Raw genomic sequence first — 57,671 nt, forward strand, 5'->3', positions numbered from 1 at the left:
CAAGTTGCGCGGTGCTCAAGCTTCTGAAGTCGCGAACATTCCACGCGCCGTCTCGTTTCCGAGCTTGGTAACGCCTTGGTCCCATCCATATCAGATATTGAAGTCTGTGCAGTCTATAACCGCCCCGCTGCGGCTGGAGGTAAACCGTCGGATTAAGGAACTGTCGCGCAAGGAATATCGCACCGCCAAAGAGAACAAAGAGCTCGAAAGGCTGCAATTTATCCAAGACGATATGTTTATCTACCGAACCAATGACGGCATTACGTCGATTAAATACGTCACTCGCGAGGGTTCCAGGTTCCAGAATTTGCCGAGCATTCTCTCTAGGTACGGCATTAAAGGCGGAATAAGAGCTTTACGCGACGTCGGGCTTCAGTTCGGTTTCAAGGCGTCTGGGCACAACCTTCTAGTTCTTCATATGCTTGCTCGCCATTCGTCCAGAGCCACCGCTGCAGCGTACGCTCACCGTCAGGAGTTTTTAAGAAAGAGCGAGGAACTGTTCGTCAAGATTTTTGATGCTTCGATCGCCCTCGTAAGAGCCGCGAAATACTCACTTGCCAACTTGAAGAAGGTGCTCAGGGATTCTGGACTTGAAGACTGGCAGATCGAGAATGTTCTCGACCCGACAAATCAAAGCCGATACGGGAACCGGTGCGCCAGTCCTAGATCTGCGCCTCCGCAGTACAGCGGCGGAACCCCACCGGGCGATTTATGCCGGAAACAAGATTGTATCGACGGTTGCCCTCTTGCACGTTTTTTGCCCGATGCACTTCCATTTCTAGTTAGGCGATGGGACGAGCTAAGGACCAACCTTTCAAGTGTCGGCCTTGCCGCTCAGTTCGAGAACATCCTTTCGCAACGGCTCCGGAACATCGAACGCATACTCGCTCGATATCCAGCGGCAGCCGTGACGAAGGAGAAGCGCCTGCTGGCGCATCAGTCACAGGCTAGCCGATGAATATCGCTGTACTGGAGGACTACCTTGGTGACGACGACATCGATGCAAGTTTGTGGTTTGTTTTCGCACGGGCGCTCGATGACGGCCGCCCACCCTACTCCAAAGCCAAGAAGGTATCGCCGCTTTCCGTTTACGGCGATCTAGTTTGGCATTTTCCCAAATCCTGGTATCCGCCAGGAGCGCACTACAAGAGCAAATTGAATTTCTTGGGAAGAGCCTGGCTCACCAACGGCTCAAAGCGACGCCTAAGCCCAGGATCTCTGCTGTTTCAACAGCTTCAGGAGATCACGTTTGCCCTCACTCATCTAATCCATATCTTTTCAGACGCGCGGACGACCACCTCCCTGTCCAACACATTTATGCTCTTGCGCAAGCTGGCAATCGCTGCGGAGGAGGCTGGGTGCACGAGTCTCTCGCAAGTCACTCCCCACAACATCCAGACAATCATCGGTCTCGCGTCGCGTAGCAGTTCACAAATAGACCAGCTCTGTTTGTGGCTCGATAACCTTGTAGAGTTAACACGCCGAGGTTACCTCACTGACGGCGTTAAAGATTACGACTTTGATGTAGAGGTTGGGATCCGAAACGCGGATACATCGCTCCCGAAAGGCAAGCAGCCCCTTACCGACGAGCAACGCCAGGAACTGCTGACAAAAGTCCTCTTGATTATTGACAATCGTGGCTCTTTCATTGCGTGGACGAAAGAATGCTTATTGACAGGACGCTCGAGTGACGCAGTCGAGTGGTTGCAAAGGATATTTCCAGAAACCGCAAAGAAGAACTTTCGATACCCGGATATTTTGTTCCAACTATATCAAGCAGCCACAGGGGCACTGATAGGAGACGCCATAGGGTGCCGCCCCAGTGAACTGCTGTCCATAGAAAGCGGTTTTGTTCTTCAGCACCAGAGCGATGCCTTCGTATCCCTAAATCATTTCACCCTAGACTCGGTAACGACAAAGGGCCTTCGGAATATTGGGGGAAACGAAAAACGCCTTCGTGTTTCGGAACTGGTCTATCAGGCCGGTTGCGGATTGCAAGAACTGCATTCGTTGCTGGGACAGCGGACTGAGAGGCTCTTCTCAGGTAGGGGCGAAGATCTGGAATACAGTACAAACAGGTGGAATGGAATCCTGAAACGCTTCTGTGAAATAACAGGTCTTCCATTTCGAATCACGCAATACACCGGTCGCAAAACCCTTATCGCCAACGTTGTCAGGACAGTGACCAATGGTCTAGCTGCAGCCCAGGCAGTTATGGACCACGTCGACCGGGGAACGACGGCTGGCTATGGTCTTTCAAATCCTTTCGTCCGTGAGGAAATCTATGCAGAGTGTCTCGAGGGCTTCCGGAACGGGACACGAACGCTGCTGGAGACTACGATCGCGGCAGGTGGTCGAGGTCTAGGGGGAAACGCAGGGCGCCGCTTGGAAGAACGCGTTGCAGCCTTAGCTGAGGATACCGGCGTGGTCGTTCCGAAAACGATTGACATCTTCGTTGAAGAACTCATTCGCCAACAGACCATACCAATCCCGGTGGCCCCTGGAATACTCTGCATGAAGCAAGGCACGGTGCGCGGGAAGTGCGGAGACATCATCCCACACGCAGGCCTATGCACCGCCGAGTGCACTTGGCAAGTCCAGGAGATGTATCGGCGCGAGCTTTTGTTGTGGGAAATCGAGATGGCACGCTCTGGGGGGCTCGCCTCGTCGTCAGGGCTTCAGAAGACATATTGGTTGCACCAAATGGAGGATCAACTGCACGCGTGGCCAGATCTACGACACGAGTTTGAACAACTGCTTTCCGACGTTCCAACCTTGAAGGGAATGCTATGACGTCGCAAAAGGATAGCCCGCCGCGCAAGCGGGCGGCGGTAGATGGACTCAAAGTTGCCGCATACTCGCGGACACACGAGGCAATCGGAAAAATCCAAGCCGGAATGGCCCTCGTTGAAAAAGAGCTTCAAGACGGGTCCCTCTACGCCCGACTTGAGCAGAACGACAAAATAGAGCTGGAGCAAGGGGATTTCATGAGACTTTGTGGACTCGGGTGGAATTTCCTGAATGGTGAAAAACACCGTAGGACGACGAAACCGAAGGTCATTTCGTTTCTTACCGACGTGAACCAGAGGCTTCTTCAGCACCTCGCCGAACGACCAGACCTAGATCTTGGCCACACCCCCTCCTTGGCGTTCATCCAGTTACAAGCGCGCTACGACCGCCTAAGGCAAGAACGCGATGATTTGCAAGACTATCTCAGTCGAGTGCTGACCCACGGTCACAAGTGGCAACTCGATCTTCGTCAGGCGCTTCGCGTTATTAGAGAGCTACGAGGCTCACAGGAATTGACTGTTGTTCCTCTTCACCGGCGACAGCCCATTGAAACTCGGTAAAAAATACACTATCTCAATCCTGCCTTCTCAAGGAGGCTACGGTGCTAAACCTTTTGTGCAATAGACATACAGGACGGGGCTTCGATGCCCCCGCCTCCACCAAATCACCTGATGATCGTTTCATCGGCAAATGGGGGCGACATGGGATCGACTGGTGTTGAAAGACAAAAGCTGTGCTCGGCATGATACCACCGTTATCGGGTCAAAAAGTGTAGTTGCAAACGACAACAACGCTAAGGGTTATGCTCTCGCTGCCTAATGGCGGTGCGGGAAATCCGACCTAAGTCCTTATTGTTAGCACTTTAAGGCGGGGTCCGGAGGTACCTGGCAACAGAAACCTCCACCTTTCCCAGATTGCAGTTAGTTGAAATGCATGTCGCTTTAAAGTATTGTTTCTGTAATGCTTTTACCGTCGACTAACCGGTAACATGTCCTTATAAAGTTCGGTACCCGGCGCCTCCACCACAAGCTGGCATGATCAGGCCGGTTTATGATGGGGGCGAAATAGGATCGACAAGGGTGTAAAGATCGAACTTTTGCTCGGCATGATACCGCCGTTATCGGGTCACAAGTGTAGTTGCAAACGACAACAACGCTAAGGAATACGCTCTCGCTGCCTAATGGCGGTGCGGGAATTCCGCTCTAAGTCCTTACGGTTAGCCCCGTAAGGCGGGGTCCGAAGGCACCTGGCAACAGAAGCCTTCACCTTCCCCCTTCACTGGAATACAATCAGGACTGACTCGACGGAACGGGACTTCCGCCCGCGGGAACGGCATGGCATAACGCGTCTTACTAAAAGACGTTAACAGGGAAAGACAGGACCGCATGGCTCAGGATCATATCCGTTACGATATTCTGGCACAGGATGCGCTCAGAGGCGTCATTCGAAAGGTTCTCTCCGAAGTCGCGGCCACCGGCCGTCTGCCCGGCGATCATCATTTCTTCATCACCTTCCTGACCAATGCGCCGGGTGTGCGGATCTCCCAGCACCTCAAGGCCAAGTACAACGAGCAGATGACCATCGTCGTTCAGCACCAGTTCTGGGACCTGAAGGTGACGGATACCCAGTTCGAGATCGGCCTCTCCTTCTCTGATACGCCCGAACGCCTGGTCATCCCCTTCAATGCCATCCGCGGTTTCTATGACCCGTCGGTGAATTTCGAACTGGAATTCGAGGTGCCGCTGACGGAAGAAGAGGAAGCCTCCGCCGAAATCACCGCCATTCCGGTCGATGCCGCCGCCAAGCCTTCCGAGCCCGCCAAGGAAAACGGCGAGGAAAAGAAGGAAGGCTCCGTCGTTTCGCTCGATTCGTTCCGCAAGAAGCAGTAGCGCAGACCCGAGGGCGAAAGCCTTCAAGGCGAGAGGAAATGTGCCATGGGTGACGTCGTCAATCTCAGGCAGTTCCGCAAGAGCAAGGCCCGTTCCGAGAAGGAACGGCAGGCCGAACAGAATCGCCTGAGCCACGGCCGCAGCAAGGTCGAGAAGAACCTCACCGATGCGCTGAACGAGAAGGCTGAGCGTGTCCTTGATCAGGGCAAGCTCGACAAGTCCCATAACGACACAGATTAGGTGGACATTAAGATCTTGTTATCTGTGCCTATTTGGGTCGCTTGACGTCCACCGTTGCGCCAAATTTATAGAGGCCCTTGGTCATGATGATCATGGAGCCCCTTTTGATTCACAAGCATTCTGCGACACTTCACGGGCATCGAACGAGCTTCTCTCTCGAAGATGAGTTCTGGTCCGAACTGAAGACGATCGCCAAGGCACGGGGCATGAGCCTCGCCGGCCTGATCACCGAAATCGATGATGAACGCGGGGGGCTTGGCAATCTCTCGTCGTCCCTGCGTCTCTATGTTCTTCGCTACCTGAAGAACACGCTCGCGACCGAGAACGAACAGCACGCCAATCCGCAGGCGGCGCTGCCGGCGGCCTGAAGCGCGTCGGAGGCTTCAAAACAGCCTCCCACGCGCAATTTCCCAGCCTATCGCATGCCTGCCGAAAGCGCCCCCTCCATCAGGATCGGGCAATCGACAGGACAGCCATATCAGGTGTGATACCGGAGCCCTCGGCGCCGTCGCCTGCGCCATCCCACCATTCGCCACAAACGCCTATTGGCCAACGCCCGGCAGGCTTTGTCCGCCGAAGGACGGAGCCGGTTGGGCTCCGGGTGTCAAGTTCTCATCGGTCGGCGGCACGGATAGCTGCGGGCCGTCGCTCTGGCGTTGCCGCTGTTGTTCTGCAGCCTTGGCGGCTTCTGCCGCAGCCTGCTTCTGCTGCTCTTCCGTGGCGGCCTGTCTTGCCTTTTCCGCTGCCCGCTCGGACGCATTGAAATTATAAAGCGCCACCTCGCGGCGCAGCCTCTGCTTTTCCAGCACGCTCGACTGCAGCATCTCCACCCGGCGACGCTCCTGTTCATAGGCGCGCATCGACAGGAAATTGGAGAGCGCGGAAACGTCGAGGCGCTCCTTCGGCGCCGAATAATCGCCGGAATAGTTGAGACGGATCGTCGGATCGCCGCCGGCAATCGCCTCGTCCTTGGCGTCATAGGTGGCCGCGATCGAGGCATCCATCCCGCCATCGGCGAGATCGGCATGCCCCTCACCCGTCAGCACGAGGCCACGAGCGGGAACCTTCACCTCCTGCGCCCTGATATCGCCGCCGGTGATAGTCACCGGAATGCTGACCTGTCCCAGATCGAGACTGCCACGATGGACGATATCGGCAACACGCGCGGCAACCTTGCCCTCGTTCACCTCGCCCTTGGCGGCATCGGTGGATGCCATCACCTGCGACAGGAGATCGGGATTAATCCCGTCCACCGAAAGGCTCGCCAACCGGATCGTGCCCGAACCGCTCAGCGCCGCAAGCAGGTCCCGCATATTGGCGCCGCTCGCCTCCGCCGACGCACCGAGGCTCACCCTGCCGCTCGCCACGGGCTTGCCGCCACGCTGCCAGGCGATAGAGCCAAGATCGGCATTGTCCACCTTGAGCTTGGTCTGCAGGATGCCCGTATGGTTGGCGTTGGAGATCAGCATCTTTCCGCCGATCTTGCCGCCATGCCAGTCGCCGCTCATCTCATCGAGCGAAATTCCGCCCTGCTGGTGAGCGAGTTTCGTTTGGAAATTGGCAATCGTCCCCATTTCATCGGCATGAAATGCATGTGCCTTCAGGTCGAGGGCCAGCTGCGCATCGCCGAACATCGGCAGCGAGAATGCATCGGCTGACGGTTTTCCTGTAGCCGCATCGGTCAGCGGTCCGAACACGGCCTCACCCAGCCAGCCGAGATCGACCGTGTCGACATCGAGCCCGCCGGCGGCCTTGAGATTGGCAGCCGTCCGGTCGATCGACAGCCTGCCCGTGAAATTGTTGCCGTCTGCCTGACCGTGCAGCGCCGAAATGTTGATCGCCTTGTCATTGATGGCGAGATCGGACTGGATATCGACCGGCAAGCCGCCGCCGAACTGCGGAATGCTGATGCCGGTGAGCAGCAGATAGGGTTCGATATCCTGGCTCTTCAATTCCACATGCCCGCGCCCGGCGGCGAAATCTGAGGCATCCAGCGATATGTCACCGCCTGCCGCAAGCGTGGTCCGCGCAGTGGCGAAGGCGAGCTTCGTTTTCGCTGCCCCTTCGGCAGGCTTGTTGACATCGAGCGACAGCGTGCCCGCCCCGTCTGCGCCGAACGGCAATATGTCGATACCGGCCTGGCCGAGCAGCACTTCCGAATGCGGATTGGCAAGCGAAGCGGCAAGCGTCATCGCGTTCCCGCCGGTCAGGTCGAAGAGCGTCGGAAGATCGACGGAAGCGTTGACGCTGCTGCCGTTGACGGTGCCGGTCACCTTGGCCGCCAGCCCACCGCCCCCCTGCCCGACCGTCAGGTCAGCCGAGAGATCCGCCTTGGAATAATATCCGGCATTTGCAGCCAGCCGGTCGAGAACCGGATGTTCCGGCAATTGCTGTTTCAGCATCGCCATGAACGCCGTTGGATCGGCCGACTGGAAATGCACCTTGGCCGTGCCCTTATAGTCGAGCAGAGATCCCTCGACCTGCCCCACCGCCGAGACCTTGGCACCGGCAATGTCACCCGCCGAAAGATGGCCGAGCGACAGAACACCGCCGGCCATTGTGAAGGCCGTATCGACATTCTCCGCGGTCACCCCGAAGGCGGTGAATTTCTGCGCCTTGAGCTTGGCCTCGAGCCTGTGGTCCAGCACGCTGCGGCCCGCATCCTCGCCGGTCACCAGCGAGCCGAGCGCACGCATCGCATCGAGATCAATCTCGTCGCCGGACAGATCGAGTGAAAGGCTCTGCGGCTGGCCGGCCTGGGAATGCCGTTCGATATCGCCCTTCAGCGTTGCCGGGCCGATCGAGAGTTCGAGATCGGCGAAACGCTGGCGTTCCGTCGTCAGATCCACATCGGCGGAAAAGCCGGCCGTGCGAAGCTGCCGGATCGCCGGATCCACATGTCCGGACAACCAGTCGGCAAGTCCGGACGGCTGCGTCGAGGCAAACAGCATATTGCCCTTGAAGGACGGCTTGCCCTCCAGAACCAGCGCCCCGCTTGCTTCCATTTTCGTCCGGCCGGGGAAGGTCGCCACGGCCTTGTCCACCGTCCAGCCGGCACCGGCCGGCCTGACATCGAGCTGGATGTCGCGAATGGTCGTGTCGTTCCAGATGACCGCAGGAAGCTTGAGGCTGGCATGACCGGGAACCTGCGGGATCGGGATCGAGGCCGCCATCTCGACGAAGGCATGCAGCCGTCTCTGGGCGGAACTTGCCGCATCGCGGCTGGTCTTGCCGCGCTCTCCCTGCTGCTGGCCGATATGGTTGGCGTCGATCTGCTGCCCCTCGGCCGTCAGCAGGAATTCCGGCTTCACGCCCGTATCGAGCGTCGCCTCTCCCGTCACCACATAGGGATCGTTGAGCGCACCCGCTTCCAGACGGTAGTCGGAAACGCGGATACGGTCATTGGTGAGCTCGAACGTGCCCTTTACGCGCGGGGCCGGAGGCGGCGCGTTGACCGGCTCGGTATCGTCCTCTTCCTGCAGCACATTGGCGGTAAAATTGCCGCCATAGGTCGGCACGTTGTCTGCAAGCGCCAGGTCGCCATCGAGATTGACTTCCAGCGGCGCTGCATCCGGCCAGACCCTCAGCCGCAGCGGCAGCTTTTTCTCCTCGACATTGGCAGCACCGGTCACGAGGCTGAAATGCGCCTCCTCGCCGTCGAGCGTGGCATTGCCTTCGCCGCGCCACGGCCCGGCAAGCGACTGAGCCGACATTTCAGCCGTCAGCCCGGTCAGGCTGCGCGATCGCCCCGACTGCTCGTCGACAAGATCGACGGAAGCATTGGTGACATGCACGTCCTCGATGACGACGACCCGCGTTGGAATGGCGGGTTTGCTGCCACGCATCCAGTCGAGCGTACCGTCCTTCAGGATATGCACCCTGACCTTCGGATCGTCGATGCGCATATCGAAGATCCGCGCCTCGCCGGAGAGAAACGGCGCAAGCTCCATGTCCATGGAGAAGCTGGCAATCTGCGCCAGCGGCTTGCCTTCCGCATCGGGGCCGATGCGCACGTCATGCAGCGTGATCGACGGGAATGGCAGGATACGGGCATCGACCTTGCCATGCACCGACACTTTCTTGCCGAGCATGCGGCTCGCCTGCTCTTCGAATTCCACCCGAAAACTCGACCAGTCGAGAAAGAACGGCGCAAGCAGCGCGGCGAAAAGCACCACGACGATCACGCCGCCGATTGCCAGCATCACCCGTCCGATCACCGTTCCCGTTCTCCTTTTCTCTCAACAGACTAGACGATCATCCGTGTCGTTCAAGTCACGGCTGCGCCATCCGGAAGATCTTGCCTGGGTTGAATATATTGTCGGGATCGAGCCCCTTCTTGACCGAGCGCATCACGTCGACGGCGCCACCCAGTTCCTCGTCGAGATAGGACATCTTGCCCTGGCCGACCCCATGCTCGCCGGTGCAGGTGCCATCCATGGCGAGTGCCCTGCGGCTGAGGCGCGCCGTAAAGGCCTCGACAGTGGCGACCGATTCCGGGCTCTTGTCGTCGAACAGCACGAGAACATGGAAATTTCCATCCCCGGCATGACCGACGATCGGCGCAAGAAGGCCGCATTCCTGAATGTCGGCCTGGGTCTCGGCCACGCATTCGGCAAGCCGCGAGATCGGCACGCAGACATCGGTCGAGAGACCGTTGAGCGAAGGATCGAGCGCCCGCCCAGCCCAATAGGCATTGTGCCGGGCGTTCCACAGCTTGGTGCGTTCTTCCGCATTGGCGGTCCACTGGAATTCGTCGCCGCCGCATTCCGCGGCAATCTCGGCGAACTGCTCGGACTGGATACGCACCGTATCCTCCGTCCCGTGGAATTCGAGAAACAGCGTCGGCTTTTCCGGATAGGACAGGTTGGAATAGGCGTTGCAGGCGCGGATCTGCACGTCGTCGAGAAGCTCGATACGCGCTACCGGAATCCCCATCTGGATCGTCATGATGACAGCATTGCAGGCCGCCTCGACGCTCGGGAAGGCGCAGACGCCGCCGCCGATCTTTTCCGGAATGCCCTGCAGCCTCAGCGTCACCGAGGTGATCACACCGAGCGTGCCTTCGGCCCCGACGAAAAGCCGTGTCAGGTCATAACCGGCGGAGGATTTCTTCGCCCGCCGTGCGGTGCGGATCTCTTCGCCATCGGCGGTCACCACGGTCAGCGCCAGCACGTTGTCCTTCATCGTGCCATACCGGACGGCATTGGTGCCCGAAGCGCGGGTCGAAGCCATGCCGCCGATCGTTGCATTGGCGCCCGGATCGATCGGAAAGAACAGGCCGGTGTCGCGCAGTTCGCGGTTCAGTTCCTCGCGGGTAATCCCCGGCTCGACGGTCACGTCGAGATCCTCAGGGCTGATGCGCAGCACCTTGTTCATCCGCGAGAAATCGACGGAAATTCCGCCCGACGGAGCGTTGACCTGTCCCTCGAGCGACGATCCGACCCCGAAGGGAATGATTGGCACGCGATGGTCCGCGCAGGCCCTGACGACGGCCTTCACCTCGTCGTTGGTCTCGACGAAAACAACGCCATCGGGCAATTGCGCAGGCAGGTAGGTCGTCGTGTGAGCATGTTGTTCACGAAACGACTGGCCGGTCTGGAAGCGCTCCCCGAATGCCTGCTTCAAAATACCGAGGACGGCGGCGATGCCCTCCTCGTTGCGAAGGCCTGCCTTCACGTCCCGAATTGCCATCTCGATAGTCTCCTGCATGCTGAGCAGGAAACTGGTTATGGGACAAGGACTTGTTTGTCCAGTGACAACAGCCCTCCAGCGGTTCGCTCGGCCCCTGCGGGCAGCCGCCACCGCGACCGTTCAAAAACGCGAGAGCATCTTGATCGCTTTACCGCCTGCGTTACCAATGGCGCAAGGATTTAAGCATTGAAGGAGCCGGACATGGCAACGATCGGAATTATTGGCGCGGGTGCCATGGGCAGCGGGATCGGCGGATTACTCGCGAGCAACGGTGCGACGGTCCTGACCGACCTCGAACATCGCTCCCCCGCGACGGTGAGTCGGGCGGAAGCTGCAGGCATGACCGCTGCGACACTCGCCCAATTGCTCGATGCCGAGATCGTCCTGTCCATCGTGCCGCCGGCGGAAGCCGTGGCCGTGGCCCGGCGCTTTGCCGACGAGGCACGGCGGCAGGATCGCTCTGCGGTCTATGTCGACTGCAACGCCATCTCGCCCGCAACCATGAAAGAGGTCGCCGAGACGTTCATCGGCACGAAGGTCGAGGTGCTGGATGGCTGCGTGATCGGTCTGCCACCGAGCGGAGGCAAGCCCCCCAAACTTTATGTCAGTTCCGACGCCGACAATCGCACGTCAACGCTTGGTCAGCACGGACTGCCGGTCCGCACGGTTTCCGGCGGCATCGGCGCCGCCTCGGCCCTGAAGATGTGCTATGCGGGCATCAACAAGGGCCTGACGGGCCTTGGCACGGCCATGATGCTCGCCGCCATCCGCAGTGGCGCCGACGAGAGCTTGAAGTCGGAACTGGCCGAGAGCGCGCCGGCTGTCGACAAGAAGCTGACAGGCAGCATTCCTGACATGTATCCCAAGGCCTATCGCTGGGTTGCCGAAATGGAGGAGATCGCCGATTTCCTCGGTGACAAGGATCCCGCCTCGCTGATTTTTCGCGGCATGGCCGGGCTATTCCAGCAAATGGCCGATGATCGTCAGAATGGCGGCGAACTCGCAGCCGAACTCAACCGCCTGCTCGCCTGAGCATACCCCCTCGGTCCTCACGAAGATGGAGCCGGTACGGCACATGCCGCCCCCGGCACCCTTATTCCGCCGCCATCAGCGGCGGATGCCCGCGGTCGTTGGCACGACCCTTCTTGGCATTTTCCAGTTCGTGATGCAGCCGCGCTTCCTCATGCGCCTGAGGCTTGGCGAAGCGGGCAAGCAGGAGATAGGCGACCGGCGTGATATAGAGCGTCACCAATGTCGCAAAGCCGAGCCCGCCGACGATCACCCATCCGAGCGCGATGCGCGCTTCCGCCCCGGCCCCCTTGGCAAGAACCAGCGGCACCCCGCCAATAACGGTGGCGATCATCGTCATCATCACCGGCCGCAGGCGCAGAGAGCAGGCCCGCTCGATCGCTTCGCGGCAATTGGCGCCTTCGTTGCGCAGGTGATTGGCGAATTCGACGATCAGGATACCGTTCTTCGCCATCACCCCGACAAGCAGCACAAGCCCGATCTGGCTGTAGACGTTGAGGCTCGACCCGGTGAGAACCAGCGCGAAGGCGGCACAGGCGAGCCCCAGCGGCACAGTCGACATGATGATGACCGACGACAGCACGCTTTCGAACTGCGCGGCGAGCACGAGAAAGATGATGGCGATGGCAAAGCCGAAGGTCAGCGCCATGCCGCTCGAATTTTCCTTCAGCGTCGCCGCTTCCGCCAGAGGAATGAGGCGCGATCCCGGCGGCAATAGCGGCTGCGCCAGCGCCGTGGCGGTCTCGACCGCCTGCCCGAGCGACACGCCCTCCTTGAGCCCGGCGGAAAACGACACGGCAGCCAGCCGCTGCTCGCGGTTCAGCCGCGGTGCGACGGCCTTCTCCTCCAGCGTGGCGACCGTCGCAAGCGGCACCATCCGGCCATCCTTGGCCTTGAGGAAGATGTTTTCGAGATCCGTCGGATCGTCGATCGGCCGTGTCGTGGAGGTAAGCTTGACCGGTGTCGCCTCGCCATCGACGAACACGTCCACCACGGAACGCCCTTCCAGCAGGGACTGGAGCGACGTGCCGAGATTGGTGATGTCGATGCCGAGATCGGACGCTTTCTCGCGGTCGACCGACACGAAGATCTGCGCCTGGCTCGGCTCGTTATTGAGCCGCGGCGTGTCGAACAGGCCGCTCAGCCGCAACTGGTCGACGAGCTTGAGCGCGGCATCGGTCAGCTGCTCGTGGTTGGTGCCGACCAGCGCCATCTGCAGCCCGTTGCCGGCACCGCGGATGCGCAGACTGTTCTGCTGCTGGGCAAAGGCTCGCAGCGCCGGCACGGTGGCGGTGGCGGCATTGATGTCCTTGACGATCTCCGCCTGGCTCCGGTCGCGCTCCGACCATGGCGCAAGCGTCAGCACAATGAAACCGTTATTGGTGGCGCCCCCCTGCCCCGAGATCGAATAGATATTGCGGATCTCGCCGGCATCGACCAGCGGCTTCAGCTTCTCTTCGATCTGCTGCAGCTTGTCGCGCATATATTGCAGGCTGATCCCCTCCGGCGCCGTGGCACGCAGGAACACCATGGCGCGATCTTCCGTCGGCGTCAGCTCGCTCTTCACCGTCTTGAACGCCATGAACCCGGCGGCGCCGAAAACGAGCGCCACCACGACGACGATGAACGGCGCCCCGAGACATGCATGCAGCGTCACCCGGTAAAATCGGGCAAACAGGGTGCCGAAACGCCCGAGCAGACCATCCTGCCTTTCGCGGATCGGCTTCGTCAGCATGCGCGATGCGAGCATCGGGCAAAGCGTCAGCGCGGTGATCGACGAAAGCGCCACGGCAAAGGCCAGCACGAAGCCGAATTCGCGGAACAGCCCGCCCATCTGGCCGGGCAGGAAGGAGAGCGGAATGAAGACAGCGGCAAGCGTCGCCGTCGTCGCCAGCACGGCGAAAAACACTTCCTGCGTCCCAAGCACGGCCGCAGCCCGTGGCCCCATGCCCTCGGCCCGTCGCCGGACGATGTTTTCCAACACGACGATCGCGTCATCCACCACCAGACCTGTTGCCAGCACGATGGCAAGCAGCGTCAGGATGTTGATCGAGAAGCCGACGAGATAGATCGCCACCAGCGTGCCGATCAGCGCCACCGGCATGGTGAGCGCCGGGATCAGCGTCGCCTTCCAGTCGCGCAGGAAGAGGAAGATGACGATGACGACGATGGTACCCGACAGTGCCAGCGCGATTTCCACCTCATGCAGGGCGCCTTCGATGAACACCGCATCGTCGCTGGTAATGGCGATCCTGGTGCCCTCCGGCAGGCCCTTCTGCAACTCTGCGACGGCCGCCCGAACCCCTTCCGAAATGCTGAGCGTGTTCGATTGCGCCTGCCGCAGCACGCCGAGCCCGACGCCCTGCACGCCATTGGATCGAAGCGCCGTCGTGCCGTCGTCCGGCCCGAGCATGACGGTCGCGACATCACGCAGCCGCACATTGTCGCCGAGCATCACATTCTCGAAGTCTTCCGGCTTGGTCAGGCTCGCGGTCGCGCGCACGACGATATCCTGCGTCGACGATTCCAGCGAGCCGGCGGGAACGTCCATCGCCGCCGTATCGAGCGCGGTGGCAAGATCGGCAATCGTCAGGCCACGACTTGCGAGCGCCACCTGGTTGACGTCGACGCGGAACACCTTTTCCTGGTCGCCATAGAGTTCCACATCCGCCACGCCGTCGACCGCCGCAAGCCGGTCAGAAACCTCGTTGTCGACGAGCAGCGTCAGGTCCTCCATCGACAGGGTCGAGGAGGTGACGGCAAGCCGCATGATCGGCTGGCTGTCGGAATCGGCCTTGATGATGCGTGGTTCGTCGACATCCTCCGGCAACTGGTTCGTCACGCGGCCGAGCGCATCGCGCACATCGTTGGCGGCGACGGCAAGATCGGCGGTATCGTTGAATTCCAGCGTCACCCGGCTCTGGCCGAATTGCGATTCCGACGAGATCGCCTTCAGCCCGCTGACGCGCGCGACAGCCCCCTCGATGACATCGGTCACCTCCTGGTCCATCGTCTGGGCCGACGCACCGTCATAGGTGGTGCGGATCGTGATCACCGGCTGGTCGACATCCGGCAGTTCTCGCACCTCGACGCCGACAAGTGCGGCAAGACCGGCCACGACCAGCAAGGTATTGAGAACGGCGGCAAGAACCGGCCGACGCACGAAAAGCGCCGTGAACCCCTGCTTGCCCGAGCCGGAAGACGCTTGTTCCGGGGCCGCATGCTCCAGATTGTGACCGGACTGATCGGCGCTCATCGGCTGGCAACCTCCGGCGGCTTCTCGCCGGCAATCCTGACGGTGCCGTTCTCACGCACCCGCTGCAGGCCCTCGGTGGCAACGACGTCGCCCTCCTTCAGCTCTGCGGCAACGAGGATAGCATCCGGATTGCGCTGGATGATCTGCACCCGCGCCTTGACCGACCTGTGATCGACGATACGCCAGACGAAAGAGCCCTGGGCATCCCATTGCACGGCAAGCGGATCGACGGCCGGATAGGTTTCACCGGGAAAGCGCATCGTCACGCCGAACGACATGCCGGCGCGCAACTCGTCTTCACCATTGGGAATTTTCGCCCGGATGCGGATCGTGCGGCTGGCCGGATCGACGCGGTTGTCGACGGCATAGACGGACCCGGCAAAGGTACGGCCGGGACGCGACACCGAGACCGCCTCGACCGGCATCTCCGTCTTGACCTGCACGGCAAAACGCTCCGGCGCCCAGAAATCCACCAGCAGTTCGGAACGGTTGTCGATCGTCACCACATTGCTCGCCGTCGTGACATTATCGCCGATATTGATGGCAACGATGCCGACGATCCCGTCGATCGGCGCAAGGACGGAGCGGCGCTTGAGCGCCAGCTCGGCATTGGTCAGCGCCAGTTGCGCCGTTTCCGACGCGATCTGTGCATCGAGTACTTCGAGGCGCGAGAAGCTCTTCAAATTCTTGTAGCTGTCGGACTTTTCCCGCGCGCTGCGCAGCAGCACCTGGGCCTGGTCGCGCAGGATGATCTGCTCGTCGTCGTCGAGTTGCGCCAGAACCTGGCCCTTTTTCACCAGATCACCGGATTTCACCAGGATCTCGTTGATCGTGCCGGTCGCCTGCGGCATCACGACGACCGACTGGATCGCCTCCCCGTCGCCGATCGCCGAAAGCCTGTCATTGACGACGCCTGTCCCGACCGGCCGGGTTGCGACCAGAACGGCCTGCCCATCGGCATGATTGCCCGCGCCGCCATGCTCCGCCCCTGCACTATGTCCCCCGCTCCCGGCAACCGTTGCGGACGGCGGTTCTGCCGCTTTCGGATTGATCGCCGAAACGACGGCCTGAGGCATGCCCATGGAAATCAGCGTACGCCCGGCATCGGCAGACATATACACCCAGAGACAAAGCCCTGCGATGAGTGCCGCAACCGACAGAAGAAGCTGGTTCCATATCCGCATGCATGCCCTCTCGGAAAACAGGATCTATCGCGGAGAGTATCCGCGTTTCCGGCGCAACAAGCAATGGTCGCACCACCTCAGGATGTCGATCCTAACCTCACGAAATTTCACGCTTATGTCAGAATGAATGCAACCTTGTGGATGAAACGTGAGCGGGCGCCGAAAGGCATAGCGCCCGATCCACGAAATCCGACACGCTATGAGCGCGTCACCTCGATGCGATGACGGCACGCGTCCATTGCCCGGATGAAGACCTCCGGATCGTCGAGCGACCGGGACAGGACGATCGCCCCCTGAATGGTGAGGACGGCATCCTCCGCGCTCCGTTTTGCGTCCGCAGATGAGGCGCCTTCCCTTTCCAATGCGGCAGCCAGCGCCGCAATCCATCTTGCGAAATAGTCCCTGATCGCCGCCGCGAAACGATCGCGGGTGGCGTCGAGCGCGAAGGCACCGACCAGGCAGACACGGCCGCCCGAGCGAAAATAGCGGGTCACATTCAGCCACATCCGGGCGATCGGTTCATCCGAACCGCCGCTCTCCAATGGCAGGAATATCTCCCGCTCGAACCATTGGTCGACATCGGCCAGCACCGCGGCAGCCATCTCCTCCTTTCCGCCGGGAAAGAAATGATAAAGGCTGCCCTTGCCGATCCCCGTTCGCTCGGTGATGCGGTTGAGGCTCGTCCCTTCATAGCCGAGTTCGCGAAAGACTTCCGCCAGAAGCGGCACGACATCCGCACGTTCATATTGTGTCTTCAATCCAATCCTCACAAGCCAGGGCCAGCTTCACAAGCCAAAATCGGCTTCACAGGCCAAGATCGGAAAGGCCGGGATGATCATCCGGCCGACGGCCGCGTGGCCAGTGAAATTTACGCTCGGTGGCCTTGATCGGCATGTCATTGATACAGGCAAACCGCCGCTGCATCAGGCCCGCAGCATCGAATTCCCAGTTCTCATTGCCATAGGAGCGAAACCAGTTCTGGCTGTCGTCGTGCCACTCGTAAGCAAACCGAACGGCGATCCGATTGTCCTTGTGGGCCCATAATTCCTTGATCAGCCGGTAGTCCAGTTCCCTGTTCCACTTGCGAGTCAGGAACGCGACGATCTCTTCGCGCCCGGTGACGAATTCCGAGCGGTTTCGCCACTGGCTATCCGGTGTGTAGACGAGCGAAACTCTGGCGGGATCGCAGCTGTTCCAGCCGTCTTCCGCAAGACGGACCTTGAGAGTTGCGGTTTCATCCGTGAACGGGGGCACAAGCGGCGTCATTGAAATCTCCCTTTAATGTACCGAATGGAATTCAATGTACCATAAGGTACAACTCCAGGCAAGAATTTTGGTATGCGCATATCCGCGCACCGGGCCCGGAGGTTGGTCAACCGCGTCAGGATGAGCATGCCGAGGCTGCCGAAATCTCCGCCCGGCCACAGATTTCCGCCCCGGATCCGGAATGAAACCAGAACATTATCTGGTCTTTCGGCCTCGAATCACTACATTGGCCGCATGAGTAACAGTTTCGACGACATCCCGTTCTTCGACGAAGAGCCGGAACCCGCGCCCCGCAAGCCGCAGCAGGCCACGGACCGCCAGCAGCCGGCCACGAGCGGCCCGGCAGCCTGTGGGCCTATGGCGGGTGGGCCTATGACAGGTGGATTGGGCATTGCCGCCCGTGCCATGGCGGCGCGCGATGGCGCACGCCCGGCCCCGGACTATCTGACCGGCCTCAACCCGGAACAGCGCGAGGCTGTCGAAACGCTGGATGGCCCCGTCCTCGTCCTGGCCGGCGCCGGCACCGGCAAGACCCGCGTGCTGACCACCCGCATCGCCCATATTCTGGAAACCAACCGCGCCTTCCCGAGCCAGATCCTCGCCGTCACCTTCACCAACAAGGCGGCCCGCGAGATGAAGGAACGTATCGGCGTTCTCGTCGGCGGCGCCGTCGAAGGCATGCCCTGGCTCGGCACCTTCCACTCGATCGGCGTAAAAATCCTGCGCCGCCATGCCGAACTGGTCGGCCTGCGCTCCGATTTCACCATTCTCGACACCGATGACGTCGTCCGCCTCATCAAGCAGCTGATCCAGGCCGAGGGCCTCGACGACAAGCGCTGGCCGGCAAAGCAGTTCGCCGGCATGATCGACGGCTGGAAGAACAAGGGCCTGCTGCCGCACGACATCCCGGAAGGCGATGCCCGCGCCTTCGCCAACGGCAAGGGCCGTGAACTCTACGCCGCCTATCAGGCGCGCCTGCGCACGCTCAACGCCTGCGATTTCGGCGATCTTCTGCTGCATCCGATCGCGATCTTCCGCAAGACGCCGGATCTGTTGAAGGAATATCACCAGAAATTCCGCTACATCCTGGTCGACGAGTATCAGGATACCAACACCGCTCAGTATATGTGGCTGCGCCTCCTCGCCCAGCGCCCAAAGGGCGTGCCGCAGAATGTCTGCTGCGTCGGCGACGACGACCAGTCGATCTATGGCTGGCGTGGTGCGGAAGTCGATAACATCCTCCGCTTCGAGAAGGATTTCCCCGGCGCCAAGGTGATCAAGCTGGAGCGCAACTACCGCTCCACCGAACACATCCTCGGCGCCGCCGGCCACCTGATCGCCCATAACGAAGGCCGGCTCGGCAAGACGCTGTTCACCGACCGGGTCGACCCCGACGACGAGAAAGTCATCGTCCACGCCGCCTGGGACTCGGAAGAGGAAGCCCGCGCCGTCGGCGAGGAGATCGAGCGCCTGCAGCGCGGCGATAATACCAATGGGGATGGCAAGAAGCACGCGCTGAACGATATGGCGATCCTCGTCCGCGCCTCCTTCCAGATGCGCGAATTCGAAGACCGCTTCGTCACGCTCGGCCTGAATTACCGCGTCATCGGCGGCCCGCGATTCTACGAACGGCTCGAGATCCGCGATGCCATGGCCTATTTCCGCCTCGTCTGCCAGCCGGCCGACGATCTGGCCTTCGAGCGGATCATCAACACGCCGAAGCGCGGCCTTGGCGATACGACCGTGCGCTACCTGCATGATTACGCCCGCGCCCGCGATATCCCGATGTTGCAGGCGGCCGCCGATATCATCGAGACGGACGAGCTGAAGCCGAAAGCCCGCAAGGCGCTGTTCGACGTGATTCAAAGTTTCAGGAACTGGCAGGAACGGCTTGAAAACACCGAACATACCGAACTTGCCGAACAGATCCTCGAAGAGTCGGGCTATACCGACATGTGGAAGAACGACAAGTCGGCAGAGGCACCGGGCCGCCTCGATAACCTGAAGGAACTGATCCGCTCGATGGAAGCCTTCGAATCGATGCGCGGCTTCCTCGAACATGTCTCGCTGGTCATGGATGCCGAGCAGAACGAGAACATGGATGCCGTCTCGATCATGACGCTGCATTCGGCCAAGGGACTGGAATTCGATACCGTCTTCTTGCCCGGCTGGGAGGAAGGCCTGTTCCCGCACCAGCGCGCGCTGGACGAGGGGGGCCGCTCCGGCCTCGAGGAGGAACGCCGCCTCGCCTATGTCGGCATCACCCGCGCCAAGCGCCGCTGCCACATCTGGTTCGTCTCCAACCGCCGCATCCACGGCCTGTGGCAATCGACCATGCCCTCACGCTTCCTCGACGAACTGCCGCCGAGCCATGTCGATGTCGCAGCCTCGGACAGTTCCAACAGCTATGGCGGCTATGGCGGACGCGGAGGCTACGGCCAGTCGCGCTTCGACAAGGCAGATCCCTTCGCCAACTCCTATTCGACCCCCGGCTGGAAGCGCGCCCAGGCCAACAAGACCGAAGCCACCCGCGACAACTGGGGCTCCCGCTCCGGCCACGCGGTGGAACGGATCGGCTATGGTGAATCAGGCCCGCGCGGCCGCACGATCGACGGCGAACTGGTGGCAAAATCCGTGGCTGAGACCCCGTCGAAATTTTTAGTCGGCGACCGCGTCTTCCACATCAAGTTCGGCAACGGCAACATATCCGCCATCGAAGGCAACAAGCTGACGATCGAATTCGACCGCGCCGGGCAGAAGCGCGTGCTGGATGGGTTTGTGGAGAAGGCGGGGTGAATTGTCGGGCGACTAGAATAAGCTGCCTCGCACTGCTTTTTCGGCACCATGATTGAGGCGAACTATGCCATTTATAAGCCAATTTCCGTAAGCTTTGTGCGTTCCCATCGCCAAAACAAAGCCTTTCTGGGGATATTTTTCTCCAAAAGTCTCAGCCATATACTGGAGAGCTTTAGCCTCTCCATATTCGCGGCGCCACTTCAGGAAAGTCGCCTCTACTTCCCAGTCCTGACACGTCCCCTCGCGCTTCCCATCACTTATTTCGTATGAATACTTAAAGTTATACGGAGCAGGCTCGTAAGGAACAGTCCCCTTATTCATGTAGCCCATGTGGCCGAAGAGACCTTCCGTCTCGTGTCTATGCCATTCCAGGAAATGTGCCTTTTCCTCCTCGTACTGGCCTTTGTCCTTCTTCTCTATGATAAAGTAGGGATTACGTGGCCGAATGAATGCCAAGCTGCGGCCCGCCTTGTATTCATCTTCTAAGCTATCAACGATGAGAGGTGCGACGAGATTTTCGCGCGCGCCCTCATTCTTTAAATGCCCCGTAATAGAGACGCTCCGATGCTCTACACGCCTGCTCTCGCAACGATGATCACCCTTGGGCAGCGACCATTTATATTGAACAATATCCCATCGTCCAAATTTTTGAGCGTCATCTAAGGTACGAAACGCAACGGGATATAGCCGAACCCAAACTCCACCAGGGTCGATGCCGGCGCAACACACGAGTTCTCCATGTGTCTGACCCACACGCGGCGCCGCTTTAACAATAATAGTTGCCAAACTTTGCCCAGGTAACTCGTGGCCCATTCACGCCGCCTTACAACTAAACCCTTTCGGAACACCCAAGTGCCGCACCTCAAGGCAGCATAATTCTTTCATCTTTTCAATCAAAATACTTCTATGGCAAAGTCGATGATCTCTTTCAAAGCACATAAGGCACACATTTTTTGTTTTTGAAAGTTCAGACACCTCAGAAATCGCCTGCTTTGCAATTTCATTTTCTATATGATTATTAAATATATTTCGGAATTTATCATATTCTCCACTCCTAGCGGCAAGTCGCCCCTCTTTAGGATCACCGAGTACTTTCAGATGCAAATAATCAATTCCGGAGTTATGCAACGCTTCGCGCAGAAGATTTTTTGAAAAGCCTTTTTTTCTGGAAGACGGGACATCACGAACATCGATTAAAAGGTCCACCCTTTGATCCTCGAGGACTGCAATGAAATCGGAAATTTCCGCGCCCTCGTATCCAATAGTTTTGATGGCCATTTTGAATCGGTTTCCTTCTAGAATTTTCCTTCGTATACACTCAACGACACGACTTAATCGACGCTTTTATGACCGTTGGGATTGATCGGATACCCGCTACAGGACGCGCACCAGCCCCGCGCAAGCGGATCGGCACAGAAACGAGGAGATCATTGCCGTGGCTCTGCGAAAGCCAGCCTCGACAATCCGCGTCAGTTTCTGGAGCTCCCTATGGCCAAATCTCAGCATCTTCAGACTTCGATAGATTCTGAGGCGGTCGGCAAGTCGCCCACCCATCTCGACCCCACCGACTGGGCCGCCTTCCGCCAGGATGCCCATGCGATGCTGGACGACGTCATATCCCATATCGCATCGGTGCGCGAAAACCCGCTCTGGCGGCCGCAGCCGGAGGAGAACCGGGCGCATTTCCGCCAGCCCCTGCCCGAAGCGCCGCGTGAGCTTGGTGACGTTCTCTCCGATGTCCGTGATCACATCATGCCCTATGCGACGGGCAACCTGCATCCGCGCTTCATGGGCTGGGTCCATGGCGGCGGCACGCCGGTCGGCATGGTGGCGGAAATGGTGGCGGCCGGCCTCAACATGAATTGCGGCGGCCGCGATCATGTCGGCATCGATGTCGAAAAGCAGGTCGCCCGCTGGATGAGCGAAGCCTTGGGCTATGATGCCGATGCCGCCGGCGGCCTGTTCGTCACCGGCTCGTCCATGGCCAATTTCCTCGCCGTCACCATCGCCAAGACCAAGGCCATCGGCGTCGAGAGCCGCGCCTCCGGCCTGCGCGCCGCAGATCATCAGCTCGTCGCCTATACCTCGGCCGAAGCACATGGCTGCATCGCCCAGGCCATGCAGCTTTCCGGCATCGGCTCGTCCAATCTGCGTCTCGTCGCCGTCGATGCCGATGGCCGGATGATGATGTCGCATCTGAAGATGATGATCGAACGGGACCGCGCCGAAGGCTTCCTGCCCTTCCTCGTCGTCGGCACCGCCGGCACGGTCAATACCGGCGCCATCGATCCGCTGAACGAGATCGCCGACATTGCCGCGGCCGAAAACCTCTGGTTCCATGTCGACGGCGCCATCGGTGCGCTGGCCGTTCTCTCGCAAGAGCTGCGTCCGCGCTTTGCCGGAATAGAACGCTCGCAGTCGATCGCGCTTGATTTTCACAAATGGGGACAGGTTCCCTATGACGCGGGTTTCCTGCTGGTGCGCGATCAGGCAGACCAGAAGCAGACCTTCGCCCAGCCCGCCGCCTATCTGCAGCGCTCCACCCGCGGGCTTGCCGCCGGCGACACCTGGCCCTGCGATCTCGGGCCGGATCTCTCGCGCGGCTTTCGCGCGCTCAAAACCTGGATGACGCTCTCGACCCATGGCACGCAGAAGATCGGCGCGGCGATTGCCAATAGTTGCGCTGTCGCGCGCTATCTGGAAGCGCGCATCGCAGCCCACCCGCTCTTCGAACTGAAGGCGCCGGTGGCGCTCAACATCGTCTGCTTCGCCATCACCGGCAGGAATTCGGCCTATACCCGCGAGATCGTTCTCGACCTGCATGAGGAAGGTGTCGCCGCTCCCTCATGGACGACGATCGACGGCGAGCTCGCCATCCGCTGCGCGCTCGTCAACCACCGCACCACCGAAGCCGACATGGATATCTTCATCGACGCGCTGGTACGCGCGGTACAGCGTCGGCCGGAATAGTCTTCCGGCCGAGCTCTCTTGGAGATAGATCGCCTCAACTGTCACGGCAGGCCGATCGAGCGCAGGAAGGCATCGACCTGTTGCGTGTAGTCGTTGCCGGCCCCAAGCTCGCTGTCGATCTGCATGTGCTTGAGCGCAACCGGCAGCACCTGCGCCTTGCCGCCCGTCTTTGCGGCAAAGGCCTTGGCCTGCGGGCAGGAATCGCTGCGAAGGCTGGAGCAGACCAGAAGCATCGGCAATACCGGCCCCTTGAGCTGCAGAGCCGGTGATGCCTCGGCCCAGAAGCGCGGATCCTTGCCGAAAACCTTGTCGTAGAACGGTGGATGCCCCGGCTGCTGCATGATTTTGATAATATCATAGGCAGCACTGTCGAGTGCCACAGTTCCGGCCCAGGGGCGCAGACCGACCTTTTGACCAAGGGCGTGATCTGTCGTCACCAATGCGACGAGATGGGCACCCGCAGAATGTCCCATCAGCACGATCTTCGACGGATCACCGCCCCATGACGCGGCATTGCGTTCGACACTTGCGAGCGCTGCGGCCACATCGCCAGCCTGCTGCACCGGATCGGCCTTCGGCAACAGGCGCGTCTCGACCGAGACGAAAATGAAGCCCTGCGGCAGCCAGTGGGCCACCTTGTTCTCCACCACGCCGGCCGAGGTCTTGGACCCAAAGGCCCAGGCGCCGCCATGCACCATCACGATGATCGGCGCATGGGCGGGCTTCTGCGGCGCGTAGATGTCCATCAACTGCGCCGGCGCTGTGCCATAGGCGATGTTCCGCCTCACCGTCACGCCCGCCGGCACATGGGCATCGCCGCCCTCCGCCTTCGCCGCCATCTTCGTCATCATCTTGGTTTCCTGGCTGGCAATGGCCGCCCGGCAGCCGGCAGAGAGCTCACTCGCGTGCTGGCGCATGCATTCGATGATGCGTCCGCCTCCCGGTGCAACTCCTGAGCAATGGGCCTGAAAATCGCCGCGGCAGGCCTGCATGAGGCCGAACTGCTGCGCCAGCGCCGGTGGCCCCGAACAGGCGGCCAGCGCGGCGAGCGCCACCAATGTCCTGCGAAAACGCGGCAATGAAAAACCTCTGGCAATGGTCACGGGCATGCTCCAATCACATGAACAAAATATCGCATTGAACTTTCGGCCGGAATTGTTGCGGTGATATTTCAAAGCTGAAAAGGTAGGCCATCGCATTGCCTTGATCGGACAAATAACCGATCGGGCGGCAAGGCGCTCTCGCATGGAGCGCAAGTATCACGGAGTGCATCAAGGCTCATGTCTCTTACCAATCACGACATCATCGAACTGACCGAATGGCGCCGCCACCTCCACACCATGCCTGAAATCTCCGGCGAGGAGGTGGAGACGGCCAAAGAGGTGGTGCGCTTCATGAACGAGACAGGCCCCGACAGGATCATCGAAGGGCTTGGCGGCACAGGCGTCGCCGTCTTCTATGACAGCGGTATCGCCGGCCCGACCGTGATGATCCGCGCCGAGCTCGACGCACTGCCGATCGAGGAACTGGGTGAGCCGGACCACAAGTCGAAGATACCGGGAAAAAGCCATATGTGCGGCCATGACGGCCACATGGCGACACTTGCAGGCGTCGGCCGCGCGCTCGGTCGTAAGCGGCCGAAGACCGGCCGCGCCATCCTGCTGTTCCAGCCGGCGGAAGAAAATGGTGCAGGTGCCGCAGCAGTGCTTGCAGATCGGACATTCGCTGAACTGTCACCCGATTACAGCCTGTCGCTGCACAATATGCCGGGCGTCCCCTTCGGTCACGTCTGGCTGAAGGATGGTCCAGCCAATTGCGCATCACGCGGCATCAAGATCATCTTGACTGGCAAGACGGCCCATGCCGCCTACCCCGAAACGGGAACCTCGCCTGCCAGCGCCGTGGCCGAGTTGATGCCGGCGCTCAACGCATTGGCGTCAGGCACCGTCACGACCGGCGACCTTGTCCGCACCACCGTGACCCACGCGACAATGGGCGAACCGACCGTCGGCGTCGCTCCCGGCTATGCCGAGATCTGGGCAACGCTGCGCACCTCGACAGACGACCAGATGGCAGCGCTTGTCGACAGGGCCGAGACGATGGCGCGCAGGGCCGCAGAGGCGAACGGCCTGTCCTTGAAGATCGAGTACCAGGAAGTCTTCGGCCATTGCATCAACGACGCCGAAGCCGCCGATATTCTGCGTGCTGCCATGGATGCCGAAGGTGTAAGCCACGAACCGGGCGAAGGATTTCGCGCATCCGAGGATTTCGGCCGTTTCGGTTCAGTCTCCAAGTCCGCGATGCTGTTCCTCGGCGCCGGCGAAAATCACCCTGCTCCGCACAATCCGAACTATGATTTTCCGGACGACCTCATCCCGATCGGTGCCGGGATCTTCCTGCGTGCGATCAGGAACACGCTGGGCTGAGGAGCAACCCTCAAAATGCAAGAGGAGCCACGAAGGCTCCTCTTTTTCGTTATGCGTCGTTATTACCGAACAGCTTTGCCAGGAAGCCGCCGTTCGAACCGGCGCCGGGCCGCTTGCCGTCCCACTTGTTGACGATAATCATGTGGGTGATCTCGCCACGCTGGAAGGCCTTGAGGAAGCGCGGATAGTCGGCAAAGGCGACGCAGCCATGCGAATCGCCGCGAACGCGCAGCAGGAAGCTGTGTGCCAAAAGACCCGTGCGACCCTGCGGCGGCTTGCCGTCAACCGGTGTCAGGCGCATTGCTGCAACGCCATGGAACATCGCTTCGCGCATCGACAGTTTGTAGGTGCCGGGCGGCGTCGGTCCACGCATCTTCACATTGGTGAACTTCGGATTGTCGCGCATCTCGCCAATGCCGGAATGCGCTTCGAGCGTCGAACCATCAGGCATGTGAACCACGCCATTGGTAATATCGTAGATGGCAACCTTGGTACCGATGCCCGGGAATTTCGGTGTCGGCTGTGACGGTGCATCAGGCTCGGCGCGCATCGGGTTGTCGGGCTTGGCGAAGGCAAGCGCCGTCGGCTTGTCGTCGTCCTTCGAAGGCTTCTGCGGCGCCACGGCTGCGATGGCCGCAAGCGCGCTGCCACGAACCGGAGGATTGTTGTCGTCGTCGCCGCGCATGCCGGCGGACGGACGGAAGATCGGCACCGGACCGGCCTTCGGCAATGCATAGGTATCGGCTGGCGGCGCCATGGCGACGATCTTGCCGGTGATTTCCGGTGCACCGCTGTCGTCGGATGCATCATCGGTGTCATCGGCATCGACCGATGCCATTTCGACCGGCCTCATGTCCTTGAGATCGGCAACGCTGGCAACGCTCTGGGCGTCCTGGATCACGTCGGGCATGGCACCCTCGCCGCTCGGCGGAGCGACGACCACCATATTGCCCATAGCCTGCTCAAGCACGGCGCGGATCGATGCATCCGTCGGGCGGTGATTGGCAAGCGCGGCGAACTGGCGCTCGGCATCTGCGCTGCGGGAAGCTTTCGCCATCGCATGATGAAGAGCCTGGTTGACCGCCGAATCGTCCGGACGCATCGCCGAAAGTGCAGCCACATCGGCGCCGGCTAGACGACCGCCCTTGGGCTCCGCCACCGACTGACCCGGCAATCTGGAAAATTTGGAGACATCCAGGGCGCGATCGTTGCGGCTCTGGACAAGCCGTTCACTGGCGTTGACCGGAGAAAGCAGGGCTGTCTGGAACTTTGCTTCCTTGACCGGCTTAACCGCAGTCGCCACGGTGACCACGGAGGCCCCGATCAGAGCGGAAGCGGTCAGCCCGATCCCGATCGCCATATTGGCAAGAATGGAGCGTCCGTGCTTGCGCTTCGCCGGCCGCTTCGAGACCTTGTTCCGTGCCTTGGAGGTTTCGATCTTACGCACCATCACTCGTTACCCGAACCGTTACTCATCATGGCAAGCGCGCCGTCATGCGCCTTGCCTGCCAGACCCAAGCGATTGTCTGAAGCGAAGTTTCTCCGCTCCGAACCGCTCTGCGAATGGTTCAGAGAATGAACGATTATGGTAACCAATGTCTTTACGCCGCCCCGATCAGTTTCGATGACGCTCATAAAAGCGCATGCCGTCGGAAGTTTAGCCGAAATACGGCGAGGCTGTGTTTCTGGCCCCGCGGATTAAGGCAGGTCAAGCCGACGACTGTTGCTGTTTAGCGACAAAAGCCCGACAATTCAAGGCGACCGCGAGATTTTAACGGGGATGCGGCACTTTGAAACGCAGAAGCAAGGCAGGAAAAAAGATAAGGCGGCCGCAATGACGGCCGCCCCAAAGTTTGATTTTTGCGGAATTAACCATCGCTCCGGCGAATGGCGCGACGTTCATTAAAAAACCAGGGCCTGAACTTCACCCCGATCACATTTCCGGCAAAGGCCGCTGCAGCCCAGAGATATCCGTGCAGGCTGCCGGAGGCGATCCCGGAGAAATACGCGCCTATATTGCAGCCGTAGGCGATTCTTGCACCATAGCCGAGCAGCAACCCGCCAACCGCCGCAGCCAGAACCGAGCGCCACGGAATATCGAGGCTCGGAGCAAACTTTCCGGCAAGTGCCGCAGCCAGCATGGCACCGGCGATAATGCCGAAATCCATCACCGACGTGACATCGGCAAACACGCTCTGCGACAATGCCTTGGCATTACCCGGCTGCTGCCAATAGACCCATGCGGTCGGATCGATGCCGATCATCTGCGCCCATTTTGCACCCCAGAGCGCGAAGGCGGAGGTGATGCCCCATGGGCGGCCGGCAATCGCCAGTGTCGCGAAATTGAACACGACCAGCGCGATAGCACCGAATACGAGCGGCCATGGCCCACGCAGATAGCGTGCCAGTCCATGGCGCGGAGAAGGCGGAGCCTGCTCAAGTGCGCCATTGCGCCTTTTCTCCACCAGCACGGTGAGCGCCGCGATCGCGCCGAAAATGACCAGCGAAAGAACGATGCCGCCACCGGCGCCGAACGTCTTGAACAGGGCGGTCGGCGGCAGCGACGGAAGGCTGGCCCACCAGTCAAAATTCACCGTGCCGAGAACCGAGCCGACAATGAAGAAGAAGAGCGTCACAAACATGCGCGCATTGCCGCCACCGGCGGTAAACAGCGTACCCGAGGCACATCCGCCGCCAAGCTGCATGCCGATACCGAACATGAACGCACCGACCAGCACCCCGACACCGGCCGGCGAAATATTGCCCTGCACCGGGTGGCCGAACAGCGTGCCGTTCGAAAGCGCAGGGAAGAACAGGATGACGGCCAGCGCCAGCAGGATCATCTGCACCCTGAGCCCGCGCCCCCTGCCTTCCGATATGAAGACCCGCCATGCCGAGGTGAAACCGAATGCGGCATGATAAAGCGACATGCCGAGCGCGCCGCCGATCAGAAACAGCGCGCCCTGCACCGGCCCATAGATCGCGCCGAGCGCAACCGTCCCGACGACCAGCACGGCCAGCGAAAGCAGGCCCGGCGCCCCAAGCGGCGGCACTGTCGGCGCGCTGGACCCGAGCGAAGAGGAAATCGACATTGGATATGCTCCTTGTTTTCGCCCTTGATAGGAGCCTTGCAATGCCGTGACGAGGCAACGCTTTTCAATCGCAAGGAAGAAACGAGGAATACATTTTCGTATAGCGAGCCGATCATGGAATGCGGCACCGCAAAAAAGCATTCCACCCCGCGGGGTTGCACGGGGTGGAACGAGCCGACCGGCGGGGGAACCTGATCGGCCAGGGGTTCGAAAGTCGGGCCTGCGGCTCGCGATCAGAATTCGCCGGCGAGCCCGACGCGCACACCGGCCGAGCCGCCCGGCGAATAGCCCACCGATGCATCGAAGATGACCGGATAATTGGTGTCGAACATGTGCGCCACGGCGAAGCTGGTGGCCACTTCACCCTGATAGCCGGCGAGGTTGGTGGACCACGATGTCTTGCCGGGCGCCGAAGGTTTAGGTGCGGCCGTCATCGACATGGCTGCCGCGATGCCCTTGCGGGTCTCCCGGCGCAGGCTCGACATATCGCTGCGCAAGTCGGAGATATTCGAATTGATCCGGTTCACATCGAGATTGGCCGTCGCGATATTGCCCGCCGCATCCGTCGTGAGAACCTGGGTCGGGCCACTCTGCGCCGCCTTGCTTGCAGCCGAGGTAACGCCCGGCATCGTGTAGGTATTGCTCGACGTGCCGATCATCACCTGGCCTGCCCGCGTGGTGGCAGCGCCGCCGCCGATCGCCGTGCTGTTGGCATAACTTGCCTTCGAACCGTAGCCGATCGCGGTTGCGTCGGCGCCTGTGGCCACTGCGTTTGCAAGGCCGCTCGTGTTGTTGGCAGCCAAAGCACCATTGGTACCGGCACCGCCAATGAAGGAGTTGATCGCCTGCAGTGCAGAGTCCACGTCCGTATAGGTATTGCCTCGCAGCGTGTAACTCGGCCCGGTAAAGACGTTTGTGCTGCTGTTATAGTTGGCACCGCCGCCGAGTGATATGGCGACGTCGCCAAGTCCGGTCTGCACATTATCCTGCACCGCCCGAAGCTGGCGGACATTGACCGCATCGGTATCGGCTGTGCCGCCAGCGACATTGGTGATCTGCCGCTCGCTCCCCGTATCCCCGACGGACACGGCGCCGGCCGTCGATGAAACCGCCGTGCCAGAAAATAGTTCGGATGCACCGGCCATGCCTGATCTTGCTGCTACGGAGCCCGAGCCGAGCGCGACACCGCCGGTGGCACTGACGTCCGTATCCGCGCCGAGCGCCACGCCATTAGCGGCTGTAACCGAGCCGCGCAGACCGAGCGCAACCGCATTTGTGGCCGTCGCGCTGGTGGTCGCTCCGTTGCCTATGGCGATCGAGTTGACTTCGCCAGCAACCGACGCTGCATTATTGGCGCCGCCGAGACCGCTCAGGCTGCCGCCGCCCATCGATATGCCCTTCGCATCATCGATGTCGACCGAGTCGGCCGCCAGACCGCAATCGGCACTGCTGACCGCATTGCCATCGGTATCCAGAACGTTGACGCCGATATTCTTGCCGCTCAGGGCATCGGTGAGGTTGACATCGATGATGCCGCCCAGTGCACCCAGGATCGAGCTGAGGCCGCCGGCCACAGGTTGAAGCACGGGAAGATCGACACTGAGGCCGGAGCAGACGTTGACCAGCGGAGCTGTCTGCGCCTGCGCGGTGGTACTGTAGAGGCTCGCAAGGAGCGTAGCCGGTATTGCGACTGCTGGAATGACGATGCGCTTCATGGTGACCCCTCCAAATCGGATGGCCAATAATTTCGCAACATACTTAATAAGCTCTTTCTAATTTAGATAAGCTTTACTGTTTCAACGATCACACTGATTAGGCTTGATAATTTCCTTGATCACAGAGCCCCCGCTTGGCATTCTGCTGTCAAAATCGCGGGAGGACGTTATGAAGGCGCTGCTTTTGGTCGACATTCAGGTCGGTTTTTGCCCCGGCGGAAACCTCGCCGTTGCGGATGGCGATTCGGTCGTTCCTGTCGCCAACAGCCTGATTCGTGATAGCGGATACGATGTCGTCGTCGCCTCGCAGGACTGGCACCCGGCCAATCACGGCAGCTTTGCCTCCCAGCACCCTGGCAAGAAACCCTTCGACATGGGCGAACTGTCGGGCCAGCCGCAGGTCATGTGGCCGGATCATTGCGTCCAGGGAACCTCCGACGCAGAGTTCCACCCCGACCTTGAGACCGACGGCATCGACTATGTGCAGCAGAAGGGCGAGAACCCGGCTGTGGACAGCTATTCGGCCTTTCGCGACAATGATCAGGCAGCCCTCACCGGACTGGCCGGCTATCTCAGGGCGCAGCAGATCACAGAACTCGATGTCTGTGGCCTGGCCACCGACTATTGCGTCAAGTTTTCGGCACTCGATGCCCGCGACATGCTTCCGGACGTGAAGGTCCGTTTCATCTCTGATGCCAGCCGCGGCATCGATCCGAAAGGGGTGGCAGATGCAATCGCCGAGATGCAGGCGCGCGGCATCGGTATCGTCACCAGCACGGAGATCCTCGCCGATTGAGGCAGCCGGCGGACCGAATTGCGACGGTTCATCAAAATCGATGGTTGAATAAGCGCAATTCGTTTGTCACGGGCGACCGCCATCCCTAAACGCTGGCAATCTCGGGTAGACCTTGGAAGAGGCGACAACCGGGCAGGACATCACCAGCGGCGGGAGCCGGCAATGGGCAAGAGGGAAGAGATTGCCGACGGTTTGAAGAAGGGTCTCGTCGTAGTCCTTTCCTCTGCACCTTTCGGCATCCTGTTCGGCGCGATCGCCGTCGACAACGGTTTCAGCCTCGCCGAAGCTGCGCTAATGAGCGCGCTTGTCTATGGCGGCGCAAGTCAGTTGGTCGGCATAGAACTCTTCGGCCACCATGTCGCCGCCTGGATCATCGTTCTGTCGGTCTTGGCCGTCAACTTTCGCCACGTTCTCTATTCCGCGGCACTGGTAGGTGTTCTGGGCAGCTTTCCCGCGCTTCGTCGCTGGCTTGCCTTCTTTCTTCTCGTCGATCCGCAATTTGCCGAAGCGGTCAAACGTGAAGAGACAGGCACTGCCGTGACGCCTCGATGGTATCTTGCCATGGGCGCCGTCGTGTGGCTCGGCTGGGTCGTCAACACCGTCATCGGCGCCTTTTTCGGCAGGCTGATCGGCGATCCGAAGGCACTCGGCATAGACGTCCTGCTGCCTATCTATTTCCTCGGTCTCGTGATGGGCTTCCGCTCGCGGCACAATTTCCTGCCGGTCATGCTGGCCGGCGCCATCGGTTCGGTCGTCGCCTACCATCTGGTCGGCTCGCCATGGCATATCAGCGCCGGCGCGCTACTCGGCATCCTCGTTGCCGCAATCCTGCCGCCACCGGCACGGCCCGAGGCAGAGCCCGACGTCCCGACGCTCGAGAAGGAGGTGATGTAGGATGCAACCCGATCCGAGCCCTTTGGCAATCGACAGCCACACCCTGCTTCTGATCATTGCAGCCGCCGTTGCCACCTACGCCACGCGGATCGGTGGCTACGTATTGATAGCCAGCATGAAACGCATACCGCCGCGGGTGGAATCGGCGCTAAACGCCGTGCCGGCGGCTGTACTGACCACGCTGGTCGCACCACCCTTCTTCAATGGCGACTGGGATATCAAGATCGCCATGGCCGTGGCCTTTGTCGTCGCTCTGCGCTGGCCCGGACTGACAATCCTGGTGGCAGGCTGGGCCGCCGTGATGGCGGCCCGCTACGGTTTCGGCATCGGAGCCTGATCAGACAGCGATCGGAGCCGTCGCGGCTTCGAGCCATGCCTGGATGGCAGCGTCGGTCAGAAGCGGCATGATCTTTTCACGCACCGCCGTATGATAGGCGTTCAGCCAGTCCAGTTCCTCGGCCGTCAGCAGCGAAGCCACGACGAGCCGGCGGTCGATCGGGCAGAAGGTCAGCGTCTCGAACGACCGCATCGGAATATCGCCGCCCTCGATCTCTTCCGCCTCGCGCACGAAAATGAGGTTCTCGATGCGGATGCCGAATGCATCCGGCCGATAGTAACCCGGCTCATTGGACAGGATCATGCCGGGAAGCAGTTCCTGCGTCGCAAGACGCGAGATCCGCTGCGGCCCTTCATGCACGGAGAGGTAGGAGCCGACGCCATGCCCGGTGCCATGGGCAAAATCGGCACCGGCCTTCCACAGCGCAATGCGCGCCAGCGGATCGAGATCGCAGCCACGCGTCCCCTTGGGAAACCGTGCCGTGCTGATGCCGATCATCCCCTTCAGCACCAGCGTGAAGAACCGCTTGCGATCCTCCGCAACCTCGCCGATCGCAACCGTCCGGGTAATGTCGGTCGTGCCGTTGATGTATTGAGCCCCTGAATCGATCAGGAACAGGTCGCCCGCCTCAAGCACCCGGTCGCTCTGACTTGTCACCCGGTAGTGAATAACCGCACCATGCGGGCCGGTTCCGGAAATCGTGTCGAAGGATACATCCCTGAGCGGGTTCTGCATGTTCTGGCCGACACGGGCACGCGCGGCCTCCAGCGCCTCGACCGTGCGGATCTCCGTCAGCGAGCCGGGTTCGGCCTGATCGAGCCAATAGAGGAATTCGACCATCGCCGCCCCGTCCTGCAGATGTGCATCGGCCGAACCGCGTAACTCGACGGCATTCTTGATGGCGCGTGGCAGGCGTGCGGGATCCGATCCCTCCACCACCTCACCACCGGCATCGCGGATCGCCTGCGTCAGGGCGAGCGCAGTCAGTTCGGGATCGGCAAGAATGCGTGCGCCGCCTGCCGCATGGACGCCGATGCGTTCGACCAGTTCCCCCGGCTCATACAGCGACGCAAGCGACTGCAGGTGGGCACGAGCCTCCGCACCGAGCTTGCGCCCGTCGATGAACAGCTCTGCCTTGCCATCCGCGCTGATCAGCGCCCGCGACAGCGGATGCGGCGTATGCGGCACGTCCGCACCGCGGATATTGAAGATCCACGCGACCGAAGACGGATCGGCGACCAGCACGGCTGCGATCTTCTTCGCCTGCAATTCGGCGGCAATGGCAGCGATCTTCTCTCCGGCCGGCTTTCCGGCATGCGCATCCTGCTGAACCGCTACAGCCCCAAGCGGCTCCGCCGGGCGATCCTTCCATGCGCTGTCGAGCGGGTTTTCTTCAAGCAGGACGAGGCTGCCGCCGATCTCTGCAAGCGCCTTCTCAAGCCGCCGCACCTCGGCACCGCCATGCAGCCACGGATCGATGCCGAGCCGAAACCCCGATACGGCGTGCTTGCCGAGCCACACATGCGGCGGCTCGCCGACCAGGTCACCGCCGGAAAACACGCTGCGATCCACCTGTTCGGCAAGCTGCGTCACGTAACGGCCATCGACAAAGACGACGGCTTCCTTCTGCGTCACCAGCACGATCCCCGCCGAACCGGTAAAGCCGGTCAGCCATGCCAGGCGCTCGGCCGATTCAGGAACGTATTCTCCCTGATATTCATCGGCACGAGGCACCAGGAAGCCGTCAATGCCGAGTTCGGCAAATCGACTGCGCAGCGCGGCCACCCGCTCGCGCCCGAATTGCGGGGAGGATTTATTGTCGAAGGACTGAAACATGGAAGGCAATCCGCTGATCTGATTCCGCTGGACGGCGATGTTAGGCGATCAGATGGGCGCGCCGCAAATTATCCTTTGACATGCTCGCCATGCAGAAAAATCAGGCACGGACACAAATACCCATGCACATAGCGCATATCACCAATGAGGGAAGCCTACTCACTGGGCATTTCAGGAACATCTATATTTCAAACATAGAGAGCGCCGGAGCGCTCACCACTAGGGCAAAGACGATGGCAAATTCCGTATTCCGCAATGCAATGAACCGCTTGATCGCGGCACGCGAAAAGCAGGTCCAGCGCTATGTCAACGGCGCACTGCTGAGCCTCGATGAAAAGACGCTTGAGGGCCTTGGCACCAGCCGCGAAGAGCTTCGCCGCAAGGGCGCAGCAACCTACGTTTTCTGATGCAGTGAACGGCCGCGTGCGAAATCGCGACCGCCCTCCATCATTTCCCGCTTGAGCACACTCCTCCCACGTGCTCGCGGGCTGGCCGGGTCTGAAACCTGGTTGAGGCGGCGCCAAAAGCGCCGCCTTTTTCTTGTTCTGACAGACCGGAAGCGCTTCCGCCATGCGTCGAACGCAAGCCTGCGACGAGGTTCACCGATTGGTGAAATGCATCGTCACCCAGCCATTGCGCCAGATCGTCGAGAGATGGCGCATGCCTGCCCCCTTGTAGGCGGCAATCACCTTCCAGCGCTGTTCGGCCAGAATGCCGGAAAGGATGACGGAACCGCCGGGTGAAAGATGCTGGCCGAGCTCCGGCGCCATCTTCATCAGCGGCTTGGCAAGGATGTTGGCGATGATGAGGTCGAATGGCCCGTCTTCGCGAAAAGCCGGCGAGTGAAAGCCGGTCGCGGTCTCGACACGGATGCCGCTTGCAATGCCATTGCGCCGTACATTGTCACGCGCCACCCGCACGGCGACGGGATCTATATCGGTCGCCAGAACCGGGATCTTGCGCACCTTGCGCACCGCAATCGCCAGAACGCCGCTGCCGGTACCGAGATCGAGCGCGTTGCGCACCGTGCGTGCGCGCAGCACCTTGTCGATCACCTCAAGGCATCCCGCCGTCGTGCCGTGATGGCCGGTCCCGAAAGCCTGTCCGGCATCGATCTCGATCGCCACATCGTTTTCGCGGATCTTGTCCCGGTCATGCGAGCCATGCACGATGAAACGCCCTGCCCGCACCGGTTTCAGGCCCTCAAGCGACTTGGCAATCCAGTCGAGCTCGGGGATGACCTCGCGCTCGATCGCAAGCGACGGGAAGGCGATAGCCAGAACTGCGGAAACGCGCTCGCGCACCATCTCCTCTTCATCGGCCATCATGTAGACGGAGGCCTCCCAGATGTCGCGCTTTTCGTCCACCTCGGTGGTCGCGATGGCGAAGTCCTCCTCGCCGAACACCTCCGACAGGAGATCGAGCACCTCCGTCGCCGTCTGCTCATTGACTGTCACGTAAAGGCGGATCTCGCTCACGGTCTTCTCTCTTTGCTGATGATTGCGCGGAGCATTGCCACAGAAGCCTGCCTGCGTTCAACCGCTAAGCTTGCAGGGATCAGCCCTTGATCAGGTTGGCGAGCTTCTTTTCCGCGGTCTCGGCATCTTCGCCATAAGAGATCGTGCCGGCAAAGCGGCCACCGTGATCAAGAAGGAAGACCGAGGCCGTGTGATCCATCGTATAATCGCCATTCGGATCGGCCGCATCCACCGGCACCTTCTTGGCATAGACCTTGAAGCCCTTGACCATCGCCATCACATCGGCCGGCGGACCGGATATACCCTTGATGCGATCGCTGACATTGGAAACATACTGACCGAGTATTTCCGGCGTATCGCGCTCGGGATCGACGGTGACGACATAGCCGTTCAGCTTGGTGCCGTCCGGATCGACCTTGTGCAGCCAGCCATTAAGCTCGAAAAGCGTCGTCGGGCACACTTCGGGGCAATTGGTGAAACCGAAGAAGAGCGCCGTGGGCTTGTCGCGAAATGCCTGCTCGGTGATCGGCTTGCCATCCTGGGCAACAAGCTTGAACGGCACGCCGAAAGGTCCGTCTGCAAGATCCTGCCTCTGGCGGGTCACTTCAAGCGTGAGCCAGACCAGCACGCCGACAAGCGCGAAGGCAGCAATCCACAGCACAATCCGGAGGCTTTTCATTGAGGTCTCGCATCGGTCGATAGGAACGGCATGGATAGCGCCGATACCGTGTCGGCGCAATTCACCATCCGCGGAGAAGGCCGTCGAGAGGGCAGCGGCCCGAATATAAAGTGCGGCGCTCACCGCCCCGACACGGGAAGCCTTCCCTCTCAAGCCTGGCACGACACCGCAGCTATCGAAAAGTCCCACAAAACAATGCCCTCACCCGCTTTGTTGATTTGTGATTCACCTGTTTTTCACTTCTGCGCGGCAAACATCATTGTGACAAAGATTCTTGAAGCCCCTGTTTCTGGGCCTCTCAGCCAAACGGAAGAGTTCTGATATGAGCAATGCGATAAAGCAGTCGGGCGCCTATCTCGAGATCGTCTCGTTCCACCTGGGCGACCAGGAATTCTGCATCGACATCATGGCGATCCGCGAAATCCGCGGCTGGGCTCCGGTGACGCCGATGCCCCACACCCCGCCCTATGTTCTCGGCCTCATCAACCTGCGCGGCGCGGTGATCCCGGTCATCGACATGGCCTGCCGCCTCGGCATGAAGATGACGGAGCCCTCCGAGCGTTCCGCCATCATCGTCACAGACATTCGTGGCAAGCTGGTCGGCCTTCTGGTGGAGCAGGTTTCTGACATGATGACCATCAAGAGCGAAGACCTGCAGCCGGCACCGGAAATCATTCCGGAAGCGCAGCGCGATTTCTGCCGAGGCATCGTCGCGCTGGAAAAGACAATGGTCTGCTTCCTCAACCTCGACACCGTCATCGCCGACGAACTTTCGCGCGAAGCCGCCTAATAAAAAACGGCCAAAATCTTCCGCCGCAACTTCTAGGTGGCGGAAGATTAAATACCTGTAATTGTTAAAATTATTTAACACAACCAAGCCGGAACCGGTAGCCGGCATCCGAGTTTTCCCGTCGCAAACGCCCAACCGAACCTGAACTCGTCGGCTGGCTTTCGAAGATAGGAGAACTGAGATGAAAAAGGCTTTTGCATTCGCATTCATCGCCACCACCGTTCTTGCCGGCGGCGCTTATGCCCGCGACTTGCCCAAGACAAGCGCGAAGACGGATTTCAGCATCGTCTACACCGATCCGACCGACTACAGCGAAAACAAGCTGACTGTCCCGGTCGAATATGCCGATCCGACGCCTGAAATGGTCCAGAAGGCGCAGGCCGAACTTCATCAGCAGCCGGTCCTGCAGAAGGAACTGCGCGCTGACGACGTCGAGCTCGGCAACGTTGTCGGGATCGATAAGGCCGGAGATGGCAGCGAGATCGTCTACGTCCGCTGAACGACAGCCCGCATCATCAGGCCGAGCGGCATTCCGCCCGGCCCTTTCCGGTTTCAAGCGGCCCGCATCACGGCGCCGGCTTGCCCTTGGTCCAGGTCACCTGCTGGTTATAAAGCGGCACCGTCGAAATCGCCATCTTCGCCGATCCGTCCACCACCTGGCGGGAATGGGCGAGATAGATCAGCGTGTCGTTGGTCTTGTCGTAGATGCGCTTGACCAGAAGGTCCTTCCAGATCAGCGAACGCCCCTGACGAAACACCTCTTCGCCGCCCTTGCCGAGATCGATATCGCCGATCTCGATCGGCCCGGTCTGGCGGCAGGCGATGGAATTGTTCGAGGGGTCTTCGAACCATTTTCCGTTCTTCAACCGGTCGATCATGCTGCGATCGAAATAGGTGACATGGCAGGTTACGCCCTTCACCTGCGGGTCCGGCACCGCCTCAACGATGATGTCGTTGCCGATCCAGTCGACCCCGACCTCACCGACGACCTCGGCCTTCGACGGGATTGATGCAGTGCCGGCAAGCACAACGGCAGAGACAAGCGGGATAAGGCAGCGGCGCAAGCTGTTCATGGGAAAAAAATCTCCGTTCAACGATCCGTGACCAGAAATAAGACCCGCAGGGCGGCTTGCAAGCCGGCAATCAGGCCGGACCGCAAAACTTTGCCTGCCTACTGCCTGCGCAGCGTGCAGGCATCGTAACCGCCGGCAAACAGGCGCCCGATGCGCATGCCGATCGCCTGCGGCACTTCGCTGACATGATCGACGCGAAGCTCTCTGGCGATGGCGATCGAGGCTTCAGCACACACGGCCGCATCCTCGGCGGCATTGTGATGGAGAAAGCTGAGGCCGAGATGCTGCGCCAGAACGTTCAGCTTGTGCGAGACGAGATGCGGCCAGACTTTCTGCGCCATCTTCACGCTGCACATATAGGTGAGCTCCGGATAGCATTGCCGGTATTGATCGAGACAGGCACGCCAGACGGAAAAGTCGAAGGCGGCGTTATGCGCGATCATCGTCGCACCGGCAAAGTCATCGGCAAACTCGTCCATCACTTCGGGAAATTCGCCTGCATCCTCGACATGTTCCGGCCTGATGCCGTGAATGCCGATATTGAAGGGGGAAAACCGCATGTCCCTCGGCCGGATCAGCCGCTCCTCCACCCGCACCACCTGCCCGTCCTCGATCCAGGCGAGCCCGACCGAACAGGCACTGCCGCGTTGCTCGTTGGCGGTTTCGAAATCGATGGCAATAGTCTTCAAGGCGAGGTTCCGGCTGCTGTTCGACGAGGCTTTTACGCCGACGCTGGCGATTCGGCAAAATTCCGCCAGCGCAGCGCTTGACCCCGCTCCTGCCTCATGGCCCAATGTCGCCATGACCAGCGCACGCGCCCTTACCCATGTGACCATGACCATTCGCCCCGCAGGGCGCGTGGCGGGTTTGGCGCGTTAGAAGGTCACCCGTCCACCACCCTGCCAACTGGCAGGGTTCGGACAATCCGCTCTCTGCCTCGGCAAAAACCGGAGAGAGCGAAGATGAAATCCGACAATGATATCGACGACAAGCCGCCCCGATCGACAAAACCTCAAGGGTTGGTGATCCGCGCCGCATGCGTGGAGGACGCAGACGCCATCACCGCGCTGCATAATCTGACCGGCTACCGGTACGGCACGCTGCGAACTCCGTATCACGCGGTCGCGGAAATTCGTCACTACCTGGAAAGCCCGGCGGGTGATGTCAAACGTCTCGTCGCCGATCTCGATGGCCGCGTTGTCGGCGACATCGGGCTCACCCCTGCTGCCAATCCGCGCCGCCGCCACGCCGCTTCGATCGGCATGGGTGTGCATGATGATTTCGTTGGCCAGGGAATAGGCTCCGCCCTGATGAAGGCGGCATTGGACGTCGCCGACAACTGGCTTGCACTGCATCGCGTAGAACTGACCGTCTTTACCGACAACGCTTCGGCGATCCGGCTCTACGAGCGATACGGCTTCGTCAATGAAGGCCATTTGCGGGAATTCGCTTTTCGCGATGGACGCTATGTCGACGCCTACACGATGGCCAGAGTTACATCCGCCAGGCAGAACTGAAGATCGGCCGGTGCCCCCAATGCCAACAACGAATTTGGGGCGTCACCGGCGACCCGGTCAGAACATCGTGTTCTCGTTGGCGGATTTTTCCGGGATTGGCTGGACGGCATCTCAGTGTTCCTCGATCTTGCCGTCCTTCAGGCGAAAGATATCGACGATCGCGTTCCCGCGGGTGCCCGGCTCGCGGATCGTGTGAACATGCAGGATGACGTAATCGCCATCGGTGAACACCTGTTTGATCTCGCTATGCGACTGCGGGTATTTTTCCTTCAGGAAATTCAGAAAGCCCTTTAGACCCTCGGGGCCATCCGCGGCATTCGGATTATGCTGCGTATACTTGCCGAGATATATGGAAGCCGCAGCGAAATCCTTCTGGTTCAGCGCCTTTTCGTAGAAATCGAGAACGATTTCCTTGTTGTGCTGCTGCACCGTCTCGCCTGCCGGCTGCTGGGCAGAAACTGGTGCGGCAAACGCCATGAGTACGGGAGCAGCAAGCGCTACGGTGGCGAATGAGAACGGATTCCTCATCGGATTTTCCTGTTGTTTATCGGCGACTGCACCGCCCCTGCCAAAGGGCAAATTCCGGCCGGCTTGGAAAATAAACTTCGCTTTACCGGCGGCATACCGTCACGACGAAACCATCATCATCCGCCGATGAAGCTCAGCCACTCGTCCTCGGTCATCACCTCGACGCCGAGTTCACGCGCCTTGTCGAGCTTGGAACCGGCACCGGGACCGGCAACCACATAATCGGTCTTCTTTGATACCGACCCCGCCACCTTGGCGCCGAGGCTTTCGGCCCGCGCCTTCGCTTCGTCGCGGGTGAAACGCTCCAGAGATCCGGTAAACACCACCGTTTTGCTGGCAACCGGGCTGTCGGAGGCCGCCACCTGTTCGGCCTCCTGCGGCGTCACCTCTTCGAGCAGCCGGCCGATGACATCGAGATTGCGGTTTTCCTTGAAGAACTCGACGATCGCACGCGCGACGATTTCGCCGATCCCCTCGATATTGTTCAGATCCTGCCAGGCGTCACCAGCAAGTGACGAAGCCTCCTTCATCGCATGATCGAAGGCACCATAAGTGCCGTAATGCCGCGCCAACAGCTTCGCGGTCGTTTCCCCGACATGGCGAATGCCGAGCGCATAGATGAACCGGTTGAGCGCGATCGAGCGCCGCTCGTCGATCGCGTCGAACAGTTTTCGGACGCTGACCCTGCCGAACCCCTCGATATTCTCGAGCTTCATCAGCGGCGAGGCTTCCTGCCGCTTCTTCAGCGTGAAGATGTCCGGCGCGGTGCGCACCTGCAATGCCGGATCCTCGCTCTCGAAGAAGAAATCCACCTGTTTGGTGCCGAGCCCCTCGATATCGAAGGCGTTGCGCGAGACGAAATGCTTCAGGTGTTCGGTCGCCTGTGCCCGGCAAACGAAACCGCCGGTGCAGCGGGTTACCGAATCGAGCTTGCCGGTCTTCTCGTTCTTTTCACGCACCGCATGGCTGCCGCAGACCGGGCATTTCGTCGGAAACTCGTATTTCCTCGCGTCAGTCGGACGCTTTTCCATGACGACATCCAGCACCTGCGGGATAACATCCCCTGCCCGCTGCACGATCACCGTGTCGCCGATGCGGATATCATGGTCTTCCTCGCGGATGCGTTCTCCGGAATTGCCGATGCCCTCGATATAGTCGGCATTATGCAGCGTCGCATTGGTGACGACGACACCGCCGACCGTGATCGGCGTAAGCCTCGCGACCGGCGTCAGTGCCCCGGTACGGCCCACCTGGATGTCGATATTTTCCACCGTGGTGAAGGCCTGCTCGGCCGGGAACTTGTGCGCCGTCGCCCATCGGGGAGAGCGCGAGCGAAAACCGAGGCGCGCCTGCAGGTCGAGCCGGTCGACCTTGTAGACGACGCCATCGATGTCATAGTCGAGATCCGGGCGTTGGAGGCCGATCTCGCGGTAATGAGCGATGATCTCCTCGACCGAGTTCAACCGCTTCATCAAAGGGTTCACCGGGAAACCCCAATCCTTGAAGGTCTGCACCATCTCGTATTGCGTCTTCGGCAGATCGTTCGGCTCGGAAATCTCGCCCCAGGCATAGGCGAAGAATTTCAGCTTGCGGCTCTCCGTCACCTTGGCGTCGAGCTGGCGCAGCGACCCCGCCGCCGTGTTGCGCGGATTGACATAGAGCTGCTTGCCCTGCGCCTCCATCTCCGCATTCAGCGCCAGAAAGTCGCTCTTGGCCATATAGACCTCGCCGCGCACTTCGACGACCGCAGGCACACCCTTCGGCAGCCGGTTCGGGATCTCTTTGATGGTCTTCACATTGGCGGTGACGTTCTCGCCGGTCGTCCCATCGCCACGGGTGGCGGCATTGACCAGCACGCCGTCCTCGTAGCGGATCGACATGGAGAGGCCGTCGATCTTTGGTTCGGCGGTAAAGGCAATCGAATTGTCTGGCAGCTGCCCGAGGAAGCGATAGACGGAAGCGACGAAATCAGCCACGTCCTCGTCGGAAAACGTGTTGTCGAGCGACAGCATCGGCCGCGCATGAGTGATCGGTGCGAACGTGGCAAGCGGCGCTGCCCCCACCTTGACCGATGGGCTGTCGGAACGGATGAGCGAGGGAAAACGCTCCTCGATGGCAGCATTGCGGCGCTTCAGCGCGTCGTAATCGGCATCCGATATCTCCGGCGCATCCTTGGCATGATAGAGCTCGTCATGATGGGCGAGCTCGCGCGCCAGCCGTGCAAGTTCGGCGGCAGCCGCATCTTCGGTCAGGGTTTCGACTGGGGTCTGTTCGGCGGCCATGCAGGAATCTCCATCGTCACCGTCTTTCTAGTGCATCTGCCCGTGATTGGAAGCGGGCTGTCGTTGCGGAGAAATTCACGAACATGTTTTGCCGCACGCACCACTTGCAGAAAAACCGCCATGGACGACAGATCGCACACACATTAATACCTGCGCGTGAAATTCATGTTCAGAACGGCAATCCGAGAAGAGTACAGGCCCATGGCGCAGCACTGGAAAGATGATGGACTGAGATATGGTTTGATCAGCCGCATCTTCCACTGGAGCATGGCCGTCATCCTCTGCTGGCAGTTTTCCGGCATCCTCATCAACCGCCTGTTCGGCCGCTCGGCACTGACCGACATGCTGAACGCAACCCATGGCGAGCTTGGCGCCGTGATCCTCGTTCTTGCGCCGCTGCGCGCACTCTGGGGCTTCTATAACCTGAAGAATCGGCAGGCCCATCAGCATGGCCGTCTCGGCGGCATTGCATGGATTGCCCATGCCATTCTCTACCTGCTGATGCTCACCATCCCGGCCATAGCCCTGTTGCGGGCTGTCGGTTCCGAATGGGGTCTCGCCCTGTTCGGCATCCAGATCGTGCCGCTCGGCGGCGAACGGGTCGAATGGATGGTTGCACCGGCAAACCTGCTGCATAGCGTGTTCGCCTGGACACTGCTCACCCTGATCGGCGGCCATATCGTCATGGCCCTGATCCACCGCGTCGTCTGGAAGGATGATGTGCTGAACCGCATGGCCGGAAAGCCGCGGAAGTTTCAACCGGCAGAATGATGTGGCAACGGCGCCCTCAGCCGTTACCGGCCAGAAGTGCGGCGGCCGCCGCCCGCGCCTCGTCCGTCACCGAAGCGCCCGACAGCATGCGGGCGATCTCTTCGGCGCGGTGCTGCGGCTCCATCGTCGCGACCCGCGTGGCGATCTTTTCCGAGCCGTCGGCCGCCGGCCCCTTGGAGATGAGAAGATGTGTCGCCGCACGCGCTGCGACCTGCGGAGCATGGGTGACGGAGAGAACCTGAACGGTCGCCGAAAGGCGCTTCAGCCGCTGGCCGATCGCATCCGCCACCGCACCGCCGACACCCGTATCGATCTCGTCGAACACCAGCGTCGGTGCCGACCCGCGATCGGCAAGCGCCACTTTCAGCGCCAGGAGGAAGCGCGAAAGCTCGCCACCCGAAGCCACCTTCATGATCGGGCCCGGACGAGTGCCCGGATTGGTCTGCACATGGAATTCGACCGTGTCTATGCCTTCGGCAGCCGCATTGTCGGGATCGGCGGTCACCTCGACCATGAACCGCGCCCGTTCGAGTTTCAGCGCCGGCAGTTCCGCCATGACGGCAGCCGACAGTGATTCGGCACCGGTCCGGCGTTTGCCGGAAAGAACGACAGAAGCCTGATCGAAGGCCTCCCGGGCTGCTGCAGCGATCTTTTCGAGCTGGCCGAGCTTCTCCTCGCCGGCATCGAGATCGGCAAGGTCCGCCACCATCTTTTCAGCGAGCGCCGGCAGATCGACCACCGCGACCGAATATTTCCGTCCCGCAGCACGCAGCGCAAAAAGCCGCTCCTCGACCCGCTCGAGCTCGCGCGGGTCGAATTCGGTACGCCGAAGCGCTGCCTCGACCTCCATCTGAGCATTCGAAAGGTTGTTGAGCGCGTGGTCCAGAAGTTCGACGGTCTCTTCCAGAAGGCCCGGCGCCTCGTGGCTCTTGCGCTCCAGACGGCGCACCAGCGAGGCGATCATCGGAACCGGCGAGGCATTGCCGTTCAGGAACTCAGAAGCTTCGGAAATATCGCCGGCAATCCGCTCGGACTTCTGCATCTTCGAGCGCTGTTCGGCGAGCTCGTCCTCTTCCCCGTCGCGCGGGGCAAGGGCTTCCAGCTCCTCGACGGAAGCACGGATATAGTCGGCCTCGCGGGCAGCGGCCTCCACCTTGGCGCGATGCGCCTTGAAGGCCCGTTCGGCATCCCGCCAGGAGCGGTAAAGCCCGCCAACCTCGATGACCTCTTCGGACAGTCCGGCAAACGCATCGAGCAGCGTGCGATGGGCGTCGGTATCGATCAGGGCACGGTCGTCGTGCTGGCCGTGGATTTCGACGAGAACCTGTCCGACCTGGCGCATCAACTGCACGCTGACCGGCTGGTCGTTGATCGACGCACGTGTACGACCGTCCGCCGACTGGATGCGGCGGAAGATCAGGTCGCCATCGTCGTCGATGCCGTTTTCCTTCAGCAGCTTGCGGGCCGCATGATGGCCCGGCACATCGAACACGGCCGTGACCTGGCCCTTGTCCTCGCCATGCCGCACGAGGCCGCCGTCGCCACGCCCTCCGAGTGCCAGCGAAAGACTGTCGAGCAGGATCGACTTGCCGGCACCCGTTTCACCCGTCAGCACGGAAAGACCGGCTGCGAATCCGAGATCGAGCCGCTCGATCAGAACGATATCGCGGATCGACAACTGGATCAGCATGTGGCCTCGTTTATGACCTTGGGATCGCCTCAGGCGCCGATGAGCTTTGCCCCGGCGCGCGAGATCCAGGAACCCTTGTTCTCACGCGGCTCGACGCCGCCCTTCTGCAGCAGATTATAGGAATCGTGGTACCACTGGCTGTCAGGATAGTTGCGGCCGAGAACCGCAGCAGCGGTCTGGGCTTCCTCGACGATACCCATGGCGTAATAGGTTTCCGTCAGACGCGCCAAAGCTTCTTCCACCTGGTTGGTGTTGGAATATTGCTCGACGACGGTGCGGAAGCGCTGGATGGCGGCAAGATATTCCTTGCGCTCCAGATAATAGCGGCCGATCTGCATTTCCTTGCCGGCCAGCTGGTCGCGCGCGAATCGGATCTTTGCCTGCGCGTCCTCGACATATTCCGAATTCGGATAATTCTTGACCACCTTGGTCATGGCATCGATCGTCTGCAGTGCCGGCTTCTGGTCCTGCGTCACGTCGCCGATCTGCTTGGAATAGGACAGGCCGACCAGATACTGGACATAGGCCGAATCTTCCGACTTCGGATACTGGCCGAGGTAACGGTTGCCGGTCGAGATCGCATCGTCGTTGCGGCCCATGCGCTGCTTGACGAACGTGCTCATCACAAGCGCCTTGCGGTCCCATTCGGTGAACGGGTTCTGCTTGTCGATAGCGTCGAACTTGCGGCTCGCTTCAACCATGTTGCCTGCCTTCATGTTGGCAAGGCCCTGGTTGTAAAGCTCTTCCGGCGGATCGGATTCGAAGCCGAGCTTCGTAATGTCGATGTCCTTCTTGGATTGGCAGGCAGCCAAACCAATCCCGGTCCCGATAAGTGCAATCGCCAGGAGGCCACCCCTCGCCAAGCTACGCAATTTTACAGACTTTTCATCAGCCATCCGACAGTCCCTGATCGTCCCCGCGTGAAACCACTCGTGCCCCAGCGGCGTACTAGCCATAAAAGCATGGTGAGGGCAACGCAATGGGTCGGCATTAACGCATTTTTGTGGCGAGCCTCGCCGCAAGTGCCTTTTATCAAAAGAAAAAGGCCGCCTTTTTGAGAGGCGGCCAGTTTGATGGAGGTCTCAACTTTCAATCGGATCCGAGTTTCGGCCGAAGCCGATTCTCGACTTGGTAAATGGCCTCAGGCAAACCACGGTGCATATTCGCTGACGCTGACCGGAACAAACTCGCCGGCCCGCACACGGGTACCGACGGAAGACGGAGCCTCGACAACTTCATAGGCAGTCGGATCACTCAGGAGTGCTTTCAGCGCATTGGCATTCATCTTGTGGCCGCCGCGATAGGAACGGTAGCAGCCGATGAACTGGGCGCCGGCAATAGCCAGATCGCCGACGGCATCGAGCGTCTTGTGGCGAACGAACTCGTCCTTGGCGTAGCGCAGGCCTTCGACATTGACGACCGTATCGTCATCGGAAATGACGACCGAATTTTCCAGCGAGGAACCGAGCGCGTAACCGGCTGCCCACAGGCGCTCGACGTCACGCATGAAGCCGAAGGTACGGGCACGCGACAGTTCGGCCTTGAACGAAGCAGCCGTGAGGTCACCCTTCCAGCTCTGGCGGCCGATCAGCGGCGAGGAAAAGTCGATCTCGACTTCGAATCGCGTGCCGTCATAGGGACGGAACTCGGACCAGGATGCACCCGAATCAATTCGCACCGGCTTCACGACGCGAATGTAGCGACGCTTGATGCCGAGGTTGACGATACCGACCTGCTCGATCGCCTCGATGAACGGATAAGAGCTGCCGTCCATGATCGGCATTTCCGCGCCATCCACTTCGACGACGACATTGTCGATGCCGAGAGCATAAAGAGCAGCCATGACATGTTCGATGGTCGCAACCCACTTGGAGGGCGACATGCCGAGAACCGTGCAAAGATCCGTCGGACCGACCTGCGAGGAAACGGCGCGATATTCGACGCTCGTACCGTCGTCGAGATTGCGGCTGAATATGATGCCCGTCCCGGCTTCTGCCGGCTGGAAGGTAATCATCACAGGCGCCCCAGAATGAACACCGATACCGCTCAACGTAACCGGAGCAGCGATCGTTGCCTGAAATCCGAGCAATCCAATAGTCATTACTTACGCCTTCTTAATTCCGTCGCACCCGCATCAGCGGGTCCGTATTTCTGTGAAGTCGAAACGATTTAGGTTCAATGTTCCAACCTCTGTCAGTGTCCTAAATACTGATGCTCCCGGCTCTTTCCAAATCACTGTTCGTTTCGGATTGTTACGGTTATCTGACAGTTATGACGACCGCGATCCAAGCCGAAGACATTCCACTTGCGCCTCACGCAAGCCATTGAACCGGAACGGTAATTTTTCGAGCCCTCGAATTTCCTAAACGTCGAAGGGCCCGGATGATACACCCGGGCCCATTCAACTTTGTTATCCACCGTTAACTCAGTTCGACTGGCGGCGCAGGAAGGCCGGAATTTCCAGCTGGTCGTCTTCCTGGTGCGACTGCGGAGCAGCGCGGCCGTGGTCGTCGAGATTGCCGCGACGCGGAGCATAAAGGCTTGCTTCCGGCGAAAGCGGGCGGCGCTGCTGCGGTGCAGGAGCCGAAGAGGTCATGTCCGACTGGGCATGATCGTCTTCTTCGCGACGGCCGAGAGAGTTGGTGATTCGCTTCAGGAGACCCATCGGGCCACGCTCTTCCTGCATGTGCTGGGCAGGCTGCGTGCGATGATCCAGTTCAGCCTTTACCACCGGCGGAAAGTCTTCGACCTTCGGCATGCGGACAGGTTCCATGACCGGTTCGCGATAGGCGGGCTGCGCCATGCGCGGCGCCGGCTGGCTCATCACCGGAGCAGGAGCAGGCTGGTAGGCCGGGGCCGGCTGCGGAGCGGGCTGTACGGGGCGGGCCATCTGCGGAGCCGGTGCTTCTGCCGGGGCAGCAGCGAAGATGCGGCTCTGCGGACGGAACTCTTCCTGCGGCTGCGGTGCAACCGGCTGCGGTACAGGAGCGACCGGGGTCTGGATGGCGAGGACCTGTTCCATTTCGGCTTCAGCCTGGCGGATCGTGTCGGCGATGGGGTCGACAGCCTTCGGTGCCTGGGGGGCCTGCATCATGACAGGCTGGGGTGCGGCCGGAGCCGGAGCAACGGCCGCGGAAGGACGGATAATCGGCTTCTGCGCAGCGCGCATTTCAGCAGCACGCAGGTCGACTTCGCCATGAGCGCGGTCGATACCGGTCGCGACGACGGAGACGCGGATGAGGCCTTCGAGCGCTTCGTCGAAGGTCGCGCCGAGGATGATGTTGGCATCCGGGTCGACTTCTTCGCGAATGCGGGTAGCAGCTTCATCGACTTCGAAAAGGGTAAGGTCGCGACCACCGGTGATGGAGATCAAGAGGCCCTGCGCGCCCTTCATCGAGGTTTCGTCGAGCAGCGGGTTGGCGATCGCAGCTTCGGCAGCCTGCAGAGCGCGGCCCGAACCGGAAGCCTCGCCGGTACCCATCATCGCACGGCCCATCTCGCGCATGACCGAGCGGACGTCGGCGAAGTCGAGGTTGATCAGGCCTTCCTTGACCATCAGGTCGGTGATGCAGGCAACGCCCGAATAGAGAACCTGGTCAGCCATGGCGAATGCGTCGGCAAACGTGGTCTTGTCATTGGCGATGCGGAACAGGTTCTGGTTCGGAATGACGATCAGCGTGTCGACCGACTTCTGCAGTTCCTGGATACCCTGTTCGGCAAGACGCATGCGGCGGCCGCCTTCGAAGTGGAACGGCTTGGTGACGACGCCGACGGTCAGGATACCCTTGTTGCGGGCAGCCTGTGCAACGACCGGAGCAGCACCGGTACCCGTGCCGCCGCCCATGCCGGCGGTGACGAAGCACATATGCGTGCCGTTCAAGTGATCGACGATCTCGTCGAGGCACTCTTCAGCGGCGGCGCGGCCGACTTCCGGCTGCGAGCCGGCGCCGAGACCTTCGGTAACCTGCACGCCCATCTGGATGATGCGCTCGGCCTTGGTCATGGTCAGCGCCTGGGCATCGGTATTGGCAACGACGAAATCGACGCCTTCGAGCCCGGCTGTGATCATGTTGTTGACGGCGTTGCCGCCACCACCACCGACGCCGAACACGGTGATCCGAGGCTTCAGCTCGGTGATGTCAGGCTTTTGCAGCTTGATCGTCATTGTACCTTTTCCTTCTGCTTTTGGTCGCGTTGCCGAGCTGACCAATTCTTTTCCAATTCACTTTGACGAGAAAGGGCTGTCTTCCCGGTCAAAAACTCTCTTTCAGCCATTGCCCCATGCGGGCCAGACGACCGTTACCGTTGCCGAACGAGCCGATCAGGCCGCCCTGCGAGACATGTGTTTCCATATCTGCCACCTGCGGATAGATGATCAGTCCGACTGCGGTGGAGAACGCCGGTCCCTTGGCGGCCGCCGGAAGACCGGAGACGCCCATCGGACGGCCGATGCGAACATTACGGGCGAGAATCCGCCGTGCAGCCTCGGGCAAGCCCGTCAGCTGGCTGGCGCCACCCGTCAGCACAACCCGCTTGCCGACGATGGGGCTAAAGCCGGATTTCTGTATCCGGTCACGGATCAGTTCCAGCGTTTCCTCGATTCGTGCCCTGACGATCCGGGTCACAAGAGACCTTGGTACCTGAGTCGGCTGGTCGCGGTCATCCTCTCCGATCGGCGGAACAGAAATAACATCGCGTTCGTCGGCGCCGTTGGCCATGGCCGAGCCATGAACGACCTTCATCCGCTCTGCATCCTCGATACGGGTAGACAGGCCACGCGCCAGATCCGTCGTCACGTGATGGCCGCCGAGCCCGATCGCATCGGTATGAACGAGCTTGCCTTCGCAGAAGACGGAAATGGTCGTCGTCCCGCCACCCATGTCGATCGCCGCACAACCGAGTTCGACTTCGTCGTCGACCAGCGCCGCAAGACCGCTTGCATAGGGTGTCGCCACCATGCCTTCGACCGACAGATGCGCGCGGTTGACGCAAAGCTCGAGGTTCTTGAGCGTGACGCGTTCGGCGGTGACGAAATGCATGTCGACACCGAGATCATCGCCATACATGGCCAGCGGATCGCGAATGCCGCGCTCGCCGTCGAGCGAGAATCCAGTCGGCAGCGAATGCAGGATCGCCCGGTCATGACGCTGCGACTGCTGGCTTGCGGCTGCAAGCACCTTGCGCAGATCGGAAGCCTCGACTTCCTGTCCGCCGAGATCGATCGTCGCGGTATAGACATCGCTCGCCAGACGACCGGCAGAGACGTTGACGATCAGGCTGTCGACCGTAAGGCCGGCCATCCGTTCCGCCGCATCGACAGCCAGGCGCACGACGCTTTCGGCCGCATCCAGATCGGCAATCACGCCCGACTTCACCCCGCGCGAACGCTGGTGGCCGATACCGATGATTTCGACGTGATGCGTGCGGCCCGGCAGGATCTGGCTTTCCTGGCGCGGCGTCAGCCGTGCGATCATGCAGACGACCTTGGTGGACCCGATGTCCAGCACGGATACGACGTGGCTACGTTTGGACGACAATGGCTTCATGCGTGGCAAACCATATTGAGAGGAACCGAAGACGCTCACGTTTGCTCTCCGGCTTTCTTGAGGGCCTTTGTGCGTGCGTCGAGCGCCTGTTGGCGCCGCTCCACAGCGGCCGCAGTCAGTTGAATGGTGGTACGATCATGCAGGCGCAGATCGACAGCGGCGATATCGCGCTCCAGCACGTTCTGATCCTTTTCGAGGCGTGCCAGAAGCGTCAGCGCATCCGGAATGTTATCCTCGGGAAGCTTGAGAACGATGCCATTGTCGAGATGCAGATCCCAACGGCGGCTCGACACGCGAACATAAGCCCTGACACGGTTTTTGAGATCAGGCCACTTGTCCATCTGCTCGGCGAACGAGGCCGCTGCCTTCTCCGCGTCCTGACCGACGAAGAGCGGCAGCGAGGCGAATTTGTTGTCCTTCAAGGGAGCGATGACCGCGCCGTTCTTTTCGATCAGCGACAGGTCCGAACCATGCTGCCAGATGGCGAACGCCTTCCGCTCCTTCAGGTTGACCTCGATCGTCCGCGGATAGACCTTGCGGACCTCAGCATATTCGACCCATGGCAGTTCCGAGAGCTTGCGGCGGGCGGCATCGATATCGAGCGCCACGAGCGAAGTCGTCCCGTCGAGACCAAGAAGCTGGAGAATGTCGATTTCCGACGTCTGCTCGTTTCCGGAGACCTTCACGTCCTCGATGGCAAAGCCCACAGCAGCCGTCGTCGATTGGGCAACGTCATGACCGTGACCGCCGAGCGACATGCCGTAGAGACCGACGACCGCGAAGAAGCCGAATGTCGCGAGCGTACCCGTGTGGCGGGGAATATCGATGCGACCGGTCGCCAGGCTGACGGCAAATCGCACGATGCGGCGCAGCGGCCGCGGCAGCACGCGACGATCGTCAGCGCCGGCAACATTGCCAGCGACCTGACGGCGCGATCCACCTGCCTTTTTGCCGATCACCGTAGACACGAAGCGTCCTCCACCATCCAGCGAACAAGCTCTCCGAAGGAATATCCCTCATGAGCAGCCATTTCCGGCACCAGAGACGTCGGCGTCATGCCGGGCTGGGTGTTGACCTCAAGCCAGATGACTTCGCCTTCATCGGAAAAACGATCATCGAAGCGGAAGTCCGAGCGACTCACACCGCGGCAACCAATCGCCTCATGCGCCATGACCGACAATGCTTGTATTTTTTGGTAAATATTCGGTGAAATTTGTGCCGGAATGACATGACGAGAGCCGCCGGCGGCATATTTCGCATCGTAATCGTAAAATCCCGGCCCTTCCGTGACGACTTCCGTCACCCCGAGCGCCTTGCCGTCCATCACGCCGCAGGTCAGTTCGCGACCATAGACGTAACGCTCGACCATGACGGCATCGCCATAACGCCACTCGGACGACGTGACGATCTGCGGCGGATGAGATTGATCCTCGCGAACGATGACGACACCGAAGGACGACCCTTCGCGAACCGGCTTCACCACATAGGGAGCAGGCATCGGATGAGAGGTGGTGAAATCCTTGCGGTCCATGACGAGCGCATCGGCAACCGGAATGCCGGCTGCCTTGGCGACATGCTTGGCCTGCCCCTTGTCCATAGCAAGAGCCGAAGCAAGCACACCCGAATGCGTGTAGGGTATCTGCAGATATTCCAGAACACCCTGGATCGTGCCGTCTTCACCGAAGGGACCATGCAGAGCATTGAATGCAACATCGGGACGCAACTCGGACAGGACGGCCGCGACGTCGCGCCCGACGTCGACGCGGGCAACACGATAGCCTTCACCTTCCAGAGCATCTGCGCACGCATTGCCGGAGGACAGGCTGACAGGCCGCTCGGAGGAAAATCCTCCCATCAAAACAGCCACGTGCTTGCCACTCATCCACCACTCCTTGAGAAATGCCAATTTCCAGATTTCGAGGAGAGATGAACCTTGCGGCCACCGACTCTCGCCGAACTGGCACGTATTGGTGCAGCAAAATGGTTAACAAATCGTTTACTTTGCTTAACGAGAAAACCCAACACATTGAAACTGCTATAGAAAATTAGCAAGCAAATGGTTAACGCAAAACTTTAGGCGACAGCCCTAACCCGCACCGGCAAGCGATTCAGGCGCGATGATGCGCAATCTATGATTCCTTTCTGCGGCGATTTTTTTTGCATTTGTTGCCGTAGCAAGGCTTTCCGTCGCCATAAAATTACGATACTGGCCATGCGAGCTCTCCGAGGAGCGATTAATAACAATCTTAAATGAACTGGAATCAGTATGACTAACGCGATGCCATCCGCCTCGCCGTCTGCTGAGCCGTTAGCGCCTGTTGCAACGAATTCTCCTGCACGCGTCCTGACGGCCAGCCTGGTCGGCACGACGATCGAGTTTTTCGATTTCTATGTGTACGCCACCGCTGCGGTCCTCGTTTTCCCAGCCTTGTTCTTCCCGAACAATGATCCGACGACGGCCCTCCTGGCGTCCTTCGCCACATTCTCGATCGCCTTCTTCGCGCGCCCGCTCGGCGCTGTGGTCTTTGGTCATTTCGGCGACCGCGTCGGTCGCAAGACCACCCTCGTGGCAGCCCTGCTGACCATGGGCATCTCGACCGTGGTGATCGGCCTTCTTCCCTCCTACGCCTCGATCGGCGTGCTGGCTCCGCTTCTGCTCGCCCTTTGCCGTTTCGGTCAGGGCTTTGGTCTTGGCGGTGAATGGGGCGGTGCCGTCCTTCTCGCAACCGAGAACGCACCTCCCGGCAAGCGTACCTGGTACGGCATGTTCCCGCAGCTCGGCGCTCCGGTCGGCCTCTTCCTGTCATCGGGCGTCTTCTGGATCCTGCTTCACTTCATGTCCCAGGAGGCTCTCCTGAGCTGGGGCTGGCGCGTTCCGTTCATTTCCTCGATCGTGCTGATCGCCATCGGCCTCTGGGTTCGCCTCTCGATCACCGAGACGCCTGACTTCCAGAAGGCGATCGACAAGCATGAGCGTGTCGCCGTTCCGGTTGCAGCCCTGTTTGCCAATCACAAGCGCAGCATCTTCCTCGGTACTTTCGTGGCGCTCGCCACCTTCGTGCTCTTCTACATCGGCTCGGCCTATCTTCTATCCTACAATATCAAGGTCCTGAAGATGCCGTTCCTCGATGCGCTCGAAGTGCAGTTGCTCGGCTCCATCGTGTTCGGCATCGCCATCCCGGTCATCGGCAAGCTTGGCGACCGCTACGGCCGCCGCCAGATGCTGATCTTGACGACCGTGCTGATCGCCCTGTTCTCGTTCATCCTGCCGCCCCTGATGACCAATGGTGAAGCCTCGATCTTCCTCTTCGTCATCATCGCCATGGTACTGATGGGCATGACCTACGGCCTGATCGGAACGGCGCTCGCAGCCCCCTTCCCGACCGCGGTCCGCTATACCGGCTCGTCGATCACCTTCAACCTTGCGGGCATCTTCGGTGCCTCGCTCGCCCCCTATATCGCCACCTATCTCCAGGCGAATTACGGCATGGGCGCAGTCGGCCTCTATCTCGGCCTCTCCGCCGTGATCACGCTGGCCTGCATCCTGCTTTCGGGCAAGGACGAGGTCTGATCGTCCCGCATTGAAACCAGAACTGGAAAGGCCCCGGTGTTCCGATCGAACACCGGGGCCTTTTCATTTGCGGCCCTTCTCATCGAAGCAGCGGCCCGGACTGGCTTGTACGCAATCGACCGGCACCCGAGCGAAGGCGGCCACCGGTCATCGCTATGCCCCGTTGTAGGCAGCATAGCTGCCCCGCAGCAAAGCCTGCCACACACTCGCCATGAGCTTCCGCGCCCATCCGCATCGGCAAGGACGAGTAGCGGGGATTGTTATAAGAGCGCCGACCGGCAGGCGAGGACTGTCCAAGGACGACCGGCGCGAGATGGCTGACAGTCCTGCAACATCTCCACCACCTTCGTGACAGAGGCAGCCATGAAGGAGCCTGCGCACCCGCATGCCAATGCCCTCGCCTACGCCAGTGGGCCAGCCCGCCATATCCTCCCAACAGCCGCGGGCAGCAGAAGAACGCAATCGCATCCACGACAGGCAAGCGCGGAAAGCAAACCTCTCCAAGTGCTTGCCAACACCCTGCACGCCAGCTGCCGGCATTCCATCGCCATACCAAGCCCCGGAAGCGAAAAGGGCCGGAGCGTCCACGACGCTCCGGCCCTCTTATTCAAGATGGGCTTGCGTTTACCGCCTGCCCTTCATCCTTCGTCTCGGCGAAGATTACTCGGCGCTGTCTTCAGCAGCCTTCTTCTTCGGAGCAGCCTTCTTCTTCGGAGCGGCGTCTTCGCCTTCGGCAGCTTCAGCCTTGGCCTTCTTCGGCGCAGCCTTCTTCTTGGCCGGCTTGTCGTCGCCTTCGGCTTCGTCGTCAGCCATCAGCTCTTCCTTGGAGACGGTCTTGTCGGTGACATTGACCTCGGAAAGCAGCTTGTCGATGACCTTCTCTTCGAAGATCGGCGCGCGCAGCGAGTTGGAAGCGCCGGGCGTGTTGCGGAAGAAGTCCAGGATTTCCTTCTGCTGGCCCGGGAACTGCTGCAGCTGGGCATAGAGTGCACGCTGCATTTCTTCCTCGGTCACTTCGACGCCGGCCTTTTCGCCGATTTCGGAGAGAACCAGGCCGAGGCGGACGCGACGTTCGGCAAGCTTGCGGTATTCCGCACGGGCTTCTTCCTCGGTCGTTTCCTCGTCTTCGAAGGTCTTGCCGGACTGAGCGAGATCGGTGTTGATCTGGCGCCAGATATTGTCGAACTCGGCGTCAACCAGACCCTGCGGGGTTTCGAACTGGTACATTTCGTCCAGCTGGTCGAGGATCTGACGCTTGACCTTCTGGCGCGTCAGGTTGCCGTACTGGCTTTCGATCTGGCCGCGAACGATTTCCTTCAGGCGATCGACCGATTCGATGCCGAGCTTGGAAGCGAGTTCGTCGTTGATCTCGACTTCGCCCGGAGCAGCAACGTCCTTGACGGTGATGTCGAAGGTGGCTTCCTTGCCGGCAAGGTTTGCAGCCGGGTATTCAGCCGGGAACGTAACGGTGATGACCTTCTCGTCACCGGCCTTGACGCCGATGAGCTGGTCTTCGAAGCCCGGAATGAACTGGCCGGAACCGAGAACCAGTTCGGCATCTTCGGCAGCGCCGCCGTCAAAGGCTACGCCATCGACCTTGCCGAGATAGTTCATGGTGACGCGGTCGCCTTCGGCAGCCTTGCCCTTCTTGGTTTCGTAAGTACGAGCGCTTTCGGCGATCTTGACGATCTGCTCGTTGACTTCCTCGTCGGCGATCTCGACGACTTCGCGGGTAACCGCGATCTTGTCGGTCGGCTTCAGCTCGATCGGCGGAATGACTTCGTAGGAGAGCGTGAATTCCAGGTCGGCCTGGGCGCTCAGGATCTTTTCGGCTTCTGCCTCGTCCTCTGTCATCGAGATTGACGGCTGGGTAGCCGACTTCTCGCCGCGCTCGGAAAGGATCTTGCCCGGACGGTCGCGGACGATCTCGTTGACGAGATCGGCCATCATCGACTTGCCGTACATCTTCTTCAGATGTGCAACCGGCACCTTGCCCGGACGGAAGCCGTTGATGCGGACCTTGTCCTTCGCGTCGGCGAGGCGGGTGTTGAGCTCGGCCTCCATATCCTTCTTCGGGATAACGACCTTGATTTCGCGCTTCAGCCCTTCAGCGAGCGTTTCGGTAACCTGCATTTTCAAACCTTCATATCGTGGCGGCGGCGCTCACATGACCGGCATCCATAGCCGTTGGTCGTGAACACATCGCCGGAACTTCAAGAGACCAGCCTCGGCATTACTGGCGCCGGTCGGTTGCCGCAATGGCTTCAGACCGCGCCTTGGCGGTGCTGGTGCGGGTAGAGAGACTTGAACTCCCACGCCTTGCGGCACCAGAACCTAAATCTGGCGTGTCTACCAATTTCACCATACCCGCGCCCCAACAGCATCGAAATCCTCGTGGCCAAGGCCTTCCGGAGCGCGCGTCTCTATATCACCCGTTTTCCTAGGCGCAAAGGAAAAATGACGATCGTGCAACACAAGAATGGCAGGGCTTCAAAGAGGCTTCGGGCCTGCCTGCGAACTTGGCAAATGTCATCATCGAAGACGACGAAACTGCGCGCCCGGACAGGCATTCGGCTCCTTTTCAAAGCCATGCGCGGAGGGCATGACATCCATTCGACGTTTGCAGTGCACAATCAGCATGTCTTTATGTAGGTTCCCCTCAACAGCGAAGCGCCGGCTGAGCAGCAATTCAGCTCATGGCCATGCTTCGGGAAGGCCCAGCAGGCTTTCCATCAAAGATTCGGGTCACGCGTTCCTCCTCCCAAGCGTGAACCCGTACAGACCGGCGAGACTCCTCCTCCCGATCGCTGGTCATCCCTATGACGCCCACCGGACCTCCTCCCCCGGTGGGCGTCGTTCGTTTGCCCCCCCCACCCCGTAACAATGACCGATTTCCACGTCGGCCCGATGCTTATTCGGCAATGCACGTAGCGCATAGGTGGCATACAGAACACGCGCTGTTTTTTGTGCAAAATCCAATTTAAAACGATTAGCAGATGAAGAGGGCGGAGATGACGCCCACAGGGCAAAGGACCCCCACCATGAGCATCGCAAAGAAATTCAGCGACTGGCGCAAGTACCGCGAAACCGTCACCGAGCTCGGCCGCATGACCGACCGCGAACTTGGCGACCTTGGCATCGGCCGCGCAGACATCCGTCGCGTCGCACGCACGGCAGTCGGCTTCTAATCCAGTCTCGACATCTCCAGTCGACCGAAAACGCCTCCTCCGGGAGGCGTTTTTCGTTTGCGCTCAAGGGCTTGGGCGCACTAGCCTCAAATGCTCATTTTCTGGGCTCAGCACTCAAAATCGGCAACTCATTGCACAAATGCATGGCAGTCGCATATTTTTTGCACTCCACATTATTATTATCCGGCCGTATAACAACGCCATCGCCGGAGCCGATAACGAGCCGCCGGGAAAAAGACGACTTGAGGAAACCACCATGAACCCGATCCGCATCGCAAAGAACTGGGTCAGCTACCGCCGCACGATGAACGAACTCGGCAACCTGTCCAACCAGGCCCTGTCCGACATCGG

The 57,671-nt window shown here is 60.4% G+C and carries 49 protein-coding genes, 1 tRNA gene and 2 other RNA genes (2 of these 52 only partly in view); 24 read left to right on the forward strand and 28 right to left on the reverse strand.

Annotation, left to right across the window (positions count from 1 at the left end; translation table 11 throughout):
• The 8 genes from NCHU2750_RS30455 to NCHU2750_RS10550 form a co-directional block, all read left to right on the forward strand.
• Positions 1-958: the 3' portion of a hypothetical protein gene (locus NCHU2750_RS30455; protein ID WP_162939576.1), read on the forward strand. Its footprint begins 257 nt before the window's first position; 958 of the gene's 1,215 nt are visible here — the last part of the coding sequence; its start codon lies beyond the left edge, outside the window; its stop codon occupies positions 956-958.
• Positions 955-2,793, forward strand: a complete 1,839-nt coding sequence (locus NCHU2750_RS10525; RefSeq protein WP_119940393.1) for a hypothetical protein — start codon at positions 955-957, stop codon at positions 2,791-2,793. The genes NCHU2750_RS30455 and NCHU2750_RS10525 overlap by 4 nt, the downstream gene beginning before the upstream one ends.
• On the forward strand, positions 2,790-3,350 hold the full coding sequence (locus tag NCHU2750_RS30460) for a hypothetical protein (protein WP_162939577.1): 561 nt from the start codon (positions 2,790-2,792) through the stop codon (positions 3,348-3,350). The genes NCHU2750_RS10525 and NCHU2750_RS30460 overlap by 4 nt, the downstream gene beginning before the upstream one ends.
• Positions 3,333-3,695, forward strand: a transfer-messenger RNA (tmRNA) gene (gene ssrA, locus NCHU2750_RS10530). Before NCHU2750_RS30460 ends, ssrA (NCHU2750_RS10530) begins: the two co-directional genes overlap by 18 nt.
• A 31-nt stretch (positions 3,696-3,726) precedes the next feature.
• Positions 3,727-4,057, forward strand: a transfer-messenger RNA (tmRNA) gene (gene ssrA, locus NCHU2750_RS10535).
• A gap of 118 nt (positions 4,058-4,175) precedes the next feature.
• Positions 4,176-4,679 (forward strand): SspB family protein, encoded by a 504-nt coding sequence (locus NCHU2750_RS10540; RefSeq protein ID WP_119940394.1) that lies wholly within the window; start codon positions 4,176-4,178, stop codon positions 4,677-4,679.
• A gap of 45 nt (positions 4,680-4,724) precedes the next feature.
• On the forward strand, positions 4,725-4,919 hold the full coding sequence (locus tag NCHU2750_RS10545; RefSeq protein WP_119940395.1) for a DUF4169 family protein: 195 nt from the start codon (positions 4,725-4,727) through the stop codon (positions 4,917-4,919).
• A 104-nt stretch (positions 4,920-5,023) separates the two neighbouring features.
• Positions 5,024-5,287: a ribbon-helix-helix domain-containing protein gene (locus tag NCHU2750_RS10550; protein ID WP_119943203.1), complete on the forward strand. Its 264-nt coding sequence runs from the start codon at positions 5,024-5,026 to the stop codon at positions 5,285-5,287.
• A gap of 174 nt (positions 5,288-5,461) precedes the next feature.
• Here the strand turns inward: NCHU2750_RS10550 and NCHU2750_RS10555 are convergent, their stop codons facing one another.
• Both NCHU2750_RS10555 and NCHU2750_RS10560 read right to left on the reverse strand, forming a co-directional pair.
• Positions 5,462-9,136, reverse strand: a complete 3,675-nt coding sequence (locus tag NCHU2750_RS10555) for an AsmA family protein (protein ID WP_162939578.1) — start codon at positions 9,134-9,136, stop codon at positions 5,462-5,464.
• A 55-nt stretch (positions 9,137-9,191) separates the two neighbouring features.
• Positions 9,192-10,610 carry an FAD-binding oxidoreductase gene (locus tag NCHU2750_RS10560; RefSeq protein ID WP_119940397.1) on the reverse strand — a complete coding sequence of 473 codons (1,419 nt, stop codon included), beginning with the start codon at positions 10,608-10,610 and terminating at the stop codon, positions 9,192-9,194.
• A 201-nt stretch (positions 10,611-10,811) separates the two neighbouring features.
• Here NCHU2750_RS10560 and NCHU2750_RS10565 point away from each other — a divergent pair, with 201 nt between their 5' ends.
• Positions 10,812-11,642 carry an NAD(P)-dependent oxidoreductase gene (locus NCHU2750_RS10565; protein ID WP_119940398.1) on the forward strand — a complete coding sequence of 277 codons (831 nt, stop codon included), beginning with the start codon at positions 10,812-10,814 and terminating at the stop codon, positions 11,640-11,642.
• A gap of 61 nt (positions 11,643-11,703) precedes the next feature.
• On the opposite strand, the gene NCHU2750_RS10570 is transcribed toward NCHU2750_RS10565, so the two are convergent.
• From NCHU2750_RS10570 to NCHU2750_RS10585, 4 genes are all read right to left on the reverse strand, one after another.
• Positions 11,704-14,895 carry an efflux RND transporter permease subunit gene (locus tag NCHU2750_RS10570; RefSeq protein WP_119940399.1) on the reverse strand — a complete coding sequence of 1,064 codons (3,192 nt, stop codon included), beginning with the start codon at positions 14,893-14,895 and terminating at the stop codon, positions 11,704-11,706.
• Positions 14,892-16,079, reverse strand: coding sequence for an efflux RND transporter periplasmic adaptor subunit (locus NCHU2750_RS10575; protein WP_119940400.1), 1,188 nt, complete (start codon positions 16,077-16,079; stop codon positions 14,892-14,894). The genes NCHU2750_RS10570 and NCHU2750_RS10575 overlap by 4 nt, the downstream gene beginning before the upstream one ends.
• A 197-nt stretch (positions 16,080-16,276) precedes the next feature.
• Positions 16,277-16,837, reverse strand: a complete 561-nt coding sequence (locus tag NCHU2750_RS10580) for a TetR/AcrR family transcriptional regulator (protein ID WP_119940401.1) — start codon at positions 16,835-16,837, stop codon at positions 16,277-16,279.
• A gap of 46 nt (positions 16,838-16,883) precedes the next feature.
• Positions 16,884-17,345 (reverse strand): nuclear transport factor 2 family protein, encoded by a 462-nt coding sequence (locus NCHU2750_RS10585; RefSeq protein ID WP_119940402.1) that lies wholly within the window; start codon positions 17,343-17,345, stop codon positions 16,884-16,886.
• 234 nt (positions 17,346-17,579) lie between these two features.
• Here NCHU2750_RS10585 and NCHU2750_RS10590 point away from each other — a divergent pair, with 234 nt between their 5' ends.
• Positions 17,580-20,141, forward strand: a complete 2,562-nt coding sequence (locus NCHU2750_RS10590; protein ID WP_119940403.1) for an ATP-dependent helicase — start codon at positions 17,580-17,582, stop codon at positions 20,139-20,141.
• A 12-nt stretch (positions 20,142-20,153) separates the two neighbouring features.
• On the opposite strand, the gene NCHU2750_RS10595 is transcribed toward NCHU2750_RS10590, so the two are convergent.
• Positions 20,154-20,954, reverse strand: coding sequence for a DUF8758 domain-containing protein (locus tag NCHU2750_RS10595; protein WP_119940404.1), 801 nt, complete (start codon positions 20,952-20,954; stop codon positions 20,154-20,156).
• Complete coding sequence (locus NCHU2750_RS10600; RefSeq protein WP_119940405.1) at positions 20,955-21,419, reverse strand: DUF488 domain-containing protein; 465 nt, start codon at positions 21,417-21,419, stop codon at positions 20,955-20,957.
• 210 nt (positions 21,420-21,629) lie between these two features.
• On the opposite strand from NCHU2750_RS10600, the gene NCHU2750_RS10605 reads away from it, so the two are divergent.
• Complete coding sequence (locus NCHU2750_RS10605) at positions 21,630-23,111, forward strand: pyridoxal phosphate-dependent decarboxylase family protein (RefSeq protein ID WP_119940406.1); 1,482 nt, start codon at positions 21,630-21,632, stop codon at positions 23,109-23,111.
• 41 nt (positions 23,112-23,152) lie between these two features.
• Here the strand turns inward: NCHU2750_RS10605 and NCHU2750_RS10610 are convergent, their stop codons facing one another.
• Positions 23,153-24,214, reverse strand: coding sequence for an alpha/beta hydrolase fold domain-containing protein (locus tag NCHU2750_RS10610; RefSeq protein ID WP_162939579.1), 1,062 nt, complete (start codon positions 24,212-24,214; stop codon positions 23,153-23,155).
• Positions 24,215-24,391: 177 nt separating this feature from the next.
• Between NCHU2750_RS10610 and NCHU2750_RS10615 the strand changes: the two genes are divergently transcribed.
• Positions 24,392-25,537, forward strand: a complete 1,146-nt coding sequence (locus NCHU2750_RS10615; RefSeq protein WP_119940408.1) for an amidohydrolase — start codon at positions 24,392-24,394, stop codon at positions 25,535-25,537.
• Between the two features lie 49 nt (positions 25,538-25,586).
• Here NCHU2750_RS10615 and NCHU2750_RS10620 read toward each other — a convergent pair whose 3' ends face one another.
• The 3 genes from NCHU2750_RS10620 to NCHU2750_RS10635 form a co-directional block, all read right to left on the reverse strand.
• The gene (locus NCHU2750_RS10620; RefSeq protein WP_245480225.1) at positions 25,587-26,987 is read right to left on the reverse strand and encodes a DUF2778 domain-containing protein; all 1,401 of its coding nucleotides are present in this window, start codon (positions 26,985-26,987) and stop codon (positions 25,587-25,589) included.
• 418 nt (positions 26,988-27,405) lie between these two features.
• Positions 27,406-28,629 carry a YeeE/YedE family protein gene (locus NCHU2750_RS10630; RefSeq protein ID WP_119940410.1) on the reverse strand — a complete coding sequence of 408 codons (1,224 nt, stop codon included), beginning with the start codon at positions 28,627-28,629 and terminating at the stop codon, positions 27,406-27,408.
• Between the two features lie 233 nt (positions 28,630-28,862).
• On the reverse strand, positions 28,863-30,344 hold the full coding sequence (locus tag NCHU2750_RS10635) for a YadA-like family protein (RefSeq protein ID WP_119940411.1): 1,482 nt from the start codon (positions 30,342-30,344) through the stop codon (positions 28,863-28,865).
• A gap of 169 nt (positions 30,345-30,513) precedes the next feature.
• Here NCHU2750_RS10635 and pncA point away from each other — a divergent pair, with 169 nt between their 5' ends.
• From pncA to NCHU2750_RS10650, 3 genes are all read left to right on the forward strand, one after another.
• On the forward strand, positions 30,514-31,140 hold the full coding sequence (pncA, locus tag NCHU2750_RS10640) for a bifunctional nicotinamidase/pyrazinamidase (RefSeq protein WP_119940412.1): 627 nt from the start codon (positions 30,514-30,516) through the stop codon (positions 31,138-31,140).
• 162 nt (positions 31,141-31,302) lie between these two features.
• Positions 31,303-32,034 carry an AzlC family ABC transporter permease gene (locus NCHU2750_RS10645; RefSeq protein WP_119940413.1) on the forward strand — a complete coding sequence of 244 codons (732 nt, stop codon included), beginning with the start codon at positions 31,303-31,305 and terminating at the stop codon, positions 32,032-32,034.
• A 1-nt stretch (position 32,035) separates the two neighbouring features.
• On the forward strand, positions 32,036-32,371 hold the full coding sequence (locus NCHU2750_RS10650) for an AzlD family protein (RefSeq protein WP_119940414.1): 336 nt from the start codon (positions 32,036-32,038) through the stop codon (positions 32,369-32,371).
• Here NCHU2750_RS10650 and NCHU2750_RS10655 read toward each other — a convergent pair whose 3' ends face one another.
• Complete coding sequence (locus NCHU2750_RS10655) at positions 32,372-34,207, reverse strand: aminopeptidase P family protein (RefSeq protein ID WP_119940415.1); 1,836 nt, start codon at positions 34,205-34,207, stop codon at positions 32,372-32,374.
• A 233-nt stretch (positions 34,208-34,440) separates the two neighbouring features.
• On the opposite strand from NCHU2750_RS10655, the gene NCHU2750_RS30465 reads away from it, so the two are divergent.
• Positions 34,441-34,614 carry a hypothetical protein gene (locus NCHU2750_RS30465; protein WP_162939580.1) on the forward strand — a complete coding sequence of 58 codons (174 nt, stop codon included), beginning with the start codon at positions 34,441-34,443 and terminating at the stop codon, positions 34,612-34,614.
• Positions 34,615-34,806: 192 nt separating this feature from the next.
• Here the strand turns inward: NCHU2750_RS30465 and NCHU2750_RS10660 are convergent, their stop codons facing one another.
• Entirely contained in the window at positions 34,807-35,685 is an 879-nt protein-coding gene (locus tag NCHU2750_RS10660) for a 50S ribosomal protein L11 methyltransferase (RefSeq protein ID WP_119940416.1), read from the reverse strand.
• A 79-nt stretch (positions 35,686-35,764) separates the two neighbouring features.
• Positions 35,765-36,364, reverse strand: a complete 600-nt coding sequence (locus NCHU2750_RS10665) for an SCO family protein (RefSeq protein ID WP_119943207.1) — start codon at positions 36,362-36,364, stop codon at positions 35,765-35,767.
• Positions 36,365-36,394: 30 nt separating this feature from the next.
• Between NCHU2750_RS10665 and NCHU2750_RS30470 the strand changes: the two genes are divergently transcribed.
• The 3 genes from NCHU2750_RS30470 (at position 36,395) to NCHU2750_RS10675 (ending at position 37,653) form a co-directional block, all read left to right on the forward strand.
• Positions 36,395-36,685, forward strand: coding sequence for a hypothetical protein (locus NCHU2750_RS30470; protein ID WP_162939581.1), 291 nt, complete (start codon positions 36,395-36,397; stop codon positions 36,683-36,685).
• A gap of 1 nt (position 36,686) precedes the next feature.
• Entirely contained in the window at positions 36,687-37,154 is a 468-nt protein-coding gene (locus NCHU2750_RS10670; protein WP_112457808.1) for a chemotaxis protein CheW, read from the forward strand.
• Between the two features lie 181 nt (positions 37,155-37,335).
• Positions 37,336-37,653: a hypothetical protein gene (locus NCHU2750_RS10675; protein ID WP_119940417.1), complete on the forward strand. Its 318-nt coding sequence runs from the start codon at positions 37,336-37,338 to the stop codon at positions 37,651-37,653.
• Between the two features lie 67 nt (positions 37,654-37,720).
• On the opposite strand, the gene NCHU2750_RS10680 is transcribed toward NCHU2750_RS10675, so the two are convergent.
• Both NCHU2750_RS10680 and NCHU2750_RS10685 read right to left on the reverse strand, forming a co-directional pair.
• Positions 37,721-38,227: a CreA family protein gene (locus NCHU2750_RS10680; RefSeq protein ID WP_119940418.1), complete on the reverse strand. Its 507-nt coding sequence runs from the start codon at positions 38,225-38,227 to the stop codon at positions 37,721-37,723.
• A 98-nt stretch (positions 38,228-38,325) separates the two neighbouring features.
• The gene (locus tag NCHU2750_RS10685; RefSeq protein ID WP_245480396.1) at positions 38,326-38,916 is read right to left on the reverse strand and encodes a 3'-5' exonuclease; all 591 of its coding nucleotides are present in this window, start codon (positions 38,914-38,916) and stop codon (positions 38,326-38,328) included.
• A gap of 273 nt (positions 38,917-39,189) precedes the next feature.
• Between NCHU2750_RS10685 and NCHU2750_RS10690 the strand changes: the two genes are divergently transcribed.
• A complete protein-coding gene (locus NCHU2750_RS10690; protein WP_119940419.1) occupies positions 39,190-39,744 on the forward strand; it encodes a GNAT family N-acetyltransferase in 555 nt (184 codons plus the stop codon).
• Positions 39,745-39,855: 111 nt separating this feature from the next.
• Here the strand turns inward: NCHU2750_RS10690 and NCHU2750_RS10695 are convergent, their stop codons facing one another.
• A complete protein-coding gene (locus NCHU2750_RS10695) occupies positions 39,856-40,221 on the reverse strand; it encodes a nuclear transport factor 2 family protein (protein WP_245480397.1) in 366 nt (121 codons plus the stop codon).
• A 167-nt stretch (positions 40,222-40,388) separates the two neighbouring features.
• On the reverse strand, positions 40,389-42,554 hold the full coding sequence (ligA, locus tag NCHU2750_RS10700; RefSeq protein ID WP_119940421.1) for an NAD-dependent DNA ligase LigA: 2,166 nt from the start codon (positions 42,552-42,554) through the stop codon (positions 40,389-40,391).
• Between the two features lie 201 nt (positions 42,555-42,755).
• Here ligA and NCHU2750_RS10705 point away from each other — a divergent pair, with 201 nt between their 5' ends.
• Entirely contained in the window at positions 42,756-43,325 is a 570-nt protein-coding gene (locus tag NCHU2750_RS10705) for a cytochrome b (protein ID WP_162939582.1), read from the forward strand.
• 16 nt (positions 43,326-43,341) lie between these two features.
• On the opposite strand, the gene recN is transcribed toward NCHU2750_RS10705, so the two are convergent.
• The 7 genes from recN to NCHU2750_RS10740 all read right to left on the reverse strand — a co-directional run bounded on the left by recN (position 43,342) and on the right by NCHU2750_RS10740 (position 52,443).
• Positions 43,342-45,015 carry a DNA repair protein RecN gene (gene recN, locus NCHU2750_RS10710; protein WP_119940423.1) on the reverse strand — a complete coding sequence of 558 codons (1,674 nt, stop codon included), beginning with the start codon at positions 45,013-45,015 and terminating at the stop codon, positions 43,342-43,344.
• A 29-nt stretch (positions 45,016-45,044) separates the two neighbouring features.
• A complete protein-coding gene (locus tag NCHU2750_RS10715; RefSeq protein ID WP_119940424.1) occupies positions 45,045-45,911 on the reverse strand; it encodes an outer membrane protein assembly factor BamD in 867 nt (288 codons plus the stop codon).
• Between the two features lie 245 nt (positions 45,912-46,156).
• On the reverse strand, positions 46,157-47,116 hold the full coding sequence (lpxC, locus tag NCHU2750_RS10720) for a UDP-3-O-acyl-N-acetylglucosamine deacetylase (protein WP_119940425.1): 960 nt from the start codon (positions 47,114-47,116) through the stop codon (positions 46,157-46,159).
• Between the two features lie 324 nt (positions 47,117-47,440).
• Entirely contained in the window at positions 47,441-49,180 is a 1,740-nt protein-coding gene (gene ftsZ, locus NCHU2750_RS10725) for a cell division protein FtsZ (RefSeq protein WP_119940426.1), read from the reverse strand.
• An 88-nt stretch (positions 49,181-49,268) separates the two neighbouring features.
• A complete protein-coding gene (gene ftsA / locus NCHU2750_RS10730; RefSeq protein ID WP_119940427.1) occupies positions 49,269-50,600 on the reverse strand; it encodes a cell division protein FtsA in 1,332 nt (443 codons plus the stop codon).
• On the reverse strand, positions 50,597-51,529 hold the full coding sequence (locus NCHU2750_RS10735; protein ID WP_162939583.1) for a cell division protein FtsQ/DivIB: 933 nt from the start codon (positions 51,527-51,529) through the stop codon (positions 50,597-50,599). Before NCHU2750_RS10735 ends, ftsA begins: the two co-directional genes overlap by 4 nt.
• Positions 51,517-52,443 (reverse strand): D-alanine--D-alanine ligase, encoded by a 927-nt coding sequence (locus NCHU2750_RS10740; RefSeq protein WP_119940429.1) that lies wholly within the window; start codon positions 52,441-52,443, stop codon positions 51,517-51,519. The genes NCHU2750_RS10735 and NCHU2750_RS10740 overlap by 13 nt, the downstream gene beginning before the upstream one ends.
• Before the next feature lie 384 nt (positions 52,444-52,827).
• On the opposite strand from NCHU2750_RS10740, the gene NCHU2750_RS10745 reads away from it, so the two are divergent.
• Complete coding sequence (locus tag NCHU2750_RS10745; RefSeq protein ID WP_119940430.1) at positions 52,828-54,132, forward strand: MFS transporter; 1,305 nt, start codon at positions 52,828-52,830, stop codon at positions 54,130-54,132.
• A gap of 660 nt (positions 54,133-54,792) precedes the next feature.
• Here NCHU2750_RS10745 and tig read toward each other — a convergent pair.
• Together tig and NCHU2750_RS10755 are read right to left on the reverse strand one after the other, a co-directional pair.
• Positions 54,793-56,265, reverse strand: coding sequence for a trigger factor (tig, locus tag NCHU2750_RS10750; RefSeq protein WP_119940431.1), 1,473 nt, complete (start codon positions 56,263-56,265; stop codon positions 54,793-54,795).
• 153 nt (positions 56,266-56,418) lie between these two features.
• A tRNA-Leu gene (locus tag NCHU2750_RS10755) sits at positions 56,419-56,503 on the reverse strand.
• 670 nt (positions 56,504-57,173) lie between these two features.
• Between NCHU2750_RS10755 and NCHU2750_RS10760 the strand changes: the two genes are divergently transcribed.
• Both NCHU2750_RS10760 and NCHU2750_RS10765 read left to right on the forward strand, forming a co-directional pair.
• Positions 57,174-57,320, forward strand: a complete 147-nt coding sequence (locus tag NCHU2750_RS10760) for a DUF1127 domain-containing protein (protein WP_119940432.1) — start codon at positions 57,174-57,176, stop codon at positions 57,318-57,320.
• Between the two features lie 256 nt (positions 57,321-57,576).
• Positions 57,577-57,671 carry the 5' portion of a DUF1127 domain-containing protein gene (locus NCHU2750_RS10765; protein WP_119940433.1) on the forward strand. Its footprint extends 49 nt past the window's final position, so the window shows 95 of its 144 coding nt (coding positions 1-95); its start codon is at positions 57,577-57,579; the stop codon falls past the right edge of the window.

The sequence above is a fragment of the Neorhizobium sp. NCHU2750 genome (genome assembly GCF_003597675.1).
Lineage (GTDB): Bacteria > Pseudomonadota > Alphaproteobacteria > Rhizobiales > Rhizobiaceae > Neorhizobium.

Excerpts from the sequence above, each read along its gene's own strand:
- NCHU2750_RS10575 (WP_119940400.1), bottom strand. The coding sequence starts at position 16,079 with ATGCGGATATGGAACCAGCTTCTTCTGTCGGTTGCGGCACTCATCGCA.
- NCHU2750_RS10525 (WP_119940393.1), top strand. The coding sequence starts at position 955 with ATGAATATCGCTGTACTGGAGGACTACCTTGGTGACGACGACATCGAT.
- ftsZ (WP_119940426.1), bottom strand. The coding sequence starts at position 49,180 with ATGACGATCAAGCTGCAAAAGCCTGACATCACCGAGCTGAAGCCTCGG.
- NCHU2750_RS10635 (WP_119940411.1), bottom strand. The coding sequence starts at position 30,344 with ATGAAGCGCATCGTCATTCCAGCAGTCGCAATACCGGCTACGCTCCTT.
- NCHU2750_RS10570 (WP_119940399.1), bottom strand. The coding sequence starts at position 14,895 with ATGAGCGCCGATCAGTCCGGTCACAATCTGGAGCATGCGGCCCCGGAA.
- tig (WP_119940431.1), bottom strand. The coding sequence starts at position 56,265 with ATGCAGGTTACCGAAACGCTCGCTGAAGGGCTGAAGCGCGAAATCAAG.
- NCHU2750_RS10600 (WP_119940405.1), bottom strand. The coding sequence starts at position 21,419 with ATGGCCATCAAAACTATTGGATACGAGGGCGCGGAAATTTCCGATTTC.
- NCHU2750_RS10545 (WP_119940395.1), top strand. The coding sequence starts at position 4,725 with ATGGGTGACGTCGTCAATCTCAGGCAGTTCCGCAAGAGCAAGGCCCGT.
- NCHU2750_RS10645 (WP_119940413.1), top strand. The coding sequence starts at position 31,303 with ATGGGCAAGAGGGAAGAGATTGCCGACGGTTTGAAGAAGGGTCTCGTC.
- NCHU2750_RS10665 (WP_119943207.1), bottom strand. The coding sequence starts at position 36,364 with ATGAAAAGCCTCCGGATTGTGCTGTGGATTGCTGCCTTCGCGCTTGTC.
- NCHU2750_RS10690 (WP_119940419.1), top strand. The coding sequence starts at position 39,190 with ATGAAATCCGACAATGATATCGACGACAAGCCGCCCCGATCGACAAAA.
- NCHU2750_RS10565 (WP_119940398.1), top strand. The coding sequence starts at position 10,812 with ATGGCAACGATCGGAATTATTGGCGCGGGTGCCATGGGCAGCGGGATC.
- NCHU2750_RS10760 (WP_119940432.1), top strand. The coding sequence starts at position 57,174 with ATGAGCATCGCAAAGAAATTCAGCGACTGGCGCAAGTACCGCGAAACC.
- NCHU2750_RS10630 (WP_119940410.1), bottom strand. The coding sequence starts at position 28,629 with ATGTCGATTTCCTCTTCGCTCGGGTCCAGCGCGCCGACAGTGCCGCCG.
- NCHU2750_RS10675 (WP_119940417.1), top strand. The coding sequence starts at position 37,336 with ATGAAAAAGGCTTTTGCATTCGCATTCATCGCCACCACCGTTCTTGCC.
- NCHU2750_RS10590 (WP_119940403.1), top strand. The coding sequence starts at position 17,580 with ATGAGTAACAGTTTCGACGACATCCCGTTCTTCGACGAAGAGCCGGAA.
- NCHU2750_RS10560 (WP_119940397.1), bottom strand. The coding sequence starts at position 10,610 with ATGGCAATTCGGGACGTGAAGGCAGGCCTTCGCAACGAGGAGGGCATC.
- NCHU2750_RS10655 (WP_119940415.1), bottom strand. The coding sequence starts at position 34,207 with ATGTTTCAGTCCTTCGACAATAAATCCTCCCCGCAATTCGGGCGCGAG.
- NCHU2750_RS10670 (WP_112457808.1), top strand. The coding sequence starts at position 36,687 with ATGAGCAATGCGATAAAGCAGTCGGGCGCCTATCTCGAGATCGTCTCG.
- NCHU2750_RS10595 (WP_119940404.1), bottom strand. The coding sequence starts at position 20,954 with ATGGGCCACGAGTTACCTGGGCAAAGTTTGGCAACTATTATTGTTAAA.
- NCHU2750_RS10605 (WP_119940406.1), top strand. The coding sequence starts at position 21,630 with ATGGCCAAATCTCAGCATCTTCAGACTTCGATAGATTCTGAGGCGGTC.
- NCHU2750_RS10680 (WP_119940418.1), bottom strand. The coding sequence starts at position 38,227 with ATGAACAGCTTGCGCCGCTGCCTTATCCCGCTTGTCTCTGCCGTTGTG.
- NCHU2750_RS10740 (WP_119940429.1), bottom strand. The coding sequence starts at position 52,443 with ATGAGTGGCAAGCACGTGGCTGTTTTGATGGGAGGATTTTCCTCCGAG.
- lpxC (WP_119940425.1), bottom strand. The coding sequence starts at position 47,116 with ATGACTATTGGATTGCTCGGATTTCAGGCAACGATCGCTGCTCCGGTT.
- ligA (WP_119940421.1), bottom strand. The coding sequence starts at position 42,554 with ATGGCCGCCGAACAGACCCCAGTCGAAACCCTGACCGAAGATGCGGCT.
- NCHU2750_RS30465 (WP_162939580.1), top strand. The coding sequence starts at position 34,441 with ATGGCAAATTCCGTATTCCGCAATGCAATGAACCGCTTGATCGCGGCA.
- NCHU2750_RS30470 (WP_162939581.1), top strand. The coding sequence starts at position 36,395 with ATGGATAGCGCCGATACCGTGTCGGCGCAATTCACCATCCGCGGAGAA.
- NCHU2750_RS10615 (WP_119940408.1), top strand. The coding sequence starts at position 24,392 with ATGTCTCTTACCAATCACGACATCATCGAACTGACCGAATGGCGCCGC.
- pncA (WP_119940412.1), top strand. The coding sequence starts at position 30,514 with ATGAAGGCGCTGCTTTTGGTCGACATTCAGGTCGGTTTTTGCCCCGGC.
- NCHU2750_RS30460 (WP_162939577.1), top strand. The coding sequence starts at position 2,790 with ATGACGTCGCAAAAGGATAGCCCGCCGCGCAAGCGGGCGGCGGTAGAT.
- NCHU2750_RS10650 (WP_119940414.1), top strand. The coding sequence starts at position 32,036 with ATGCAACCCGATCCGAGCCCTTTGGCAATCGACAGCCACACCCTGCTT.
- recN (WP_119940423.1), bottom strand. The coding sequence starts at position 45,015 with ATGCTGATCCAGTTGTCGATCCGCGATATCGTTCTGATCGAGCGGCTC.
- NCHU2750_RS10745 (WP_119940430.1), top strand. The coding sequence starts at position 52,828 with ATGACTAACGCGATGCCATCCGCCTCGCCGTCTGCTGAGCCGTTAGCG.
- NCHU2750_RS10705 (WP_162939582.1), top strand. The coding sequence starts at position 42,756 with ATGGCGCAGCACTGGAAAGATGATGGACTGAGATATGGTTTGATCAGC.
- NCHU2750_RS10695 (WP_245480397.1), bottom strand. The coding sequence starts at position 40,221 with ATGGCGTTTGCCGCACCAGTTTCTGCCCAGCAGCCGGCAGGCGAGACG.
- NCHU2750_RS10715 (WP_119940424.1), bottom strand. The coding sequence starts at position 45,911 with ATGGCTGATGAAAAGTCTGTAAAATTGCGTAGCTTGGCGAGGGGTGGC.
- NCHU2750_RS10620 (WP_245480225.1), bottom strand. The coding sequence starts at position 26,987 with ATGGTGCGTAAGATCGAAACCTCCAAGGCACGGAACAAGGTCTCGAAG.
- NCHU2750_RS10585 (WP_119940402.1), bottom strand. The coding sequence starts at position 17,345 with ATGACGCCGCTTGTGCCCCCGTTCACGGATGAAACCGCAACTCTCAAG.
- NCHU2750_RS10540 (WP_119940394.1), top strand. The coding sequence starts at position 4,176 with ATGGCTCAGGATCATATCCGTTACGATATTCTGGCACAGGATGCGCTC.